The organism is Pseudochrobactrum sp. B5 (genome assembly GCF_001939785.1).
Classification (GTDB): Bacteria; Pseudomonadota; Alphaproteobacteria; order Rhizobiales; family Rhizobiaceae; genus Pseudochrobactrum; species Pseudochrobactrum saccharolyticum.
In genome coordinates this window covers 285,526-343,196 of record NZ_MOYL01000001.1, presented here as the reverse complement: position 1 = coordinate 343,196, position 57,671 = coordinate 285,526, and the positions used below count along the sequence as shown (strand labels likewise).

The 57,671-nt window shown below is 52.5% G+C and carries 45 protein-coding genes, 1 tRNA gene, 1 other RNA gene and 1 pseudogene (1 of these 48 running past the window's edge); 17 read left to right on the top strand and 31 right to left on the bottom strand.

Features of this window, described 5'->3' with window-relative positions; genetic code table 11:
- Window positions 1-45: 45 nt before the first annotated feature.
- The 10 genes from BKD14_RS01625 to BKD14_RS01580 form a co-directional block, all read right to left on the bottom strand.
- The gene (locus BKD14_RS01625) at window positions 46-759 is read right to left on the bottom strand and encodes a L,D-transpeptidase (RefSeq protein WP_022710225.1); all 714 of its coding nucleotides are present in this window, start codon (window positions 757-759) and stop codon (window positions 46-48) included.
- A 191-nt stretch (window positions 760-950) separates the two neighbouring features.
- The gene (locus BKD14_RS01620) at window positions 951-5,513 is read right to left on the bottom strand and encodes a translocation/assembly module TamB domain-containing protein (RefSeq protein WP_245293572.1); all 4,563 of its coding nucleotides are present in this window, start codon (window positions 5,511-5,513) and stop codon (window positions 951-953) included.
- A gap of 203 nt (window positions 5,514-5,716) precedes the next feature.
- Window positions 5,717-7,612, bottom strand: coding sequence for an autotransporter assembly complex family protein (locus tag BKD14_RS01615; protein WP_075654021.1), 1,896 nt, complete (start codon window positions 7,610-7,612; stop codon window positions 5,717-5,719).
- Window positions 7,613-8,172: 560 nt separating this feature from the next.
- The gene (locus tag BKD14_RS01610; RefSeq protein ID WP_083646742.1) at window positions 8,173-8,691 is read right to left on the bottom strand and encodes an SH3 domain-containing protein; all 519 of its coding nucleotides are present in this window, start codon (window positions 8,689-8,691) and stop codon (window positions 8,173-8,175) included.
- 212 nt (window positions 8,692-8,903) lie between these two features.
- The gene (gene cyoD / locus BKD14_RS01605) at window positions 8,904-9,257 is read right to left on the bottom strand and encodes a cytochrome o ubiquinol oxidase subunit IV (RefSeq protein ID WP_022710229.1); all 354 of its coding nucleotides are present in this window, start codon (window positions 9,255-9,257) and stop codon (window positions 8,904-8,906) included.
- Window positions 9,254-9,880, bottom strand: coding sequence for a cytochrome o ubiquinol oxidase subunit III (gene cyoC / locus BKD14_RS01600; RefSeq protein ID WP_022710230.1), 627 nt, complete (start codon window positions 9,878-9,880; stop codon window positions 9,254-9,256). The genes cyoD and cyoC overlap by 4 nt, the downstream gene beginning before the upstream one ends.
- On the bottom strand, window positions 9,877-11,862 hold the full coding sequence (cyoB, locus tag BKD14_RS01595; RefSeq protein ID WP_022710231.1) for a cytochrome o ubiquinol oxidase subunit I: 1,986 nt from the start codon (window positions 11,860-11,862) through the stop codon (window positions 9,877-9,879). Before cyoB ends, cyoC begins: the two co-directional genes overlap by 4 nt.
- A 76-nt stretch (window positions 11,863-11,938) precedes the next feature.
- Window positions 11,939-12,883, bottom strand: a complete 945-nt coding sequence (gene cyoA, locus BKD14_RS01590) for a ubiquinol oxidase subunit II (protein ID WP_022710232.1) — start codon at window positions 12,881-12,883, stop codon at window positions 11,939-11,941.
- An 897-nt stretch (window positions 12,884-13,780) separates the two neighbouring features.
- Window positions 13,781-13,999, bottom strand: coding sequence for a hypothetical protein (locus BKD14_RS01585; RefSeq protein WP_022710234.1), 219 nt, complete (start codon window positions 13,997-13,999; stop codon window positions 13,781-13,783).
- A gap of 281 nt (window positions 14,000-14,280) precedes the next feature.
- The gene (locus BKD14_RS01580) at window positions 14,281-17,262 is read right to left on the bottom strand and encodes a DNA translocase FtsK (protein WP_245293540.1); all 2,982 of its coding nucleotides are present in this window, start codon (window positions 17,260-17,262) and stop codon (window positions 14,281-14,283) included.
- Between the two features lie 823 nt (window positions 17,263-18,085).
- Here BKD14_RS01580 and BKD14_RS01575 point away from each other — a divergent pair.
- Window positions 18,086-19,747: an FMN-binding glutamate synthase family protein gene (locus BKD14_RS01575; RefSeq protein ID WP_022710238.1), complete on the top strand. Its 1,662-nt coding sequence runs from the start codon at window positions 18,086-18,088 to the stop codon at window positions 19,745-19,747.
- 142 nt (window positions 19,748-19,889) lie between these two features.
- Here the strand turns inward: BKD14_RS01575 and BKD14_RS01570 are convergent, their stop codons facing one another.
- The gene (locus BKD14_RS01570) at window positions 19,890-21,155 is read right to left on the bottom strand and encodes an NAD(P)/FAD-dependent oxidoreductase (protein WP_075654019.1); all 1,266 of its coding nucleotides are present in this window, start codon (window positions 21,153-21,155) and stop codon (window positions 19,890-19,892) included.
- 149 nt (window positions 21,156-21,304) lie between these two features.
- Between BKD14_RS01570 and BKD14_RS01565 the strand changes: the two genes are divergently transcribed.
- Window positions 21,305-21,517 (top strand): hypothetical protein, encoded by a 213-nt coding sequence (locus BKD14_RS01565; protein ID WP_028233464.1) that lies wholly within the window; start codon window positions 21,305-21,307, stop codon window positions 21,515-21,517.
- Window positions 21,518-21,671: 154 nt separating this feature from the next.
- Here BKD14_RS01565 and BKD14_RS01560 read toward each other — a convergent pair.
- Both BKD14_RS01560 and BKD14_RS01555 read right to left on the bottom strand, forming a co-directional pair.
- Window positions 21,672-21,747 (bottom strand) — tRNA-Ala (locus BKD14_RS01560).
- Between the two features lie 265 nt (window positions 21,748-22,012).
- Window positions 22,013-22,405, bottom strand: coding sequence for a TIGR02300 family protein (locus BKD14_RS01555; protein WP_028233465.1), 393 nt, complete (start codon window positions 22,403-22,405; stop codon window positions 22,013-22,015).
- Window positions 22,406-22,754: 349 nt separating this feature from the next.
- Between BKD14_RS01555 and aroA the strand changes: the two genes are divergently transcribed.
- The 4 genes from aroA to BKD14_RS01535 all read left to right on the top strand — a co-directional run bounded on the left by aroA (window position 22,755) and on the right by BKD14_RS01535 (window position 27,649).
- A complete protein-coding gene (gene aroA / locus BKD14_RS01550) occupies window positions 22,755-24,107 on the top strand; it encodes a 3-phosphoshikimate 1-carboxyvinyltransferase (RefSeq protein ID WP_022710242.1) in 1,353 nt (450 codons plus the stop codon).
- A gap of 5 nt (window positions 24,108-24,112) precedes the next feature.
- Entirely contained in the window at window positions 24,113-24,754 is a 642-nt protein-coding gene (gene cmk / locus BKD14_RS01545; protein WP_022710243.1) for a (d)CMP kinase, read from the top strand.
- A 176-nt stretch (window positions 24,755-24,930) separates the two neighbouring features.
- Window positions 24,931-26,631 (top strand): 30S ribosomal protein S1, encoded by a 1,701-nt coding sequence (rpsA, locus tag BKD14_RS01540; RefSeq protein ID WP_022710244.1) that lies wholly within the window; start codon window positions 24,931-24,933, stop codon window positions 26,629-26,631.
- A 274-nt stretch (window positions 26,632-26,905) separates the two neighbouring features.
- Window positions 26,906-27,649: a glycoside hydrolase family 108 protein gene (locus BKD14_RS01535; RefSeq protein ID WP_075654018.1), complete on the top strand. Its 744-nt coding sequence runs from the start codon at window positions 26,906-26,908 to the stop codon at window positions 27,647-27,649.
- A 141-nt stretch (window positions 27,650-27,790) separates the two neighbouring features.
- Here the strand turns inward: BKD14_RS01535 and BKD14_RS01530 are convergent, their stop codons facing one another.
- Window positions 27,791-28,807 carry a putative sulfate exporter family transporter gene (locus BKD14_RS01530; RefSeq protein ID WP_075654017.1) on the bottom strand — a complete coding sequence of 339 codons (1,017 nt, stop codon included), beginning with the start codon at window positions 28,805-28,807 and terminating at the stop codon, window positions 27,791-27,793.
- Window positions 28,808-28,912: 105 nt separating this feature from the next.
- On the opposite strand from BKD14_RS01530, the gene BKD14_RS01525 reads away from it, so the two are divergent.
- Window positions 28,913-29,797, top strand: coding sequence for a LysR family transcriptional regulator (locus tag BKD14_RS01525; protein WP_075654016.1), 885 nt, complete (start codon window positions 28,913-28,915; stop codon window positions 29,795-29,797).
- Between the two features lie 3 nt (window positions 29,798-29,800).
- Here the strand turns inward: BKD14_RS01525 and BKD14_RS01520 are convergent, their stop codons facing one another.
- The 5 genes from BKD14_RS01520 to ffs all read right to left on the bottom strand — a co-directional run bounded on the left by BKD14_RS01520 (window position 29,801) and on the right by ffs (window position 34,382).
- Complete coding sequence (locus tag BKD14_RS01520; protein WP_075654015.1) at window positions 29,801-31,078, bottom strand: lytic murein transglycosylase; 1,278 nt, start codon at window positions 31,076-31,078, stop codon at window positions 29,801-29,803.
- Window positions 31,079-31,138: 60 nt separating this feature from the next.
- The gene (gene recR, locus BKD14_RS01515; RefSeq protein ID WP_075654014.1) at window positions 31,139-31,744 is read right to left on the bottom strand and encodes a recombination mediator RecR; all 606 of its coding nucleotides are present in this window, start codon (window positions 31,742-31,744) and stop codon (window positions 31,139-31,141) included.
- A gap of 81 nt (window positions 31,745-31,825) precedes the next feature.
- Entirely contained in the window at window positions 31,826-32,149 is a 324-nt protein-coding gene (locus BKD14_RS01510; RefSeq protein WP_022711615.1) for a YbaB/EbfC family nucleoid-associated protein, read from the bottom strand.
- 73 nt (window positions 32,150-32,222) lie between these two features.
- Window positions 32,223-34,064 carry a DNA polymerase III subunit gamma/tau gene (locus tag BKD14_RS01505; RefSeq protein ID WP_280949114.1) on the bottom strand — a complete coding sequence of 614 codons (1,842 nt, stop codon included), beginning with the start codon at window positions 34,062-34,064 and terminating at the stop codon, window positions 32,223-32,225.
- Between the two features lie 221 nt (window positions 34,065-34,285).
- An RNA gene (gene ffs, locus BKD14_RS01500) (signal recognition particle sRNA small type) lies at window positions 34,286-34,382 on the bottom strand.
- 158 nt (window positions 34,383-34,540) lie between these two features.
- Between ffs and BKD14_RS01495 the strand changes: the two genes are divergently transcribed.
- Both BKD14_RS01495 and nudC read left to right on the top strand, forming a co-directional pair.
- Window positions 34,541-34,951, top strand: a complete 411-nt coding sequence (locus BKD14_RS01495) for an HIT family protein (protein ID WP_028233805.1) — start codon at window positions 34,541-34,543, stop codon at window positions 34,949-34,951.
- A gap of 23 nt (window positions 34,952-34,974) precedes the next feature.
- Window positions 34,975-35,922, top strand: coding sequence for an NAD(+) diphosphatase (gene nudC / locus BKD14_RS01490; protein ID WP_075654012.1), 948 nt, complete (start codon window positions 34,975-34,977; stop codon window positions 35,920-35,922).
- Between the two features lie 49 nt (window positions 35,923-35,971).
- Here nudC and BKD14_RS01485 read toward each other — a convergent pair whose 3' ends face one another.
- Window positions 35,972-36,838 carry a prephenate dehydratase gene (locus BKD14_RS01485; protein WP_075654011.1) on the bottom strand — a complete coding sequence of 289 codons (867 nt, stop codon included), beginning with the start codon at window positions 36,836-36,838 and terminating at the stop codon, window positions 35,972-35,974.
- 49 nt (window positions 36,839-36,887) lie between these two features.
- Entirely contained in the window at window positions 36,888-37,631 is a 744-nt protein-coding gene (locus tag BKD14_RS01480; protein ID WP_075654010.1) for a 3-deoxy-manno-octulosonate cytidylyltransferase, read from the bottom strand.
- Between the two features lie 181 nt (window positions 37,632-37,812).
- Here BKD14_RS01480 and BKD14_RS01475 point away from each other — a divergent pair, with 181 nt between their 5' ends.
- The 8 genes from BKD14_RS01475 to BKD14_RS01440 all read left to right on the top strand — a co-directional run bounded on the left by BKD14_RS01475 (window position 37,813) and on the right by BKD14_RS01440 (window position 47,634).
- The gene (locus BKD14_RS01475) at window positions 37,813-38,493 is read left to right on the top strand and encodes a cytochrome c family protein (RefSeq protein WP_075654009.1); all 681 of its coding nucleotides are present in this window, start codon (window positions 37,813-37,815) and stop codon (window positions 38,491-38,493) included.
- Window positions 38,494-38,562: 69 nt separating this feature from the next.
- Complete coding sequence (locus BKD14_RS01470) at window positions 38,563-38,787, top strand: alkylphosphonate utilization protein (RefSeq protein WP_028233806.1); 225 nt, start codon at window positions 38,563-38,565, stop codon at window positions 38,785-38,787.
- 125 nt (window positions 38,788-38,912) lie between these two features.
- Window positions 38,913-40,745 (top strand): extracellular solute-binding protein, encoded by a 1,833-nt coding sequence (locus BKD14_RS01465; RefSeq protein WP_075654008.1) that lies wholly within the window; start codon window positions 38,913-38,915, stop codon window positions 40,743-40,745.
- 91 nt (window positions 40,746-40,836) lie between these two features.
- Window positions 40,837-42,738, top strand: coding sequence for an extracellular solute-binding protein (locus BKD14_RS01460; protein WP_139316304.1), 1,902 nt, complete (start codon window positions 40,837-40,839; stop codon window positions 42,736-42,738).
- A 60-nt stretch (window positions 42,739-42,798) separates the two neighbouring features.
- On the top strand, window positions 42,799-43,893 hold the full coding sequence (locus BKD14_RS01455) for a microcin C ABC transporter permease YejB (protein WP_022711624.1): 1,095 nt from the start codon (window positions 42,799-42,801) through the stop codon (window positions 43,891-43,893).
- On the top strand, window positions 43,893-45,029 hold the full coding sequence (locus BKD14_RS01450) for an ABC transporter permease (RefSeq protein WP_075654007.1): 1,137 nt from the start codon (window positions 43,893-43,895) through the stop codon (window positions 45,027-45,029). The genes BKD14_RS01455 and BKD14_RS01450 overlap by 1 nt, the downstream gene beginning before the upstream one ends.
- Window positions 45,026-46,669: an ABC transporter ATP-binding protein gene (locus tag BKD14_RS01445; RefSeq protein ID WP_075654006.1), complete on the top strand. Its 1,644-nt coding sequence runs from the start codon at window positions 45,026-45,028 to the stop codon at window positions 46,667-46,669. Before BKD14_RS01450 ends, BKD14_RS01445 begins: the two co-directional genes overlap by 4 nt.
- On the top strand, window positions 46,666-47,634 hold the full coding sequence (locus BKD14_RS01440; RefSeq protein ID WP_075654005.1) for a glyoxylate/hydroxypyruvate reductase A: 969 nt from the start codon (window positions 46,666-46,668) through the stop codon (window positions 47,632-47,634). Before BKD14_RS01445 ends, BKD14_RS01440 begins: the two co-directional genes overlap by 4 nt.
- A gap of 35 nt (window positions 47,635-47,669) precedes the next feature.
- Here BKD14_RS01440 and BKD14_RS01435 read toward each other — a convergent pair whose 3' ends face one another.
- From BKD14_RS01435 to mutM, 10 genes and pseudogenes are all read right to left on the bottom strand, one after another.
- Complete coding sequence (locus BKD14_RS01435; RefSeq protein ID WP_139316303.1) at window positions 47,670-48,089, bottom strand: DUF126 domain-containing protein; 420 nt, start codon at window positions 48,087-48,089, stop codon at window positions 47,670-47,672.
- Entirely contained in the window at window positions 48,089-49,348 is a 1,260-nt protein-coding gene (locus BKD14_RS01430; RefSeq protein ID WP_083646740.1) for an aconitase X catalytic domain-containing protein, read from the bottom strand. The genes BKD14_RS01435 and BKD14_RS01430 overlap by 1 nt, the downstream gene beginning before the upstream one ends.
- Before the next feature lie 19 nt (window positions 49,349-49,367).
- Window positions 49,368-49,859 (bottom strand): GNAT family N-acetyltransferase, encoded by a 492-nt coding sequence (locus BKD14_RS01425; protein WP_075654003.1) that lies wholly within the window; start codon window positions 49,857-49,859, stop codon window positions 49,368-49,370.
- Window positions 49,856-50,632 carry a molybdopterin-synthase adenylyltransferase MoeB gene (locus tag BKD14_RS01420; protein WP_022711630.1) on the bottom strand — a complete coding sequence of 259 codons (777 nt, stop codon included), beginning with the start codon at window positions 50,630-50,632 and terminating at the stop codon, window positions 49,856-49,858. The genes BKD14_RS01425 and BKD14_RS01420 overlap by 4 nt, the downstream gene beginning before the upstream one ends.
- Before the next feature lie 92 nt (window positions 50,633-50,724).
- On the bottom strand, window positions 50,725-51,888 hold the full coding sequence (gene recF / locus BKD14_RS01415) for a DNA replication/repair protein RecF (RefSeq protein WP_075654723.1): 1,164 nt from the start codon (window positions 51,886-51,888) through the stop codon (window positions 50,725-50,727).
- A 20-nt stretch (window positions 51,889-51,908) separates the two neighbouring features.
- Window positions 51,909-53,027 (bottom strand): DNA polymerase III subunit beta, encoded by a 1,119-nt coding sequence (gene dnaN, locus BKD14_RS01410; protein ID WP_022711632.1) that lies wholly within the window; start codon window positions 53,025-53,027, stop codon window positions 51,909-51,911.
- A 246-nt stretch (window positions 53,028-53,273) separates the two neighbouring features.
- Window positions 53,274-54,731 (bottom strand): annotated as a pseudogene (dnaA, locus tag BKD14_RS01405) (chromosomal replication initiator protein DnaA); the annotation flags it as partial.
- A 1,156-nt stretch (window positions 54,732-55,887) separates the two neighbouring features.
- A complete protein-coding gene (gene rpsT, locus BKD14_RS01400) occupies window positions 55,888-56,154 on the bottom strand; it encodes a 30S ribosomal protein S20 (protein WP_075654002.1) in 267 nt (88 codons plus the stop codon).
- Between the two features lie 261 nt (window positions 56,155-56,415).
- Window positions 56,416-57,189 (bottom strand): enoyl-CoA hydratase, encoded by a 774-nt coding sequence (locus tag BKD14_RS01395; RefSeq protein ID WP_075654001.1) that lies wholly within the window; start codon window positions 57,187-57,189, stop codon window positions 56,416-56,418.
- Window positions 57,190-57,235: 46 nt separating this feature from the next.
- On the bottom strand, window positions 57,236-57,671 hold the 3' portion of the coding sequence (mutM, locus tag BKD14_RS01390) for a bifunctional DNA-formamidopyrimidine glycosylase/DNA-(apurinic or apyrimidinic site) lyase (RefSeq protein WP_075654000.1). The gene runs 452 nt beyond the window's last position; only the last 436 of its 888 coding nucleotides appear in the window; its start codon lies beyond the right edge, outside the window; its stop codon occupies window positions 57,236-57,238.

Genomic DNA, 57,671 nt, shown 5'->3' with positions numbered 1-57,671 from the left:
AAAATGCTCCGGCTCAGCGCGGCTTTTATTTTCAGATAGTTTTAATCAGGCCTGCACAACAATCGGCGCTTTGCCCTGCACGCGATCATAAAGATCAATAATATCCTGATTCATCAGACGTACGCAGCCGGAAGACATAGCCTGCCCGATCGACCACCATTCCGGATTGCCGTGGATACGATAGCCGGTATCAACGCCGTCACGGAAAATATAAAGCGCGCGCGCACCCAGCGGATTGGCTGGTCCCGGTTCCTGACCGTTACGGTATTTTTCCAGTTCCGGCTGGCGTTTGATCATTTCCGGTGGTGGTGTCCAGCGCGGCCATTGCTTCTTATATTGCACATTGGCGCGGCCTGACCATTCAAAGCCTGCACGTCCAACGCCGATGCCATAACGCATGGCCTCGCCCCCCTGCAGCACCAGATACAAATATCGCTCATTCAGTCGCACAACAATGGTGCCCGGTGCCTCACCGGTCGGATCCGGCACGATCTGTCGGCGGAACTGTTTCGGCACTTTCTCATAAGGAATAGCAGGCAGGGAATAACCATTCTCATGAACAGCCGCATACATCACTTCATTACTGGTAACGCCTTTATCAACGCTGATCTGCGGGCGCATCACACTGCCGGTCGAAGACATATCAATATCCGGCTGAAAAGCCGACATATCCAGCGACTGGGTACAGCCAGCCAGACCAAAGGCACCGGCGCCGGTCAGAAAAATGCGACGGTTCAGAATTTCACCCTGCTTTGCCATGATAAATCCGTATCTTCAAAACCTTTTCAGAGGTCGGATTGTGCGCCCGCATGGTTGAAAAATCATTAAATTCGCCGGATCTTCATTTACCATAAACAATGACCACACATTAAAAATGCAGTAAAAAGCAAAAAACCGGCACAAATTTGTGCCGGTTTTTCAATTCGATCAGTATCCGCATCTCTGCCGGATCAGTAATCTTTTTCGTAGAATACACCCAGACCGGAATCACCATTCGTACCGACAGAGCCTTTGGCTTTGAGATCCCGCGTAATATCCAGATTGATCGTGCCTTTGGTGCCATTGGAACCGCTGGCTTCCACACCGAGATAAATATTATCGCGGATATAGCTGCCTGCGCGAACCGCTGCATTGCCCTTGCTGTCGGTGACAACATCAAGATCATCCAGCCCTACGCCCTGACGCAATGCACCCAGCAGATTGGCGTTTTTACCACCCGCCAGTTCAGCGGCAGCAGCAGCAAGCTGTGCAATCTGGAAAGGAGACAGTTCCGAGATTGAGCGTTTGAAGATCAAACGCGCCAGAACTTCATCCTGCGGCAATTCCGGCTCCGAGGAGAATTTGATATCCGGATTATCCACCGTGCCCTGCACCGTCACCAGCACGATGATATCGCCGCCGTCACTGCGGGCAACGAAATAGAGCTGCGGGTTCATATCCCCGATCAGGGTCACACGGCCTTCATCAAAGGTTACACGCTGGGTCAGAATATCCAGACGGCCACGCAGCAGTTCAAAACCACCGACCGGACGCACATTGGTTACAGGGCCTGTCAGACGGACAGCACCGCCCAGTTCCGTATCCAGACCGCGACCACGCACGAAAATCTGGTTCGGCGCAATCACGCGCACATCCAGTTGCGGCACGGTCGGACGGGATGTCGGCACCGGTGCTGAACCCTTGGCACGGGTTTCCACCTTGGCACGTTGCAACGTCATCAGCACTGAAGCCGGTGTATTAACGTGGCGCACATCAATATTGGCACCGCCGCCGCCAAAACTTTCCGGCACGGTAATTTCCGCGCGTTCAATCTCGATCTTACCGGCAATCAGCGGATCGCGCATCAACGGGCCGGTAATGGTCAGGCCGCCATTAATGGTCGCAACCACCATGGAACCATCCGCATAACGTGCCTTATCAAAATTGATCCGCAGATCAGCAGGGAAATTCTGCGCAGCATTGATCGAAATCGTGCCATCCGCATTGATTGAACCACCGGTCGACAAAGCTGCGCTTGCATTGCGAAGGCGGATTGTCTGACCTTCCATGCTGCCATTGATGGTAATATTATTGAGGCGGATATTGGTTTCCGGATCAACCATCTGCGCGCCGCTTGTCGAGAACATACCGCGGATTTGCGGATTGTCGAAACCACCGCTGACATTAGCGGTCAAAGCCAGTGTACCGGTTGCCTGTGCGCCACGATCCGACAGAAAACGATTGGCAAGCGCCAACGGAATCTGCCCCGTCACATCAATACCCAAACCGCTGCCAGACAAAGGCACACGCCCCTGCGCGGTCACGCTGAGATTTTGCGGACCGTCAACAGACAGCGAGCTGATATTGACGGTCTTATCACCATAACGACCGGCAGCTTTCAGATTCAAAGGCGCAAGCCCGTTCTCAGCCAGCGGTTTGGCGCTCAGCGCGCGTCCGTTCAGATTGAACTCGGCGGCAGGATTGGTCAGAGCGCCGGTGACTTTTGCAGTGCCGGTAACATTACCGCCCAGATTCTGATCCTTCACCACGCCATTGAGCAGAGCCAGCGGCAGATTGGCCAGCTCGACATTCACATCCAGCGCACCGGCAGATTTATCCGTGCCCAGCGGCACAAAACCATTCACGCGGCTATCAAGACCATTACCGCCGGTAATCCGGCTGTCCACTTTCAGACGGTTCTGGCTCGACGTGCCTTTAGCTGTCGCATTCAAGGCGCCAATACCAAGTTCACGCGTCTGGCGGGCAATCACATCACGCGCATTGATGTCAAAACTGACATCAGGCTGGTTGCGCGAACCGGTAACCTTAGCCTGACCATTGATCAGACCGCCAAGTCCCAAATCCGGCTGGATGCTGTTTGCCACATTCAGCGGCAGATTATCCAGCTTCACATCCAGATTGAAGCGATCAGCCAAAGCACCATTAAGGCTCAGACGACCTTCTCCCACCTGCATGATGATATTGTTAAAGGTAACATCACTGCCTTTCAGCGCCAGAGATGCCGGTTGCGCCAGTCTGGTCAGCATTGAGCCCTGACGCAGCTCCGCATCTGAAAGCGACAGCAATAAACCGCCGTCCTGCGGCTCCAATGCGCCGTTGACTTTAACTTTGCTGCCGATTTTCAGATCAGTCGCAGCCTGAAAAACCGTTTTGCTGCCTTCAGACTGAGCCGTTGCATCAACCGTATTGATTTCGAATGTGCCGGCGCGGATGGACTGTGCTTTCACAGTGCCGTCAAGAACAGGAACATTAAACAGGTCGGCAAGCGTCGCATTAATATCCGCCTGCCCGATCACATTGCCTTCAACATTCAGATTACGGATATCTGCTTTGACCGCAGCATTCTGGCGGTCATTTTCATAAGACAGATCAATATCCGCATTGATGCTACCGGTTGCCTTGGCAAGGAAAAGAGCGGCTGCAGTTGAGACATCCGGCGCATCCACTTTCAAACGACCGGCGAGCAGGTTTTTGTCCGCAATATTCAGATCACCGCTGACGCGGGTGCCGCCTGCAACAAAATTCAGGTCGTTCAGGCGTTTGCCCTGCTCGTCCAGCGCAATTTTACCGGCAAGATCGAGTTTTTCACCGCTTAAGAAGCCACTGCCGCTGAAACCACCGCTCAAAGACGGAGCAAGCTTCGGATCAGAACCGTCAAGCACAGCATTGAAGTCGAGCAGACCATCATTCAGCTTGCGCCCTTCCAGCGAACCGGAAGGCACAGATGCGCGGGCAGCCAGAGCAATCCGGTTTTCTGTTCCGCGTGCACTGGCTTTCAGCGACAATGGTCCCGTTGCCTTGTCGGACAGATCGGCAATGTCACCAATCTCAACGCCCAGATCGAAATCGGCATCTTTGCTGGAGAATGAGCCATTGGCAGTGATTGCATTTGCATCATTACCAATACGGAAACCACGGGCGGAAAAACCGTTTTCAGAACGCGCCAGACCACCGCTCAAAGTGGAGCGGCCATTGATAATACGGTCAGCAATATCCTCACCGGTTTTGATATTCTCTGCTGTGCCATCCAGCGTCAGGTCAAACCCGCCAGTGAGAAGCGCAACAGTACCGGTTGCTTTCAGATCAAGACTGCCGGCAAGCGAACGGTCTGCCAGTGCCGAAAACGGCATGAGGCTGTTTGCCTGTAAAACAATGTCACCGGTATAAATGAATTTATCGATTGCACCCTTTAAGGCAGCGCTCAGACCGTTACCGGTGAGCTGCAGTTTTTCAAGCTGCACAGGAGAACCGGCACGCCATTGCCCCGATACGGCCAGATCAAAACGATCCCCCAGCGCCTGCGCAACCTCAGGCTGCCTGGCATTAATTCCCGTTACATTCCCTGTAATATTGAAACCGACATGGCGGTTTTGTGCGTCCTGCAGATTTTCTGCTGCGCCGCCCATATCCAGCACAGTCTGCTGTGCGGAGAAATCACCGGCCTGCAGACCTTCAACCAGCAGCTTGCCTGTCCAGTCTGCGGATTGGCGGTCGCCGTAATCCAGTGTCAGACGCGCAGACGCCAGAGAGGTCTGGCCGCCGCTGACCGGCAGAAGCACACGGCCTTTTTCCCGATCTGCAATCAGCGCATCAAGGGTCAGACGTGTCAGAAAGCCGTCATTGGCGGTTTCGGCCTTGGCCTGTACCTGCAGAGCGGCATTGGAAAGGTTGAAATTATCCAGACGGAAACCACCGCCATCCTTGATAAAACCATTGGCTGCAAGGCTTGAGGTTGCGCCAAAGAAATCACGGAATTTTTCCGGAATGAGTGCAGCAATCGGACCTTTGACATCCGCATTAAACACGCGGCCGGTAACAGTGCCGTCCGCATTGCGGTTCAGGGTCAGAAGTCCGGTCAGAATGCGCTGGTTGTCCGCATCAAGCGTCAGGTCAACTTTCAGATCATCAAGCTTGCCTGCGCCGGTCAGAGCCAGCTCAACAGGCGGTTTGCCTGCAATATTCAGAAGATTGGCGGCAATACCATTGGCAGGCTCGGAAAGACGCATATCCAGATCAAGCTTCTGATCGGCATTGGCGTAATTGGCTTTCAGCTTCATCGTGCCGCCCGGACCATCCAGACGCTGCATGTCAAACAGCGACTCCAGCGAACCGTCCTGAAGGGTCAGATTGCCTTTCAGTGCCACTTCCGATGCCAGACCAAAAACCGGCTGGCCGAATTTCAGGCGTTCAATATTCAGCTCACCCAGCAAAACCGCCAGCGGCAGTTCCGGCAAAGCAAAGCCACCGGCTTCCGGTGACGGCAGTCCCTCATCCGGTAAAGGTGTGCGGATAAACTCAACTTCCTTGGCCGAGAGTGTATCCACGCTCAGACGACCACGCAGAAGTGCCAGACGACTCCAGACAAGCTGGGCATCTTTAATGCGCAGCCAGATACCTTCGCGGTCAGCAACCGTGATAGCGCCGACTTTTGCCTCAGACGACAAAACGCCTTCAATACCGGTAATGCTGATCTTGCGGTTCGGGCCCGACAGTTTTTCTTCAACAAAAGACAGGAAATAGGACTTTTCTTCTTCAGCTTGCCTGTCGGAAACAGGATTGTCCGCCTGCGCCGTCTGCGTGCCTGAACCCGCAGGATTGCTCTGGCCGGTAGCAGGCGTCGTTACGCTGTCCGCCCCCTGAGGCAGCAACGATGCCCCGATATAAATACCGAGCGGCAGAATGATAAAGAAAGTGGCTACGAAAGCGAGAAAACGGTTCAAAACGCCTGTCCTATGCCGACATAGAATGCAAAACTTGAGTCACCTGCCTTGCGGTTAAGCGGCACGGCAACATCGAAACGGATCGGTCCGAGACTGGTATCATAACGCAAGCCCGCACCTGCCCCCAAACGCAGATTCTCCGCAAAATCAGGGTAGGATTCCTCCCCGACATATCCTCCGTCTACAAACCCGACCACACCGATACTATCGGTAACTTTTGTACGAACCTCGCCCGACATTTCCATCAACGAACGTCCGCCGATCACCACATCCCCCGGCTTATTCACCCCGATGCTGCGATAAGCATAACCACGGACAGAACCGCCGCCACCGGCAAAGAAGACTTTATCCGGCGGCAGATCGCTCATATCGGCACCGACAATCGACCCGACTTTAACACGACCGGCCAGCACAACGCGTTTATCTTCACCAAAGCCGTAATAGCCACGGCCTTCTGCGGTAAATTTGGTCGAGAAACTGCCGTTTTTGAGCTCGTAAAACGGCTCAACCACGCCCTCGGCATAATAACCGGAAGTAGCATTGGTCTTGTTATCGCGCTTATCCAGCAGAATACCGCCCAGCATCCCCACGGTGAAGAACTGGCGTTTGCCGTAATAATCATCATCAAACTGCGCACGAGACACATTGGCAAACAAACGTCCGCTCAGATCTTCATTGAAGATATGCGTAAAACCTGCCTGTCCGCCGACCGATGTCTCGGTATAATTATCCAGAACCTCACGCTTACCGGTCAGAGACGAAACGAAATCCGTATCCGGTGTGAACACGCCCGGTTTGGTGAAGGATGTACCCAGCACATAGGTGAAGTTTTTCGGATCATAGGAATTATCCTGCGAACCGCCGATACCGCTGACCTTGGCATCAAAGCGCAGACGCTCCGCCTTACCGAACAGATTGCGATGCATCCAGAAGGCTTCTACCCCTGCACCGTCCAGCGTGGAATAACTCGCACCAAGACCGAAGCGGCGCGGTTTACGTTCCTGCACGATCAGATCCATCGGCAGAATACCGTCGCGGTTGATTTCCTGTGCTTCCTGAATAGATGTTGAGCGGAAAACATCCAGCCGCGCCAAACGGCGGCGTGCACGCTCAATATCATCCGGATCATATTCCTGACCCGGTTTCAGATCTGTCATATAGGCAACGAATTCCGGATCCATGCGGGCTGTGCCCTGCACTTTGACAGGACCGTAATGGGCAACACGTCCCGGTTCCAGCGTGATATCCGCATTCAGCACATTGCCTTCATGATCGGCAACAATATCCTCACGCGTAACTTTCGCCTTGGCATAGCCCTGCTGGCGCCATGCCTCAACAGCAAGACTCTCTGCTTTCAGAATTGTACCGGATTTGGCAATTTCACCGCTTTTGAAACCGGCCTTTTCAGGCGACTGCACCTGATCGCGGCGGTCATCTGTCGGCGGCGCAAGTTCATTAATGCTGGCGCGGGCAAACAGGAATTGCGGGCCCGGATCAACATTGATGACAATTTTGGATGTATCCGGCAATTGTGTATCCGGCGGCAGGTTTGCAGCTTCGCGGCCATCAACCAGAATACTGATGGTGCCGCCATAACGACCTTCACCATAAAGTGCCATCAGAATACGACGGTAATCACCACGTGCTTTGGCCAGCAGTCCGCCGGAGCCGGAAGCCGCTTTTTCTTCATCAGCCACAAGCCGTGAAGCGCCTTTAACCAGCTCTTCCACATCGGCTGCCGTGCCGTCTTTATTGGTGCGGGTGCCGCCGGAAGTGACTTCAACGCTGTAGCGTTTTGGTTCGGCAATGACATCATCGGCTTCTTCAGCCTTGTCTTTACCCCAAAGTTTAATGCCAAAGAGCTCAAAAGCATGCGCAGGCGATGCCGCCATAACCGGCAGCAGCGCAGTGAACAGCAGGAGGGTGCTGACTTTACGGATTGGAGCTCTCCTTAATTTATTACCTGCATATCATCCCATTCAACGGGGTCAATACGCATATTCCTCGGCATAGCCCGCTCCACCCATCGCGCGATGCCTAACAATCAAACTAGCGGAGAGTATAATCCAAAAGCTTACACTGCTTTTTTAAAATTTATGCTTAATAAAATATTAATTTGTATTTTCCTTTACCTAAAGAAAAACTTAATTTGTGGCTTTCAATCAAATATAAATTTTGAATATTTAATCTTAAGAAAGAAACAAAAACGAAAATCACAGAGGCATAAAGCCGTAAAATATTGAAAATATTTGTCTTTTAAAAATACAGCCGCACAGGGCAATTTAAAACCGACATGAAAGATTGTTCCGGAAAGCATTTGTCATACGGATTGCAACACGTTCCAAGAAAATGCGCATTGGTTAAAATACAGCCACCTCCCTTAAAGAGTCCTGCCACGGAACCACGTTTTCCATAACAGGGAATCGCCTTGCAGAATCTGCCTTATCAGATCCTATCTGCGCCATCCTCCGCGCGGAAAATGCACAGGCCCCACACCCCATCGGGGGCTCCAGCCCTGCCGGCCAAAAGGACGAGGATTATAGCGTGGCCCATAAGGCCGGTAGCCCGGACGATACCAAGGCCGGTAATAAGGCGGGTGCCAGCCCGTGTAATAAGGTTGATAATACGGGGCATAAAACGGATCATCATAAAAACCTGATCCGATATTCAGCCCGAAAGTGACTTGCGGCTGCGTATTATAGACCGGTGCAGCATTATAGCCCTGATAGGATTGAGATAAATAACGGCCACTTATCCAACCTATCCCCCAGCTGCTTCTGATATGACACCAGCTGCCGCGGCAACTCTCAATATGCACCGCCGCACCGCGCGGCAAAGCTGCAATCCGCGTATAGTTTGTGCCCGGCCCCTGCCGTAAATTGACAGTACCCGAAACAGTAGCGACCTGCGCCTGCACAATGCCGGTTCCTACCAGCAGCATTAGCCCTGAAATTATTGAAATAATCTTCATCGAAATCACCAAGTTAAAATTGAAAAAATTTAAATGAATGCAAATTTTAAATGACGCGCTTTGAGAAGATCAAAATTATGAAAGAATAAGGACTGTAATTTGAGACAGGTTACCAATGCATCTCAATATAAAATGCATAAAAAACGGCGCTGCCAAAGCAGCGCCGTTCATTGTTATTCAGGTAAGTGAGACAAGCTCACCCATATTGCACCTTATGGCAGCGCGCGTGCGGCCTCAGGGCTGACTTCCATCATATTGATGGCCAGATGGTTCATGATCCACAGCGAGCCGATCAGAACAATCGCCAAAATCAGCACGGTGAAGAGCAGAGCCAGCAATGTCCAGCCGCCCTCGGATTTGGAATCCATGTGCAGGAAGTAAACCAGATGAACAATCATCTGTACCGCACCGAAAACCATAATAATGGCAACGGTTGTGGTGGTGTCAAAATACTGTCCCATCACCACGCCGAAAGGAACGGCTGTGAGGATGACGGCCAGAATGAAACCGATGATATAATTCTTGGTTTCGCTGGCTGATGCTTCAGTTTTATGCGCGGAACTCATGCCTGAACTCCCATCAGATAAACAATCGAGAATACACCGATCCAGACAACATCAAGGAAGTGCCAGAACAGGCTGAGGCACATCAGACGGGTCTGGTTGGCTTCTGTCAGACCGGAACGCAGAACCTGCGCGACCAGAACCAGAATCCAGATCAGACCAAACAGAATGTGCAGACCGTGCGTACCGACCAATACGAAGAAGGCGGACAGGAATGCAGAACGGCCAGGACCGGCACCGATTTCGATCAGGTGATGGAATTCATAGATTTCCATCGCCAGAAAGGCTGCGCCGAGCAGGAATGTCACGGCAATCCAGCCAAGCATGGCGGATTGTTTTTTACGTGACATCGCGATCATCGCGAAGCCATAGGTCAGGCTGGAGAACAGCAGCAGAGCGGTTTCCACAGCAATGAAATTCAGATCGAACAGTTCCCAGCCGGTCGGTCCTCCCGCGTATGAACGCGAGAGAACTGCAAAGGTGGCAAACAGACCCGAGAAGATGACACAGTCACTCATCAGGTAGATCCAGAAGCCGATCAGTGTCGTGCCGCGGGAATCGTGGTGCTCGTGATCGTCGTCATGCCCGTGGGCGTGATCGTTAGCGTGCGTTACAGCGGCACTCATGGCTTAACTCCCAAAGACTGCAGCTTGAGCGTATGCTCATCTTCGATGCGCTGCACTTCTTCCGCAGTGACATAGTAGTCGCGGTTATTGTTGAAAGAATGGATGATGCTGATCGCGATGATGGCCAGAGTAGCCGCAATCGCCAGCCACCAGATATGCCATACACCGGCAAAACCAAGCGCGATACAAACCATACCGATGATGAAACCGGTGCCGGTATTACGCGGCATATGAATTGGCTTGAACTTGTCGGTTTTACGCTTCACGCCACGCTTCTTCATATCCCAGTAAGCATCAACATCCTGAACACGCGGTGTTTCAGAGAAGTTGTAGAACGGAGCAGGAGAAGCCACAGACCATTCCAGCGTACGGCCGTTTTCCCACGGATCACCGGTGTGGTCACGCAGTGCTTCGCGGTTGCGGATGGACACCAGAACCTGAATGATCTGACAGGCAATACCAACCAGAATGATTGCAGCACCGATAGCGGCAATAATCAGGTAAATCTGCCATGCCGGATTTTCAGTGTGGTTGATACGGCGGGTCATACCCATGAAGCCCAGAATATAGAGCGGCATGAAGGCAAGAATGAAACCGGTCAGCCAGCACCAGAATGCGCGTTTGCCCCAGGTTTCATCGAGACGGAAACCGAATGCTTTCGGGAACCAGTAGATGAAGCCGGCAAAACAACCGAACAGCACGCCGGAGATAATCACGTTATGGAAATGCGCGATCAGGAATACGGAATTGTGCAGTACAAAGTCCGCAGGCGGAATTGCAAGCATAACGCCGGTCATACCACCGACCACAAAGGTACACATGAAGCCGACAGTCCACAGAACCGGCGTTTCCATACGCACGCGGCCTTTATACATCGTGAACAGCCAGTTGAAGATTTTCGCCCCTGTCGGGATCGAAATAATCATTGTCGCCACGCCGAAGAAGGCGTTAACGGAGGCACCGCCACCCATTGTAAAGAAGTGGTGAGCCCAGACGAGGAAGGCCAGAACGGTAATGGCAACGGTCGCATAGACCATTGAAGTATAACCGAACAGACGCTTGGCAGAGAAAGTCGCGATAACTTCCGAGAACACACCAAAGCAAGGCAGAACCAGAATATAAACTTCCGGGTGACCCCAGATCCAGATGAGGTTGATATACATCATCGGATTGCCACCGAAATCATTGGTGAAGAAATGCATACCAAGATAACGGTCAAGCTGCAGGAGCGACAGGGTTACAGTCAGGATAGGGAACGCTGCAACGATCAGAATGTTCGAGCAGAGGGCAGTCCATGTGAAAACCGGAACCTGCATCATTGTCATGCCGGGAGCGCGCATTTTGATGATGGTTGCGATAAGGTTCACACCGGAGAGCAGCGTACCCATACCGGAAATCTGCAAAGCCCAGAGGTAATAATCAACACCGACACCGGGGCTGTATTCCAGACCGGACAGCGGCGGATAAGCCAGCCAGCCTGTACGGGCGAATTCACCGACGCCGAGCGAGATGTTTACCAGAATAGCACCGGCAACAGTCAGCCAGAAGCTCAGGGAGTTCAGGTAAGGGAACGCAACGTCGCGGGCACCGATCTGCAGCGGAACTGCAAAGTTCATCAGACCAACGATAAACGGCATCGCCACGAAGAAGATCATGATCACGCCATGGGCAGTGAAGATCTGGTCATAGTGGTGCGGAGGCAGGAAGCCTTCATTGGCGCCGGAGGCCATAGCCTGCTGGGCGCGCATCATCACGGCATCGGAGAAGCCGCGGAACAGCATCACCAGCGCCAGAATGATATACATGATACCAACGCGCTTATGATCGACAGTTGTCAGCCAGTCACGCCACAATACGCCCCATTTACCGAAATAGGTAATGGCTGCGAACAGAGACAAACCGCCGAGTACAACGGCACTTAAAGTGACCACAAGTATCGGTTCGTGAAGCGGAATATCCGCCAGGGTAAGTTTTCCGAACATTTCTCTACACTTTTAATGGCAAAACCATTGGCCATAATCTGCCAATGGTCTGCCTGCCTAAAGTCACGAAATCCCGTCAGTTAGACGCAGGTTCCGCAGGCGATTCTTTTTTCACAGAGGATGTGATGAATGGTGAAAGCTTCTGTACGCTGCCGCCGCCATGGCTGACACACGGGGTCTTGCCATCCACACAACGACCGATAACAGCACTGAACAGACCAGGCTCAGTTGAGGCATAATGCGTAACCGGATGCTTCTCTGTCGGCTGATCCAGCTCGATATAACCGGCACGGTTCAGTGCTTTGTCAGAGGTGCGAACTTCGGAAACCCATTTTTCAAAGTCGGCTTCGTTTTTCACATGGGTTGTGAAACGCATCTGCGCAAAACCGTCACCGCTATAGTTCGCGGAGATACCTTCATAAGCACCGATTTCATTGCCGATGAGGTGCAGCTTGGTCTGCATGCCAGGCATTGCATAAACCTGACCGCCCAGAGCCGGAATGAAGAAGGAGTTCATCGTGTGACCGGAAGTGATGCGGAAGTTCAGCGGACGATCAACCGGTACGACCAATTCATTCACCGAGGCAATCCCCTGCTCCGGATAGATGAACAGCCATTTCCAGTTCATAGCCACAACTTCAACCTGAACCGGCTTTGCCGCATGTTCCAGCGGGCGGTACGGATCGAGCTCATGGGTCTTAATCCAGGTCACATAACCAAGAATGAGAATGACGATGCACGGAATAATCCAGACAGCGGCTTCAATCTTGTTTGAGTGATGCCAGTCCGGCAGATATTCATTATCTTTGTTGGCGCGATATTTATTCGCGAAATACAAGGTCGCGATAATGACCGGCACAACAATCAGCGACATGATGACTGTCGCGAAAACAATCAGGTCGCGTTCTTTAATGCCGACTTCGCCTTTAGGAAACAGCACAACCTGCTGACACCCTGCCAGTATAGCCGTCAGCATCAGAACCGCACCGATACCTGCCGACCGGAATAATCTGTGTTTCATTTAATTTTTCCGTCTTGAATGCGCCCGGGACAGGCCACATATCAACATTCACCAAGATATTTCAGGCTCATGAATAAGCTCAAAAACATCTTAACTGCTTTGAAATGCTGTATTATTTCTTATCTGACATTGTTTCAGACTAAGAAGAACATACAGTAGTTTCGGTAAATTCTGAAATTCATAAACAAAAAAGCGCCGTATTTCAACACCGACGCCTATACGCACATATTTCAGAAAACCCGGCCGGAGCAATTTCATCTCTTAGAAAAGATAAAAGCTGCTCCCATCAGACCGGAATATCGAATGTCTGAACCCATAATTGACGGGCATATCAGACCGATTCATTCCGGCATCCAGAACTTTTGCGGTTTCTATAAGCAGGAAAGCATCTAACAGCAAGATGAATCTCGGTCACGTTTCCGCGTCTGGAGCAAAAACTATCCGGCAGGCATAAGACGGCACATGAAACAGGGAAATCAGGAAACAGCTGCAAAGGTCCAAAGCATTTCACAGTCAGGCGGGCTCAGCTTGACGGCAGTGATAATGCGACCAAATAAAGAATCCAGAGCATGTCACGGAAAAGCGGGCACCGGTTTTCCGATAACGACATGCGTAAAAACAAGGAGACAGAGCGAGCGATATGATGCAATCCGGACATCAACCGCTCTAGGCAAAAAAGCTTTAGAAAATGAAAAAGGCCGGGATGTCCCGACCTTCCATGAAACGCCTCAACCAATGCCAGTACATCCGTGGTCAATAGTCAGGCGAATTTCTTAAACTTTATTTATGTATAGGCCCCGATTATTTCAAGAGCATGACAGATTTACGTTATCTTTGTGTCATCTATCTTGCTTTTGCATCCTGCTGCTCCGGCATAAGCACAGCCTGACAGCCGGATTATGCTACGGCGCGATCCTGATACAGTTCCTGTTCTCTTTCCTCTTCCTGCGCAATATAGGCATAAACCTCATCCATACATTGCTGCAGCATATCGAGATCAACAGGCCCCATGCGGCTGAGATAAATATCCATCTCGGAAGCAGGCACACCACGCTTAATCATTTCGACAATCGCCTGTACGACTATGGTTTTCTGATCAAATCTGTAGCGCTGCATACCCCACCTCACGCATCTCAGGGTTCTCCTCCCCTTTATGCACCCATATGGTTAATATGACGTGAAGATGGCGCATTTAACAACAGCAAATAACTGTCATTTTTTAACAAGATCTCCGCAAAATGATATTTCTGCGCAATAAAAATGACCTGCATTACATTATAAAATTATAACTTACATATATCTAATAGCTTAAAAACAAAAACTGCCCGCCGGTATATTTTCCGGCAGGCAGTATTCATATTTCTATTTGCTGAAAGACAGCAGATCAGCCTAACGGATTACATACCGTCATTCTGGCCGATGATCTCGCGCTTACCGACATGATTGGCAGCGCCGACAAGACCTTCCTGCTCCATACGCTCCACCAGAGATGCGGCACGGTTATAACCGATCGACAGGCGGCGCTGGATATAGGATGTCGAGCATTTCTTATCCCGCAGCACCACTTTGACAGCCTTTTCGTAGAGATCATCACCGTCATCGGATGCCATATCGCTCTTATCAAAGACCGCACTGTCATCTTCAACCGCTTCCGTGTCTTCTTCATCAGCAGTTACGGTTGCCAGATAATCAGGACGCCCCTGTTCTTTCAGGTGATTGACGACCTTTTCGACTTCCTCATCCGATACGAAAGGACCATGGACGCGGACAATGCGACCGCCACCGGCCATATGCAGCATATCGCCCTGACCAAGCAGTTGCTCAGCACCCTGCTCACCGAGAATGGTACGGCTGTCAATCTTCGACGTCACCTGGAAGGAAATACGGGTCGGGAAATTCGCCTTGATCGTGCCGGTGATCACATCAACAGAAGGTCGCTGTGTCGCCATGATCAGGTGAATACCGGCCGCACGCGCCATCTGCGCCAGACGCTGGATCGCACCTTCGATTTCCTTACCGGCAACCATCATCAGATCGGCCATTTCATCGACAATAACGACGATGTAAGGCATTGGCGTCAGATCCATTTCCTGTTCTTCATACAGGATTTCACCGGTCGCCTTGTCAAAACCTGCCTGAACGGTACAGGTAACAGTCTCACCTTTTTCACGCGCTGCAGCTGCACGGGCATTATAGCCGTCAATATTACGCACACCGAGACGCGACATCTTGCGATAGCGCTCTTCCATTTCGCGCACGGTCCATTTCAGTGCCACGACGGCCTTTTTCGGATCGGTTACGACAGGAGTGAGCAGATGCGGAATACCGTCATAGATCGACAGTTCCAGCATTTTCGGATCGATCATGATCAGGCGGCATTCTTCCGGCTTCAGACGGTAGAGCAATGACAGGATCATGGTGTTGATTGCCACCGACTTACCGGAACCGGTCGTACCGGCAACCAGCAGATGCGGCATCTTTGCAAGCTCGGCAATTACCGGCTCACCGCCGATGGTTTTGCCAAGGCAGAGCGCCAAACGGCAATTGGTGCGCTCGAAAGCAGGCGATTCAATCAGCTCACGGAAATAAACCGTTTCGCGGATCGAATTCGGCAATTCAATACCGATCACATTACGGCCCGGTACCACTGCAACACGGGCAGACAGAGCTGACATGGAACGGGCAATATCATCAGCCAGACCAATTACGCGGGAGGATTTAACACCCGGCGCAGGCTCAAATTCATAGAGTGTAACAACCGGACCCGGACGCACATGGATAATTTCACCACGCACACCGAAATCTTCCAGAATGCTTTCCAGCAAACCAGCGCTGCGTTCCAGCATTTCCTGCGAAATAATCGCACCGTCTTTATAAACAGGCTCCTGCAACAAAGCACGAGGCGGATATTCATAACCTTCACCGGACATTACAGTTCCGGTTTCAATCGCGGTCGGCGAGAAAATCGACAAGTTGATCGAGGCCGACGGATTGCGTGGCGCAGGAGCGGCAGCGAATGTTACCGGTGCAACAGTTGGTGCAACAGGTGCTTCTTCCTGTTCTGCCACAGTTTCCTGCACCAGATCACAATCTTCCACCACAGTTTCAGCAACTGCTTCAGCAATTGTTTCAGCAACTATTTCAGCTGGCATTTCTGCAAGCGGCTCGGCAGCAACGGCCACAGCTTCTTCTGCTACCGGTACGGACACTGCATTCAGCGGCGGCTGCATATTCAATGCCTGTGTGGCAATTGAATAGACCGGCATCTGATAACCGGACAGGCCAAAACTAAAGGATGGCAGGAACGGATTGCTGACAGTCTGTGCAGGCTCCGCCGCAACAGCAACAGTTTCTGCAAGCTCAGCCACGGCTTCCGCAATCGGTGCCGGTGTTTCAGCTTCCATCTCGACTGCGGTTTCCACAACAGTTTCCGCTACGGTTTCAGCAATCTGCGCTTCTTCATGCGCCGGCCGCCATTCAACGGTGCGGAACATGCTCAGAATTGATTTTTCTTCCGCAACGGGTGCCGCTTCCGCGACAGGCATCACGGCTACAGGTGCCAATACAGGTGCAGGCATTTCTGCCGGTTCTGTCACTGTCTCAACAACAGCTTCCGCAGCAGGGGCAATTTCCGGCAATCCGGCAAATTCCCAGAAGGCAAAATCAGACAGATGGCTCAGCTGCAAACCGCCCTGCTCTGTCTCAGCAACCGGAGCAACAGGTTCAGCAAGCACAGGCTGCTGCGGCTCAGGCAGATGCGAAACCACAGCATTGACCACTTCGGCTTCCGGCACGATTGAGACCACCGGTGTCGGCACGGTACCGGCCAGAGGTGTCGCAGCTTCAACATGCGGTGCAACCGGAACAACCGGCAGGCGCAAACGCGCAGCAACAATCATGCTTGAAGGCCCGCGCAAAACCGGCGCAGTACGAACAGGCTGGGCAGTCACAGGAGCGGAGGTGGCAGGCTGCATGACAGGTGTTGCAGCTACTTCTTTCTGCACAGGGGCAGATGGCTGCACTTCTTCTTCCGCACCGAATTCTTCAATCAGCTTGGCGCGCAAACGCTGCAATTCATTTTCAGGTGTGCGGGTAAAACGTACATTCTCGGCCAAAGCAAAAGCATTCTTCCAGACCTTTTCGCCGGAGCCGAATTGCTCACGTACAGACAAGCCCTGATAGGCCACATGCGGATTAGGCACGGTCATCGTCGGATTGGCCGGTTTCGGATGTACCGGAGCAGATACGGCCTGCGGCGCGGCAGGCATAGTTGCTGCAACAGGTTCCTGCGCAGCAGGCTGCGCGACCGCAGTCTGTTCTTCTGCCTTTGCGGATCTGTCCTGATCCATCCAATGCTTAACCGCAAAATTGTTGCTCATCTGCTTACTCCTAGGCGGGTATGACGGGGTAACGGGCACAGGGGCGGCAGTCGATGCTGCCGGTGCGACTTCTGTCACAACCGCCGGAGCATAGCTGAGAGGGGCAACGGAGATTATTTCCGCCACCTCTGATTCTGTAACGACATGTTCCGCTTGCGGCTGTGATACGGGTGCAGGAGCGCCAGAAGCAGATTGTTCCGGCCTCTGTATTTCCTGCGGCTGAGATACCGGTTCACGCATGTCAGCGGAAACCGCAAAGCGGTCAGTCGTTGCAATGGAGAAATTGGATCGGGGAATACGCATGGACCTGAAAAACCAAAAATACGCTACTGAGTTCTGTCCACAAAGTAATAAAAAATGAAGGTTAATAAGTTCCTTCCAAATCGCATTTGTGATCGGCCGGAAAAGACGAAAATCAGCCGTCTCTCTTGCGTGAAATGTTAAATTTATAAAATATTTTCAAATATATAGCGGATGAGTAACGCAGGATTTCGATGCGCAACAATATTTCTGCACTGCCTTCATACGCGTAAACCACAAGCAAAGGCGCAGCAGTCAGGCATTATGAGCCGGCCGGTATAATTTGCAGCTTCTCACTGCAACCGATTATGGAAGAAAATACTCCGTAAAGACCGGTGCTAAGCAGAAAACAGAGCTGTTTTCCGCTCAATCACAATGAATTGCTCAAATTTTCCCTCAAATCCCTGCACATCAAAGCAATAATCCCTCTCGCAATCGCTGAACGGGTGAGCTAAGGAGACGCCAACCGGTCGGGCAACCGACTCTTTCCCGTGAAGAGCGCCCCGTTCAGGCTCATATAAAGATGGTGACAATCATGCTCTCTTATCAGCGTTATGCAGTTCTCACTTGTGTTGCGCTCCTGACCATTGCCTCTTTTATCGGGGCAGTCTTTTACAGCGAATGGCTCCTTATCATCACTGCGGTCTCAAGCTCACTGCTTGGGCTGGGCGTCTATGATATTTTTCAGTCCAAACACGCAATTCTGCGCAATTACCCGATCATCGGGCATATGCGCTTTATTCTCGAAAGTATCCGTCCGGAACTGCGCCAGTATATTATTGAAGGCGACCGCGATGAGGAACCGTTCAGCCGCGAAATCCGCGGTCTGGTTTATCAGCGCGCCAAAGGCGTTGAGGACAAACGCCCGTTCGGTACGATCGAAAATGTTTATAGTTCCGGCTATGCATGGCTGACCCATTCTGCTGTTCCTATGGTGATTAAAGATACGGATTTCCGTGTCCGTATCGGCGGCTCTGCCTGCAAACAGCCTTATGATGCCAGCCTGTATAATATTTCGGCCATGAGCTTCGGCGCGCTTTCTGCCAATGCCATTCTTGCTTTGAACAAAGGCGCAAAAATTGGTGGTTTTGCCCATGATACCGGCGAAGGCAGTATCAGCCGTTACCACCGCGAAGGCGGCGGCGATCTGATCTATCAGGTTGCATCCGGCTATTTTGGCTGCCGTAATGATGACGGCACATTCTCACCGGAGAAATTTGCCGTTCAGGCTGCTGATCCTCAGGTCAAAATGATTGAGCTGAAAATCAGTCAGGGCGCAAAACCCGGTCATGGCGGTATGCTGCCAGCCAAGAAAATCTCACCGGAGATTGCCGAAGCACGCGGCATTCCGATGGGCAAGGATTGCATCTCACCGCCTGCGCATAATACGTTCTCCACGCCGATCGGCATGATGAAATTTATCGGCCAGTTGCGTGAACTCTCCGGCGGCAAGCCTGTCGGCTTCAAACTGTGTATCGGCCACCGTCGTGAATTCATGTCGATGGTCAAAGCCATGCTGAAAACCGGTATTTATCCTGATTTCATCGTCGTTGACGGGAAAGAAGGCGGCACCGGCGCGGCTCCGCTGGAATTTGCCAATCGCGTTGGTATGCCGATGCTTGAAGGTCTGACCTTTGTGCATAATACGCTGCGTGGTGCCGGTATCCGCCACGAGATCAAAATCGGTGCGGCCGGTAAAATCGTCTCGGCCTTTGATATTGCCCGTACTTTTGCTCTGGGCGCAGACTGGTGTAACTCGGCACGCGGCTTCATGTTTGCTGTCGGCTGTATTCAGGCGCAGTCTTGCCACACCAATACCTGCCCTGTCGGTATTGCCACGCAGGATCCTTTACGTCAGCGTGCGATCGATGTCGGCGATAAAAGCAACCGTGTTGCACGTTTCCACCGCAATACAATGCATGCTCTGGGTGAGCTTGCCGGTGCGGCAGGTCTCAGCGATCCGCGTGACTTCATGCCTTATCATTTCATGTTCCGCCAAAAGGACAATGAATTCCTCGACGGTAATGAGGTCTATCCGTATCTGCCAAACGGCTTTCTGGTCTCCGGCCCTGAAATTGAGGAGCTGTCTGACTGGTACAGCCGTTGGGATCGTGCTTCTGCTGAAACTTTTGCGCCACCGGAAATCCCGCATGGGCCGTTTATGCGCCGCAAAATTGCTGCCTGATATAAAAATCCCGCCAATCTTTTACTTTCCCGCATTGTCCGACGCATCACAGCAGGAAAAGAAATCAGTCCGGCGAACTGATTTCCCTGCGGAGACGCTTCGCACTTTTGCTGGAAATGCTTGAGGCGGGATTTTTATGCCTTCAAACTTCAGGATCACGCATGGTTTCTTTTTGCGTGATGAGACGGGCGCTTTGTAATCCGCTCAGATAAATCCAGAGCCAGCTCCACGCGACTGCAAGTCGTGAACGCGTTCCGATCAGAAAATAGATATGGGCAAGCCCCCATATCCACCACGCCAGAATGCCTTTCAGCTTGAATTTTCCGAATTCGATAACAGCAACTTTTCGGCCGATTGTCGCCAGATTGCCCTGATGGCGATATGTGAATATTTCAGGTGCAGGCGCGCCTTTCAGCATGGCACGAATGCATTTTGCAACAAAGCTACCCTGTTGTTTGGCAGCGGGAGCAATGCCGGGCACGGATTGATCCTCACCCCATTTGACCAAGGCCGTATCACCGATCACAAAAATTGACGGATCATCCGCAAGCCGCAAATCCTTAGTGACAACCACCCTGCCCGCACGATCCGATTCTGCTCCAAGCCACTGCGCCGCAGGCGACGCCTGCACACCGGCCGCCCACACGATTGTACGACAGGCAATCGGCTCCTCACCGATTGTAATACCGCTCTCATCACAGGCTGTAACCGGCACGCCGGTACGAACGGTAACGCCGAGCTTTGTCAGGGCATTGCGGACATAACCGGATAGATCTTCACTGAAGCTCGGCAAAACACGCGCTCCGGCCTCAACCAGCAGAACTTTCGCCTGACGTGTATCAATACGGCGAAACTCACGCGGCAGCGTGTGATGGGCAAGTTCTGCAATCATACCGGCCATTTCAACACCTGTCGGCCCCGCACCGATCACCGCGAATGTCAGTAATGCTTCACGCTTGGCCGGATCCGTCTCCAGTTCCGCCTGTTCAAAAGCCAGCAACATGCGCCTGCGAATTGTCGTTGCATCTTCCAGTGTTTTCAGACCCGGCGCAAAGGCTTCCCATTTATCTTTACCGAAATAGGCGTGGCGTGCACCCGTTGCCAGAACCAGTATGTCATAAGGCAATTCAGCACTGTTGCGCAGGCGCACTGTTTTTTGAATACGGTCAATACCGACAACCTCATCAAGCAGAGTTGTCACTTCCTCGCGGTCACGGAAAAGATGGCGGATCGGCCATGCTATTTCAGATGTTGCAAGCACGGTGGTTGCAACCTGATAGAGCAAAGGCTGGAAAAGATGATGGTTGCGGCGATCCACCAAAGTAATGTCAATATCAGCATTTTTCAGCCCGTGAACGACCTGCAGGCCTGCAAAACCCGCACCAATAACCACAAGCTTCTTTTTCATAACGCATCCCGTTCTGCATGAGATCTGTTCGGCTGAAAACATACCACCTATTTTGCCATTATGCTGCATTAACCGTGCCTAAGGCATAGCTTAATGAGCAGGAAGTTCCTAAAAGCAGGTGAGCAACAAGGATGGATGAAAGCAAACCAATGAATTTGAGCCTTTTTAAAAACCTATGCAAAGACGGTAAATTCAAAGAAGCACTTGCCTTGGCGACAACCGGCTACGAGGACGACAGGCTTGCGCCTACCCGCTTTTCCATGGACAAGAAGACCGGAAACCCGATCTTCTACCGAGGCAACAAGCGCGTAGAACTGAACGCCGATAATGAATGGCAAATCTCAAAGAACCTGAATTTCTGATGAAGCTCTGAGCTTAATCAGAAGGTTTTCATTTGACTGACAGCCAATTGGTTCCTTTTCAGACAAGGCAAAACCCTTGATCGGAATATGGAGAATCAAACAGAGCATCTTTTTCAAGACATTGTTTTATAGAATAAAATATTTTGTGATTTTTTGGTGGAGCCAAGCGGGATCGAACCGCTGACCTCTTGCATGCCATGCAAGCGCTCTCCCAGCTGAGCTATGGCCCCATTCCCGATCATGTTTTTGAAACATGCCGACCTGAGCGTCGGTTCCGGTGGTGCGAAGCAGATTGTGATCTGTTCGTGACGGCTACATAAATTGCCTTTTACGGAAGATCAAGAGCAAAAATCAAACTCTTTCAAAGTTATTCAAATTATTTGCAAATCCTGTAGCAAAACATCTTTTCCGCAGTGCAAAAGCACTAAAAAACAAAATGCCCTGCACTGGTGTCAGTGCAGGGCATTTGCAATTCAGGTTCGGAATGACCGGCGATCAGCTTTCGTCGTCGTCGCCAACACCGCCGCCACCGCCGAGAAGACCGGACATATCATCATCGTCTTCGTCTTCATCATCTGTGGTCAGGAACGGATCATCGTCATCGCCGAGATCCACATCATCGTCATCATCCAGATCAGGAATGTCGTCGCCTTTTGCTTCATCATCCGCATCTTCCAGAGATACGAATTCCGGTGCATCCAGTGCTGTATCCAGTTCTTCGGTTTCTGTCTCTTCTTCTTCCACGCGGGTATCAACGCTGGTTTCGAAATAAGACAGCGGATAGGATTTGCCTGTATAAGGAGAAACAATCGGGTCCTTATTCAGATCATAAAATTTCTTGCCCGTTTCCGGATCGATACGTTTTGTGCCAAGTTCAGATTTTGCCACGTCAAGCCTCATAAGTTGTGCCGGCTGCGGCATCCGCACATCTCCTGAAACAAGAGATAAAACCGGAAAGCCTTTTCGGTGTTTTTTGGTGCATAAACGGATTTCGATGCCTTTGTCAAAGCTAAAGACACATGTTTTGCTGAATCATGCTGCTTTGCGGTATTTCGTGGCGAAAATACGCCGCTTTTTCCGCACAATGCCGCACAGGCTTCCGCCCGCATAAATTCCGCTCAGTTTGCAGGATGACCTGCGGCTAAACCTATGCTAGACCTTTGCCACCTCGATTGACCGCGCTGTCTGAAACGCGCTTAAAGCTTAAAAAACGGCAGCATAAACTGACTGTAATATTATGTCTCACTCTCAAGTTTCCAAACCCGCAACCTCCCGTCGTTCACGCGACCTGAAGGGCGATATCCGTATTCCGGGCGATAAATCGATTTCTCACCGTTCTTTCATGTTCGGCGGCCTTGCATCGGGTGAAACCCGCATTTCCGGCCTGCTGGAAGGCGAAGATATTCTGGCCACCGGCAAAGCCATGCAGGCCATGGGCGCACAAATCCGTAAGGAAGGCGATATCTGGATCATCAACGGCACCGGCAATGGCTGCCTGCTGGAATCAGAAACCCCGCTGGATTTCGGCAATGCCGGTACCGGTGTACGCCTGACCATGGGGCTGGTCGGCACCTATGATATGAAAACTTCATTTCTGGGCGACGCATCCCTCACCTCGCGTCCGATGGCACGTGTGCTCAATCCGCTGCGTGAAATGGGCGTACAGGTTGAAGCCGCTGAAGGCGACCGTCTGCCGCTGACATTACGCGGCCCCCGTACCGCCAATCCGATCCGTTACCGTGTACCAATGGCCTCGGCTCAGGTGAAGTCGGCAGTTCTGCTGGCCGGTCTCAACACGCCGGGCGTGACCACAGTGATCGAACCGGTGATGACCCGTGACCATACGGAAAAGATGCTGCAGGGTTTCGGCGCGGATTTGAGCGTTGAAACTGACAAGGACGGCGTCCGTCATATCCATATCACCGGTCAGGGCAAGCTCACCGGTCAGATCATTGATGTGCCGGGCGATCCGTCCTCAACCGCTTTCCCGCTGGTTGCTGCGCTGATTACCGAAGGTTCGGATATTATCATCCGCAATGTGCTGATGAACCCGACCCGCACCGGCCTGATTACCACTTTGCAGGAAATGGGTGCCCAGATCGACATTCTCGATCCGCGCCTTGCAGGCGGTGAAGATGTGGCTGACCTGCGTGTGCGTTCGTCAAAACTCACCGGCATCACCGTGCCGGTTGAGCGTGCACCGTCAATGATCGACGAATATCCGGTTCTGGCTATTGCCGCCGCGTTTGCGGAAGGTGAAACCATTATGGATGGTCTGGATGAGTTGCGCGTTAAAGAATCAGATCGCCTTGCAGCGGTTGCCCGTGGCCTTGAAGCCAATGGCGTAGACTGCACAGAAGGTGAGATGAGCCTGAGCGTTCGCGGTAATCCGTCCGGCAAGGGTTTTGGCGGCGGCACTGTTGCCACCCATCTCGATCACCGTATTGCCATGAGCTTCCTTGTGCTTGGTCTGGCCTCTCAAAAACCGGTAACGGTTGATGATGCCACAATGATCGCAACCAGCTTCCCTGAATTCATGGATCTGATGCGTGGTTTGGGTGCGGATATCAGCATGGCCGGAGCCAAATAACCGCAATGCAGGATAAAGCTTTTATCATCGCCATTGACGGGCCTGCAGCTTCCGGAAAAGGGACGCTGGCCCGCAATCTTGCCACGCATTACGGTTTTCACCATCTGGATACCGGCCTCACCTATCGTGCAGTTGCTAAAGCCCTGATTGATCAGGGTTTACCGCTCGATGATGAAGCGATTGCTGCGCGCGCTGCACAGGAACTCGATCTCAAAGGGCTGGATCGCACTGTGCTGTCCGCCCATGATATCGGGGAAGCAGCCTCGAAAGTGGCCGTCATGCCGGAAGTGCGTCATGCCCTTGTGGAAGCGCAGCGCAAATTCGCAGAAAACCTGCCCGGCACTGTGCTGGACGGCCGTGATATCGGCACCGTTGTCTGCCCTGATGCGCCGGTAAAACTCTATATCACCGCTTCAGCGGAAGTGCGTGCAGAGCGCCGTTTTAATGAAATGCGTGCAAAAAACGCGGATGCGGATTATAATGAAGTTCTGGACGATCTGAAGCGCCGTGATGAGCGCGACATGAACCGCTCTGCTTCGCCTTTAAAACCTGCAAGCGATGCGCACTTGATCGATACCAGTAAAATGGATATAGAAGCGGCATTTCTAGAAGCTAAAAAGCTGATAGATGCTGCATTGCGCGCCTGACATTGGTCTGAATTTCAGAAAAATTGTCGAATTGTGCGTCTTTTATATAAAAATTGTCTGTTTTCAGGCCATGCGCCGGATTGTTCTTTTTAAGAACGGCTTGTCTTCAGACTTTCTCGAAACACCAACCCCCGGCGCCGTATCCCGTGAATTTCACGGATACATCAGGAGTCTACATGTCAGATTTTAACCCGACACGCGAAGATTTTGAAGCTCTGCTGGCTGAGTCCTTCGCCAATAATGACCTTGCAGAAGGTTATGTTGTTAAGGGCCGTATTGTTGCCATCGAAAAAGACATGGCAATCATCGATGCAGGTCTCAAAGTTGAAGGCCGCGTGCCGCTGAAGGAATTCGGCGCTAAGGGCAAAGACGGCTCGATGAAGCCGGGCGACGAAGTAGAAGTTTACGTTGAGCGTATCGAAAACGCGCTTGGCGAAGCTGTTCTGTCGCGCGAAAAAGCTCGCCGCGAAGAAAGCTGGGTTCGCCTCGAAGAGAAATTCGGCAAAGGTGAGCGCGTTGATGGCGTTATCTTCAATCAGGTTAAGGGTGGTTTCACCGTTGATCTCGATGGTGCCGTTGCGTTCCTGCCACGTTCACAGGTTGACATTCGTCCGATCCGCGACGTGACCCCTCTGATGCACAACCCGCAGCCGTTTGAAATCCTGAAAATGGACAAGCGTCGCGGCAACATCGTTGTGTCCCGTCGTACCGTTCTGGAAGAATCTCGTGCGGAACAGCGTTCTGAAATCGTTCAGAACCTTGAAGAAGGTCAGGTTGTTGACGGCGTTGTTAAGAACATCACCGATTACGGTGCGTTCGTTGACCTCGGCGGCATCGACGGCCTGCTGCACGTTACCGACATGGCATGGCGCCGTGTAAACCATCCTTCCGAAATCCTGACCATCGGTCAGCAGGTTAAGGTTCAGATCATCCGCATCAACCAGGATACACATCGTATTTCCCTGGGCATGAAGCAGCTGGAAAATGATCCTTGGGATGGCATCGGTGCGAAATATCCGATCGGCAAAAAGATCACCGGTAACGTAACCAACATCACCGATTACGGTGCATTTGTTGAAATCGAACCAGGTATCGAAGGTCTGATCCACGTTTCTGAAATGTCCTGGACAAAGAAGAACGTACACCCAGGCAAAATCCTGTCAACCTCTCAGGAAGTCGAAGTTGTTGTGCTCGAAGTGGATCCGGTCAAGCGCCGTATTTCGCTCGGTCTCAAGCAGACCCTCGACAACCCATGGACAACCTTTGCTCAGAAATACCCAGCCAACAGCGTTGTTGAAGGTGAAGTCAAGAACAAGACCGAATTCGGCCTGTTCATTGGTCTCGACGGCGATGTAGACGGCATGGTTCACCTGTCGGATCTCGACTGGAACCGTCCGGGCGAACAGGTTATCGAAGAGTTCAACAAAGGTGACGTTGTTAAGGCAGTCGTTCTCGATGTAGACATCGAAAAAGAACGTATCTCCCTCGGCATCAAGCAGCTGACCGGCGACAGCGTTGGTGAAGCAGCTTCTTCCGGCGACCTGCGCAAAAACGCAGTTGTTTCCTGTGAAGTAACCGGCATCACCGATGGCGGCATCGAAGTTAAACTGGTTGACCACGACATCGAAAGCTTCATCAAGCGTTCGGATCTGTCTCGTGACCGTGACGAGCAGCGCCCAGAGCGTTTCTCCGTTGGCCAGAAAGTTGACGCACGCGTTATCTCCTTCGACAAGAAAACCCGCAAGCTGCAGGTTTCCATCAAGGCTCTCGAAATTGCTGAAGAAAAAGAAGCAGTTGCTCAGTACGGTTCCGCAGACAGCGGCGCATCGCTCGGCGACATTCTTGCAGCAGCAATGAAGAAGTCCGAAAACAACTAATATGGATTAAGCAGAACTTGTCCTTGTGATCTGAGTTCTGCTCCATTCCAGAGTTGAAAATCCCCCGCCGGAGCAATCCGGCGGGGGATTTTTTATTACAACAATACAAATACAAAACAGCAATATCAAAATAACAACAAATGAAAATCATTTTATACTTTAAATAAACAATTTCACACGCGTTTTAAATTGAGTTAATATACTTATTGTACTGCAGTATTTTTATATTTTATACATTGACTTTTAAAAATAAATTTCAACGAAAGGAAACACCATGGCAAAAGGGACATTTTTAAACGTCTTGCCATATGTCTTCGAAGAAGAGGGAGGATATGTTAATCATCCGGCAGATCCGGGTGGCCACACCAATATGGGGATCACTCTGGCTACCTTATCCGCATGGATGGGAACAAAGGCATCTGCTGCCGATATCCGCAACCTCAGTCAGAAGACAGCAGCCGACATTTATAAGAAAAATTATTGGGATAAAATCGCCGGCGATGTGCTGCCCGCCGGCATTGACTATGCAGTATTTGATTTTGCCATCAATTCCGGCCCTGCCCGTGCAGCAAAAGCTCTGCAGAAAATTGCCGGAACCTCTCAGGACGGGATTATCGGAGATCAGACACTCAGCGCACTCAATCTTCGCGACCCTGCCTCTGTCATCAATAATCTCTGTGACCTGCGGCAGAACTGGCTGCAAACACTCTCTGCCTTCAAAACTTTTGGCAAAGGCTGGACAGCCCGCGTCAAACGCGTACGCAACCGTTCCCTTGCTCTGGCCAATGAGGCTTCCGGCCAGCCTAAAAAAACAAAACCAAATCAGCCACGGGAAACAAAAATTTCAATCCCGCCAATCCTCAAGAAACCAGAAACGCTGGCACCGCTCAGCGGTGTACTCACCGGCATCACCGCTATGGCCTCCGGCAATGGCCCCGTTCAGATTGCTGTCGCGGTTATTCTGGTTGTTCTGACCATTGCTGTTCTGTGGCATTTCCTCAGTCGCAGAAAGAACTGAAAAGTGGGAACCGGTTTCGGAGAAGATATGCGAGAGAAGAAATAGAGCATTTCCAATGATTCAAGATAAACCGGAAATGCTCTGTTGCCCGCCCGTTTAAAAGCGGGCGGGCAATATGCGTTTAAGAATTTGATGCAAAAATCAGGCCACGCCCAGCAGAGCAATCAGTGATAGGCTGATTGCTCCCAAAGCCAGCAGGGAGAAGACAGCGGTCAGTGTGACGCGACCACCGGCCTTCATCACCGTACGCACATCCACACCAAGTCCGAGACCAGCCATTGCAATCACTGTCAGGGCTGTACTTGCCTCATGCAGCGGAGGCAGCACCGCTTGCGGGATCAGAGACAGGCTGCGCAGCGCCATCATTCCCAGAAAGCCGATAATAAACCATGGCACCATCTGCGACAGCTTCGGGCGGGCACCACCTGACTTTGCACCGATTACACCGATTGCCACAATAACCGGCCCCAGCATCAGCACACGCACCAGCTTGACCAATGTACCGATCTGCACACTCAATGCGGCCACAGGGGCTGTTGCGGCCAAGACCTGCGGCACCGCATAGACTGTCAGGCCTGCCAGAATACCATATTGCGCGGCAGACATATTCAGCAGCGGCACCAGCAAAGGCAGACACAAAACAACGACAACACCCAGCACAGCTGTAAAGGCAATCGACGAGGCCACATCATCACTATTTGCACCGATCACCGGCGCTGTGGCGGCGATTGCCGAGTTACCGCAGATAGAATTACCGCAAGCCACCAGCACAGCCATACGATGCGACAGGCGCATCATCCGGCCGATTGAATAGCTGATACCAATCGACAGCATCACAACACCGGCAATCCCGCCAATCAAAGCTGGCCCTGCCTGCATCACCGCTTCCGCACTGATGGATGCGCCGAGCAACACAATCGCAATTTCCAGAACCATCTTGGATGAGAACTGGATGCCTGCATGATACCGGCCGGAAAGGCTGAACAGTGAACGCACTGCGGCGCCTATCAGAATAGCCAGCACGATTGATTCCAGCCATGCCCGCCCGAAATAGTGCGCCTCGATATATTCCAGAGCATAGGCTGCGATACTGACCAGAAGGCAGAGCATAAATCCGGGTAAAATGCGGGAGAAATTAGAACGAAGCTTGTGTGGCATGACTGCTATTCCGATAATTTTTCCAATTCTATCGCTTATTTCAACCATTCATTCCATTTGAAAATATGGTATATTTCATTCAGTAAAATCGAATGATTGAGCGCCATGACTCTTGAACAATTACGGATATTTGCGGAAGTCGCCCGTCAGCAGCACCTGACCCGAGCGGCCGAAAGCCTGCATCTGACACCATCAGCGGTCAGCGCTGCAATTAAAACGCTGGAAGAACGCTATGCGACACAACTCTTCAACCGTATCGGCAGACGTATTGAGCTGAATGAAACGGGGCGTATTTTTCTGCATGAGGCCGAGGCCGTGCTTGCCCGTGCGCAGGCTGCCGAATTGACACTAACCGAAATTACCGGCCTGCAGCGTGGCAGCCTGCATATTTATGCCAGCCAGACTACGGCCAGCTACTGGCTGCCGCCACTGCTGGCACGGTTTCATACCGCCTATCCGCAGATTGAACTGAAGCTCTCCATCGGCAATAGCGAGCAGGTGGTTGAAGCTTTACGGGAGGGACTGGCAGATGCGGGATTTATTGAAGGTGAAACGGACGACCCGTTTCTGCATAAAGAATCGGTGGCAACAGATCAGCTGATTACCGTTGTTCGCTCGCAGCATCCGTGGGCGAAGCGTACGGCACTACCAACCACATTCTTACCGGAGAGTTTCTGGATTTTGCGTGAGCAAGGCTCCGGCACGCGTGCGGCCTTTGAAGCCTATTTACGCGATCAGGCTTTTGATCCCGCACACCTGCCGCTCGCACTGGAGCTGCCGTCAAATGAGGCCATATGCTCGGCTCTGATCGCGGGGGATTATGCCACTGTGCTTTCCGCGCTCGCAGCGCGTCCGCATCTCGCGGCAGGCACATTGAAACAGGTGCCGTTTACATTGCCGCCACGGCAATTCTGGCTTCTCAACCACCGCAAGCGCTACCAGAGCCACGCCTTTAAAGCGCTTTATGCGATGGTCAAAGAAACCAGATAACAATCAGCGAATGGCTTTAACCAGCGCCTTATCTGGAAAACAGGTAGCAGGCTGACCATTTTTCTCCTGCCAGATACCGATGGAGCGACGGGTTTTAAATCCGGCCAGTCCATCCGGCTTGCCGACATCATAGCCCTGCTTTTGCAGTCGCTTCTGCATGGTAGCGACATCGGAGCGATAAAGACCACCGACATCGCCCCAGCCTTGCTGAAAACCACCGGCACCATAGCTCATCCGGTCAGAGACATGGCCGATGAACAGCGCATAGAGATCGCTCATATTATAGTTTTTCAGCACGTAGAAATTCGGCGTGACAATAAATGCAGGCCCGTGACGACCGGCAGGCATCAGCAGAAAACCTTCCTGTCCCATCTCCTGCGCAGGGAAAGCTTTGCCATTAACGCGGGTGATACCAAGTCCCGTCCAGTCTTTGAAGCTCTTACCCTGATCCGGCCCCTCCAGTGAGCAGGAGACATTTTGCGGTACATTGACCTCAAAGCCCCAGTCGCGACCTTTCTGCCAGCCGAAATGCTGCAAATAGGCAGCAATAGAAGCCAGTGTGTCCGGCACGGAATTCCAGATATCCCGACGTCCGTCCCCGTCATAGTCGACGGCATGTTTCAAATAGGAAGTCGGCATGAATTGCGGCTGACCAAGCGCACCAGCCCAAGAGCTTTTCAGATGGGCGCTGTCCATATAGCCCTTCTGCACAATTTCTAACGCGGCAAGCAATTCTGCGCGGAACATATCCTTACGCGTTGCCATAAAGGCTTTGGTCGCCAGCACTTCAAAACCGTTATAAGGGATCTTCACCGTGCCGAAAGCGGATTCACGTCCCCAGACAGCAACAACAATACCGGCAGGCACACCGAAGTCGCGTTCGATTTTCGTCAGCAGGCTCTTATGGGCATTGAGCTTCACCTTGCCATTGCTGACAACGGAATCAACTGTGCCTTTGCGGAAATAATTGGCAGGTGAACCAAACTCAGACTGTGTTTGCTGTTTTGGTGTTTGCGGCTTGGTGCCGGGCGGCACCAGATCGGGCAGTTTCCAGTTTAACTGCACGCCGGATAAAGACTGATTGAACACGCTGCGGCTGATGCCGCGCTGTTGCGCCTGCGGCCACAGATCATTCTCCAGCCATTGCTGAAAGGCGGCATTGGTTTTGGATTGGAGTGCAGCAGAATAAGTCTGCGCCTGCGCTGCCGGTACGCTGAGAGGCACTACCGCACCAGACAAGCTGAGCGCCACCAGAGCCTGACGGAGGAAAGTCTTCTGCATGGCTGCTCCTCTTATACAAAATCCACCTGAAACTTGGATAAAAAATCGGTTGGTCAGGTTTTATAATGTTGTTCTGGCGCGCAAAGCTGCAGCCAGTGTCCCCTCGTCCAGATAATCTAGTTCACCACCAACCGGCACACCATGCGCAAGACGGGTGATCTTCACATCCATGCCATCGAGCTGATCAGTAATATAATGCGCTGTGGTCTGCCCTTCGACCGTGGCATTGACCGCGAGAATAATCTCTTTGATCTCGCCGCCCGTCACGCGCTCAATCAGGCCTTTAATGTTGAGATCATCCGGCCCCACACCATCCAGTGGTGACAAACGGCCGCCCAGCACATGATAGCGCACATTCATGGTGCCAGCGCGTTCCAGCGCCCAGAGGTCGGACACGTCTTCAACAACGATCAGCGTGGAGGGATCACGGCGCGGATCTTCACAGACCGTGCACGGATCACTGGTATCCACATTTCCGCAACAGGAACAGATACGTACCTTTTCTGCAGCTTCCTGCATGGCAGAGCCAAGCGGCACCAGCAATGCATCTTTTTTCTTAATCAGATGCAGCGCGGCACGGCGTGCAGAACGGGGCCCGAGCCCCGGCACACGGGCAAGAAGCTGGATCAGACGTTCAATTTCAGGACCGGCGATTCGTTTTGACATAGTGAAGACTTAAAACATTTAACGCCCGAATAGAATCGGGCGTTAATTTATAATCACATGATGTATGGATAATCTGTCGCCTTAAAACGGCAGTTTCATGCCCGGAGGGATTGGCAGACCGGCGGTCAGCGCCTGTGTCTTTTCAGCCATCATCGCTTCCAGCTTGGCTTTGGCATCATTATGCGCAGCGATAATCAGGTCTTCCAGAATTTCGCCTTCGCCTTCTTTGAGCAGCGACGGATCAATTTTCAGGCTGGTCAATGTACCCTTGCCAAGCAGGGTCAGACTGACCAGACCACCGCCGGAAGTGGCGCTGACTTCCATCTGCGCGATTTCTTCCTGCATAGCCTGCATTTTGGCCTGCATTTCTTTTGCTTTGCTCAGCATCCCCATCATGTCACGCATGTGGCAGAACTCCTCGAATTACTCTTTTTCAATAAATGGTTCACAGCTTTGGTCGTTTCAACCGCAGCTAATATTAATCGTCATCATCCAAATCGCCGCTATCCACACCCGGATCCGGCATTTGCATTTCCAGCTCAGTGTCGTCATCCGGCGTGGTGATACGCACGTCGATAATTTTGGCACCTGGAAATTTCGCAAGAATCGCCGCCACATCCGGATCAGCGCGGGCATCTGTCACCAGTTCTTCGCGCCGTGCGGTTTCCACTTCAGCAACCGTCTGGCCGCCGCCGTCACGGGCAACCGAGACCATCCAGCGCTCGCCCGTCCAGTCCAGCAAGCGCTGCGCCATATCCGTGGCCAGTGTTTTCGGCGCATGTTCGGTCAGCGCAATTTCCATACGGTTCTGACCGATGGAAACCAGACGTACAAAATTCTTGACCAACACTTTGAACTGCAGATCACGCTTATTGCCTGCCAGATTGACGATGTCATTCAGGTCGCGGATGCGCACTGCCTGCGGAGCAGGCTCTGCTTTAGTCTGAATAGCTTGCGGCTGCATCACCGGCTGTGCAGTTGGCTCTGCCAATCGAAGAGCGGCGCCACCATTATTTTGACGCTGTACCATCTGACCGGAAACCGCATCAGCGGCTGCGTAGGCTGTTGTACCACCACCGGAGCCATTCCCACCGCCGCCTTGCGGAGCAGATGGCGCAGAACTACCGCCAACCTGACCATTGGCAATGGCTTTCAGCGCCTCGTCCAGTGTCGGCAAATCGGCAGAATGCGCCAAACGGATCAGCAACATTTCTGCCGCCTGCACCGGACGTGATGAGGTTTCCACCTCATGAATACCTTTGAGCAACATCTGCCAGCAGCGCGACAGCGCGCGGATCGACAATGTTTTGGCAAATTCAGCACCACGCACGCGCTCATCTTCCGACAGCGACATATCCTGCGCGACTTCCGGTGTGAAACGCAGACGCGTGACCAGATGGTTGAAATCCGCAAGATCGCTCAGCACAACGGAAGGATCAGCACCCACATCATATTGCGCGCGGAATTCTTTCAAAACGCCTGCCACATCACCGCGCATCAGCATTTCAAACAGGTCGATAATGCGCGCACGGTCGGCAAGGCCGAGCATTTCACGCACCGTCTGACTGTCGACTGTGCCGTTGCCATGGGCAATCGCCTGATCGAGAATCGACAGGCTGTCGCGTGCAGAACCCTCTCCGGCACGGGCAATCATCGCCAGTGCTGTGTCGTCAGCCTGCACATTTTCAAGGCCGGTAATCTTGCGCAACAGGCTGGTCAATGTGCCGGATTCAATGCGGCGCAGATCAAAACGCTGACAGCGCGACAGAACGGTAATCGGTACTTTGCGGATTTCTGTGGTCGCGAAAATAAACTTCACATGCGGCGGCGGCTCTTCCAATGTCTTCAGCAGGCCGTTGAAGGCCTGATTGGAGAGCATATGCACCTCATCGATGATATAGACTTTGTAACGGGCAGAAACCGGACGGTAACGCACCTGTTCAATAATCTCACGAATATCATCAATACCGGTATGTGAGGCAGCATCCATCTCGATCACATCGACATGGCGGCCTTCCATAATCGCCTGACAATGCTCACCCAATTCGGTCAGATGCACACTCGGCTGATCAATCGTATCGGTTTTATAATTCAGGCCGCGCGCCAGAATACGCGCCGTTGTGGTCTTACCCACCCCGCGCACACCGGTCAGCATCCATGCCTGAGCAATACGTCCTGCTTCAAAAGCATTGGTCAGGGTGCGCACCATCGGCTCCTGACCATAAAGATCGTCAAAATTCTGCGGGCGGTATTTACGGGCGAGAACGCGATAGGCGTTGTCTGCCGGTTTATTATCCATGGATTTCGCGCGCTCCTTCAGATCCCGTTTTTAAAGCATTTCCAGCAAAAGTGGGAACCGGTTTTGCTTGAGGCAAATGCGTAAAACAATAATTAGAGCGGTTCCAACAGTTCATCACAACTGGAACTGCTCTAAGCTTCACTGCTGTAGCACAGATCGTCAGCCGATTGAAAACAGAAAGCGGTCTCTCGGAAAACTTAGCTTTTCCGTGCACAACAATCTGATTTTCAGGGGAGAAAAAGGTGGGAGGCTGGCACGATGACCCGTGCCGAGCTCGTTAGGGCTGCTTCCTTCCGGACCTGACCCGGTTGGCGAGTGGTACGTCCACCACCAACCTCCCGCGCTTCATATCGGAAATTTGAACACAAAATGCAAGGCTCAAATAGGTCGAGATAAAAAAATATAGATTATTTTCATGCATTTTATGTTTGAATAGTTCCAGACTAACCGCAAAAACTGCCGGACAAGAACAATATCCCTCACAAAGGCACCGCATCATGCCAGATTTCGCCCTCGACCAACGTCTGCAAAATGACAGCTTTCCTATCGGCCCGCTTGGCCTGTGCCAGCTTTTACTGATGAATGACAAGCGTTGGCCATGGCTGATCCTTGTGCCGCAACGCGCGGATATGTCTGAGATTCACGAGCTGACCCCGCTCGACCAGACCATGCTCAGCTTTGAGACTTCTATGGTTGCCGAAGCCATGAAAACAGCGACCGGCTGCGAGAAAATCAACAGTGGTGCGCTCGGCAATATTGTCCGCCAGCTGCATATTCACATTGTTGCACGCAACAGCGGTGATGCAGCATGGCCGGGTCCGGTCTGGGGCCATGGCACGCGCGAACCTTATACGGACGAAGAAGCAAGCAAGCTGATCAGCGATTTGCGCGACCGTCTTTCTGCCTGATTTTGGCTGCCTGAGTTCATCACATGACAGATAACAGCCATGGTCTTGGCTTTGCCGGCAGGACACTTGACCCGCAGGCCGAGAAACGGGACGAAACAAGTTTAGCCAAAGCATTGGCTGATCCGGATGCGCAATTTCTGCTTTTTGCCGGCAATAAGATTATTTTGAAGCAGGACGCACCGGAACAGCGTGCCTTGTTCAGCCATGCGGAGCGACGCGCCCTGCAAAATGGTGCGGATTTATCTGCCGGTGACAATCTGATTTTGCTGGGTGAAGCAGAGGGCATTGCCTATTTTGCACTCGACACCGGACTGGACGCTGAGGCACTTCCTGCGCCTTATGAAGCTTCGGAATATCGCGCACTCTATACGCATCATCTTTTGCCACCTGCCCTGAGCGGTATGGTTGCGCAAGGGGCTGCGCTTCTTGCATGGCATAAAACCCATCGCTTTTGCGGGCGTTGCGGCAACCGGACAGAAATGCGGATCGGCGGTTTCAAACGGGTGTGCACTTCCTGCAATGCCGAGCATTTTCCACGCACTGATCCAGTGGTGATTATGCTGGTCACCCGCAAAACCGACAATGGCGACACGTGTCTGCTTGCGCGAAGCCCGCATTTTGCTCCGCTGACCTATTCCTGCCTTGCCGGTTTTGTGGAACCGGGTGAGACGATTGAAAATGCTGTCCGGCGTGAAGTGCGCGAAGAATCAGGCCTGCCCGTCGGACAGGTCACTTATCATGCCAGCCAGCCATGGCCGTTTCCCTATTCCCTGATGATCGGCTGTTTTGCGCAAGGCTTGTCCGATCAGATCACGCTCGACTATGAGGAGCTGGAAGACGGACGCTGGTTTACCCGCGATGAGGCAAGAGCAATGCTGGATAATGTCCATGCTCAAGGCTTACGCACACCACCTGCCGGTGCCATCGCCAGCGCCCTGATCCGTCATTGGGTAGAGTGTTCAGACAAATAAAAAAGCGCCGGATCACTCCGGCGCTTTTTTCAAACTGTTTTACTTTCCGTTATTCAGCTGCAAGCAGTTGCTTGCGGTTTTCACTGCCCGGATAAACACCGACAATACGCACTTCCTTAGTGAAGAAAGCCAGTTCTTCCAGTGCCAGCTGCACGGAACGATCATCCGGATGGCCTTCAATATCCGCATAGAACTGTGTTGCCATGAAAGTACCGCCAATCTGGTAGCTTTCCAGCTTGGTCATGTTGATGCCATTGGTCGCAAAACCACCCATCGCCTTATAAAGCGCCGCAGGAACGTTGCGTACGCGGAATACAAAAGTTGTCACCATCAGCTCGTCCGGTGACTTGCGCGGTGCCCATTGCTCTTGTTTGGACAGCACAACAAAGCGCGTAATATTATTTTCCGCGTCTTCGACATTATGCTGCAAAATTTCCAGCCCATAGAGTTCTGCGGCCAGCAATGGTGCCAGAGCCGCTTTGCTCTTATCGCCCAGATCCGCCACCTGACGGGCAGCGCCTGCGGTATCACCGGCAATCACCGGTTTCCAGCCATTGCCGCGAATGATTTTACGGCATTGTCCCAGCGCATGAATATGGCTGTGAACGCTTTTGATATCTTCCATTTTGGTGCCCGGCAGCACCATCAGCTGAAAATGGATCGGCAGGAAATATTCGCCGATAATATGCAGACGTGATTCCGGCAAAAGATGATGAATATCCGCAACACGTCCGGCCAGCGTATTCTCAATCGGAATCATCGCCAGATCGGCTTCGCCATTTTCAACGGCATTAAATGCATCTTCAAAAGTCGCACATGGCAGCGGCTCCATCGTCGGAAACATATTGCGGCAGGCCGTATCGGAATTTGCTCCCGGTTCACCCTGAAACGATATTTTATTGGTCTTCGCTGCCATTTTGGTGCCTTTGACTATTTATAAAATGCTTCTCTGTTTTCCCTGAATTTCAGCGGGACAGAAACTGACGCGCCTTTTCCAGATCATCCGGTGTATCCACACCCAGCGGGAAGGATTGAACCACTTCCACATCGATTCGCATACCCGCTTCCAGAGCCCGCAGCTGTTCCAGTTTTTCACGCAATTCCAGAACCGAAGGCCCGAGCGCGACAAATTTTTCCAGTGCCGCACGGCGATAGGCATAAAGACCGATATGATGGTAAAGCGGGCCATCGCCATAAGGCGCAGTGGCGCGGGTAAAATAAAGCGCGCGCAATTTATTGGCACCGGCCAGCGGCGAGCCGACGATCTTCACCACATTCGGATTGGTCTTCTCTTGGGAATCTGTGATCTCAACACCAAGGGTGGCGATATCCGCAGGCCCATCAATCAGCGGCTGCAAAGCGGTTTTAATCAGCGCCGGATCAATCACTGGCAGGTCACCCTGAACATTGATTACGGCATCAAATTCTTTATTCGGATCAATAGTTTGCAAAGCCTCATAAATTCTGTCCGAACCGGATTCATGATCGCTGCGTGTCATCACTGCTTCAAGCCCATGCGCCTCGACAGCCGTTTTAATCTCTGCACTATCCGTTGCCACAACCACGCGTCCCAGACCGGATGCAACTGCACGCTCGGCCACATGCACGATCATCGGCTTGCCGGCAATGTCGGCCAGCGGCTTGCCCGGAAGACGGGTTGAGGCCATGCGGGCGGGGATCAGGATCAGCGATTTAAACGGCTTAGACATGGCTATTCATCCGAAAGTGTCAAAAAGTCACGGGTACTGCAGTTCTTATAGGTGTTGCCAGCGCCAAGTAAAAGACCTAGTTTCCGGCGAAAGTCAGCAATGGAGGGCAACCCTCCCCTAAGACGTATCAATAATTACCGCCAAGCTAAAGGCGTTGGGGAAGAGGAGCGCTAGCGGCCACATGGAATCGTCTCAGTCCAACAAGTTTATCATGGCCTTTCTGGCCACAGTTTTTGTTGTAATGACTATTGGTATTTCATCCGATGCGATTTTCTCGACCTCGCATCCTGAAAAAGCCGGTTATGAAATTGCAGCGGCAGAAGGCGGCGCACCGGCAGCCGGTGGCAAGGAAGCAGCTGTTGCTGTTCCGATTGCAACCTTGCTGGCATCAGCTGATCCTGCACGCGGTGCAACAGTATTCAAACGCTGTGCAGCCTGTCACACGAGTGAAAAAGGCGGCGCGAACAAAGTCGGTCCGCATCTCTGGGATGTTGTAAACCGTCCGATGGCGACCGTTGAAGGTTTCAGCTATTCCGCAGCCATGAAAGAATTTTCACAGGGCGGCAAAGAAGTCTGGGATTATGAGCATCTCAATAAGTTCCTGACCTCGCCTAAAGGCTATATCAAAGGCACAGCTATGGGCTTTGCCGGCGACAAAAAAGATAATGAACGCGCTGATCTGATTGCTTATCTGCGCTCGCTGTCTGACAATCCTGCGCCGTTGCCTGCACCGGAAGCTGCCGCTCCTGCTGAAGCACCAAAACCGGCAGAAGAAAAGCCTGCTGAAGCTCCGGCTCCACCGGCAACAGAAACTCCGGCACCTGCCGCACCGGAAGCACCGGCAACGCAGCCCGCCAACTGATCTTAAGATCATTTGAATATTATCAAGCCGGGCTTAATGCCCGGCTTTTATTTTGAAGGAAAATGTCTCATGTCTGATGAACCAATTGTACGCGACAGCAACGGCACCCAGCTGCAGGACGGTGACTCTGTCACCCTCATCAAAGACCTCAAAGTCAAAGGCACATCTGAAACTATCAAGCGTGGCACCTTGGTGAAAAATGTCCGCCTCAACGGCCGTGACGGTGAAGTTGAGTGCAACACCAAACAGGTCAAGGGTCTGGTTCTGAAAACCGAATTCGTCAAAAAAGCCTGATTATTACAAAGATTTAATCCGCCACTTCCGATTTTTGCTCTGCTTCTGCCCGCTTTCCCTTTTAATTCATACAGGGATCATTAAAGTGGAAGCTTATTCTTGTGAGCAAACTATCGGGTGGCGGAATGAAAACAGCATTGCGGATTATGCTTCTTGCAGGTTTGGGGCTGTATAGCAGCCTCGCTTCCGCTCAGGATTTGCCATGGCGCCATGCCAACAGCCTGACAGGTGAGCCTAAATATGCCGCAGGCTTTAAACATTACGACTACGTCAATCCTGATGCGCCTAAAGGCGGTACGCTCAATCAGGTTGCTGTCGGTTCATTTGATACGCTGAACCCCTATGTGGTACAGGGTGTTGCGGCTGCCGGTCTCGCCAATTTCGGCGGCGGCAGGCTCTATGACACGCTGATGGATCAGTCGATGGATCAGAGCTCGACATCCTACGGGATGATTGCCGAAGCCATGCAATTTCCCGATGATTTCTCCTGGGTGAAATTTCGTCTCAACCCGAAAGCCGCCTGGCATGACAAGACCCCGATTACTGTGGAAGATGTGATCTGGTCTTTCGAGACGCTGAAAAAACAATCCCCGCTCTATAACCGCTATTATGCGGACGTCGTGAAAGCCGAGAAAACCGGCGATAATGAAGTCACCTTCACCTTTGACAAGAGCGGTAACCGCGAATTGCCGAACATTATGGGTGATCTCGTCGTGCTGCCGAAACATTGGTGGCAAGGCAAAGATAAAAACGGCAAGCAGCGTGATATCAGCCGCTCCACTCTCGAAATTCCGCTCGGCTCCGGCGCCTATAAAATCGCTTCCGTTAATCCGGGTAAATCCATCATCTGGCAACGCGCAGAGGATTACTGGGGTAAAGACCAGCCGACCCAGGTCGGACGCAATAATTTCGATCAGGTCAAATACGAATATTTTCTGAACAATGACGCGACATGGGAAGCCTTCAAAAAAGGCGGCATCTATGATTTCCGTCTGGAAAACATAGCTCAGCGCTGGAAAGAACAATATAATTTTCCGGCTGTGGAGCGCGGCGATGTTATCAAAGCCAGTTTCCCGTTTCATGCAGCAGGACGTATGCAGGGCGCATTCCTGAATACCAGAAAAGCCAAATTTCAGGATGTACGGGTTCGTGAAGCACTGAACTGGGTTTTTGATTTTGAAAGCATGAACCGTCTGTTGTTTTTCAACCAGTATAAGCGGATTGAAAGCTATTTTGCCGGTATTGATCTGGCCTCTTCCGGCCTGCCTTCCCCTGAAGAGCTGAAAATTCTGGAGACCGTGCGCGGGGAAGTTCCGGAAGCTGTTTTCACCAAGCCGTATAAGCTGCCCGTCTTCGACACGCCGCAGTCCATGCGCACCAATCTGCGCCATGCCATTGACCTGTTTGCACAGGCCGGCTGGGTGGTGAAGGACGGCAAGCTCACCAATGACAAAGGCGAGGTGTTTACTCTCGAATTCCTGACCAATAATCCGAACGAAGAGCGCGTTGTAAATCCGTATATCAACAATCTGCGCCGCGTCGGCATCAATGCGTCACTGCGCGTTGTTGATGATGCGCAATATCAGGCACGGGTGAATGACTTCGATTACGATATTATCACCACGGTTGTGGCGCAGAGCCAGTCACCCGGCAATGAACAGCGGGAGATGTGGAGCACCCAGTCTGCCGATCTGAAGGGCAGCAAAAACTATGCCGGTATCAAAAATCCGGCCATCGACAAGCTGATCGACCGCGTTGTCTATGCCAAAGATCACGACGAGCTGGTGGCTGCCACCCGCGCCCTCGACCGCGTGCTGCTGTGGAATTATTACACCGTGCCGCAATGGTATTCCGATACAATCAATGTTGCCTATTGGAACAAGTTCGGCCTTCCGGACAAGCAGCCTGATTATGCCGGGATTGATCCGTTCTCCTGGTGGGTAAAGCCTAAACCATAAAATGGCTCACTCTGATTTGGTCCTGTATTTTGGTGTATAATTTTATGCCCGATACAAGACCGGATCACAGCTGCAAAGCGGGAGAAAAATCATGGCAGAGCATCATAAAAGCCTTATGAACCGGCGGCAGATTCTTGTGCTAAGCGGGGCAGCGGCACTGAGCTCCGCTCTCCCCTTTCAGCTCAGAGCGCAGGAGAGCAAAAACACAGCCAGTCACGGGCTGGCCGTGTTTGATGATCTGAAATACCCTGCCGGTTTCAGCCATTTTGATTATATCAATCCGCAGGCACCCAAAGGCGGAAGCTTTAATTTCTCCGTCAATGAATGGACGCTGAATCAGGCTCCGAACACTTTCAACACGCTCAATACATTTTCCGCTTTGGGTGATGCGCCGCCACGGATGGAAATCTGTTTCGATACATTGATGACCCGTGCACTGGATGAACCGGATGCGGTTTACGGTCTGATCGCAGAAAGCGTGACTGCCAGCGATGACGGCAAAAGCTATCTGTTCAAACTGCGCGAACAGGCGCGTTTTCACGATAACACACCACTCACCGCGCATGATGCCGCTTTCAGCTATGATCTGCTGAAAGAAAAAGGACATCCAGCGCTCCGCCTGCTGCTCGCCAAAATGGAAAGCGCGGTTGCCGAGGATGACTATCGCCTGAAGCTGACTCTCAAAGGTGAAACAGCAGCCCAAAACCGCCGTCTCATCACCAGCATGGTATTGCTGCCCGTGCTTTCCAAAACCTACTACACAGAGCATAGTTTTGACGGAAACAGCCTGACTATTCCGCTCGGCTCCGGTGGCTATAAAGTCGGTGCATTCTCTGCCGGACAATTTATCGAATATCAGCGCAATGAAGATTATTGGGCTAAAGATCTCAATGTGAATATCGGGCGCAATAATTTTGACCGTATCCGCATCGAGTTTTTCCGCGACAGACAACCGGCATTTGAGGCTTTCAAAAAAGGTATTCTGGACTGGCGTGCAGAAAGCGTCTCCAAATCATGGACCAATGATTATAATTTCAGCGCGGTAGAAACCGGCAAAGTCATCAAGAAACGCTTTCCTGCATGGAAATTTCCGTCCATGCAAAGCTGGGCGCTCAACCAGCGCCGCGAGCGTTTTCGTGACAAGCGGGTGCGCGAGGCGATAGGACTGTGCTTTGACTTCGAATGGAGCAACAGAAACCTATTCAGCAATCTGTATCAGCGCCAGCAATCCAATTTCAGCAATTCTGACTTTGAAGCCAAGGGCAAAGCCTCCGCCGCTGAACAGGCAGTTATTACCCGCCATGCTGCACTGATTGATGAGGAAACCCGCGCTGCTTTGCTCGGTGATCCGGTGACTATGCCGGTAACGGACGGCAGCGGCCGCAATCGTGAACACTTGCGCCGCGCGGCAGATTTGCTGAAAGAAGCGGGATATCAACGCAAAGGCCAGTGGCTGGTTGGTGCTGACGGTCAGATTTTCACGCTGGAAATTCTCAATGATTCCGACGGATTTAACCGCGTCTATAATCCGATGATTAAGAACCTTCAGGCCATCGGGATCAATGCGACAGTGCGCATGGCAGAAGCGGCGACTTATCAGAAGCGTCTGCTGGATTTTGATTATGACATGATGGGGCTTGCCTTCAGCACATCGCCGACTTTGGACAGAGCCACACTCGCTGTCATGTATGGCTCAGAGAGCGTCAACATGCCGGGTTCACAAAATCATACCGGCACCAGCAGTCCTTTGATTGATGCATTGCTGGATGATGTGGCACAGGCGGATAATCGCAAAGACCTGACCGCAGCTGTCCTTATTCTCGACCGGTTGTTACGTTACCGCAGAGACTGGATCCCCTGCTGGTCAGCAGGCGGAAAACTGATCGCCTATTGGGACAAATTTGGTATGACAGAATCGCCTCCCTATGGCGGCTATCCGGAATTTTACTGGTGGTATGATAAAGCGAAAGCCGGACAGCTTGGTAAAACATAATTCAGTTCTTTGCGCTAAATTCACAAAACACAATAAGAAACAAACAGGATTATTCATCTGATGGGCGCTTATATTCTCCGACGCCTGCTGCTCATGATTCCAACCATTTTCGGCATCATGGCCATTTCTTTTGCCGTCATCCAGTTTGCCCCCGGCGGCCCCGTAGAGCGTGTGATTGCGCAATTGCAGGGACAGGGCGGCGATGCCATGGACAGGCTTTCAGGCGGAGGCGCTGATGCAGGCGCAATATCAATGGACAGCGGCAGTTCCTCGAAATATCGCGGTGCGCAAGGGCTTGATCCTGAATTTATCGCCAGTCTGGAAAAGCAGTTCGGCTTTGATAAGCCGCCGCTGGAACGCTTCGGTCTGATGCTGTGGAACTATGCCCGTTTTGACTTCGGACACTCCTATTTCCGCGATATTGAAGTGATTGATCTGATCAAGGAAAAGCTGCCGGTTTCGATTTCACTCGGCCTGTGGCTCACCCTGATTTCCTATATGATCTCTATTCCGCTCGGTATTCTCAAAGCTGTGCGCGACGGTTCACGTTTTGACGTCTGGACCAGCGCGGTGATTATTGTCGGCTATGCAATTCCGAGTTTTCTTTTCGCCATCATGCTGATCGTGCTGTTTGCGGGCGGTTCATTCTTCGACTGGTTCCCGCTGCGCGGCCTGACTTCGCCGGATTTCGACCAGATGAGCCTGTGGGGCAAAATCACAGACTATATCTGGCATATGGCGCTGCCGGTGCTGGCGCTGGTGCTGTCGGCCTTTGCGACAACCACCCTGCTCACCAAAAATTCGTTTCTGGAAGAAATCCGCAAACAATATGTCACCACTGCCCGCGCCAAAGGCCTGACAGAGCGGCAGGTGCTTTACGGCCATGTGTTCCGCAATGCGATGCTGATTGTGATTGCCGGTTTCCCCGGTGCGTTTATCACCGCCTTCTTCACCGGCTCACTGCTGATTGAGACCATCTTCTCGCTCGACGGTCTCGGCCTGCTTGGCTATCAGTCCGTTCTCAACCGTGATTATCCTGTGGTCTTTGCCAATCTGTTTATCTTCTCGCTGATCGGCCTGCTGGTCGGTCTGCTCTCCGATCTCACTTATACATGGATTGATCCGCGTATTGATTTTGACCGGAGGGATGTGTGATGAGTGCTGTCACGACTACCCCTCCTGCGCGTGTGAAACGCCCGTTTCTGTCGCCGCTCAACCAGCGGCGCTGGCGCAATTTCAAGGCCAATCGGCGCGGCTGGTGGTCACTATGGATTTTCCTGTTTCTGTTTGTGACCTCGCTCTTTGCTGAATTTATCGCCAATGACAAACCGATACTGGTTTCCTACAAGGGCGAAATTCTGATGCCGGTGCTGGTCGATTATCCGGAAGAGAAATTCGGCGGTTTCTATGCGGTCACCGATTACCGTGATCCGGTCATTCAGGACGAGATCAATCAAAACGGCTGGGCGATCTGGCCGCCGGTGCGTTATTCCTACCGCACCGTGAATAATGAAATTCCGGAAGCCGCACCGTCCAAACCGTTCTGGCTGATGTCGAAAGAACAGCGCTGCGCCCGCTATGCGGAAGGCGTGAATGATCCGAACTGCACCATCGGCAATATGAACTGGCTCGGCACTGACGATCAGGCGCGCGATGTGTTTGCCCGTGCACTCTACGGTTTCCGTATTTCCGTGCTGTTTGGCCTCATCCTTACTGCCTTTTCCGGTGTGATCGGTGTAACAGCCGGTGCGGTACAGGGCTATTTCGGCGGCTGGGTTGATCTGATTTTCCAGCGCTTCATCGAAATCTGGTCGTCCATACCGGTGCTCTATCTGCTGCTGATTATCGCTGCCATTCTGCCGCCGGGCTTCTGGGTACTGCTGTTTATCATGCTGCTGTTCTCATGGGTTGCCTTTGTCGGCGTGGTGCGTGCCGAATTCCTGCGTGCCCGTAACTTTGAATATGTGAATGCAGCACGCTCGCTGGGCGTCAATAACCGCACCATCATGTGGCGGCACTTGCTGCCCAATGCGATGGTCGCAACCCTGACCTTCCTGCCGTTTATTCTCAACGGCTCGATCACCACGCTGACCTCGCTCGACTTCCTCGGCTTTGGTCTGCCGCCGGGCTCGGCGTCGCTTGGTGAAATGCTGGCACAGGGTAAGAATAATCTTCAGGCACCATGGCTTGGCATAACCGGTTTTGTGGTTATCTCGCTGATGCTGTCGCTGCTGATCTTTGTCGGTGAAGCAGTGCGTGATGCCTTTGATCCGCGAAAGGCTTTTAAATGAGTTCCCATGAAAAAGCCGAAGTGCTGCTGAGTGTCCGCGATCTGTCGATTGCCTTTCATCAGGATGGTCAGGACAGGGTTGCTGTCGATCATATTTCCTTCGACATTCACAAAGGCGAAACCGTCGCTCTGGTGGGGGAATCCGGCTCGGGCAAATCCATCTCCGCTTTGTCGGTGCTGAAACTGCTGCCCTATCCTTCCGCCAGCCATCCGTCCGGTCAGATCCTCTTTGAGGGTGCGGACATGCTGACCATGCCGGAAAACAAGCTGCGCGGTGTTCGCGGCAATGACATTGCCATGATCTTTCAGGAGCCAATGACCTCGCTCAATCCGTTGCATGTGGTTGAACGTCAGATTAGTGAGATCTTGCGTCTGCATCAGGGCATGGGTGAAAAACAGGCGCGCGCACGGACACTGGAACTGCTCAATGAAGTCGGCATCCGCGAACCGGAAAAGCGCCTGCAATCCTATCCGCACCAGCTTTCCGGCGGACAGCGCCAGCGCGTGATGATCGCTATGGCGCTCGCCAATAAGCCGAAACTGCTGATTGCCGATGAGCCGACCACTGCGCTTGATGTGACAGTGCAGGCACAAATTCTGCAATTGCTGGCCGAGTTAAAGCAATCACAGGATATGTCGATGCTGTTCATCACCCATGATCTGGGTGTGGTACGCAAAATTGCCGACCGCGTTTGCGTCATGCATCACGGTAAAATCGTGGAAAGCGGCAAGACAGAAGATATTTTCACCAATCCGCAGCATGATTATACCAAGCATTTGCTGAGTGCCGAGCCGAAAGGCGCACCGCTGCCTGCGGAAGAAAATGCACCGCTTGTCATGAGCGGCGAAGATATCAAAGTCTGGTTTCCGATCAAAAAAGGCTTTCTGCGCAAGACAGTCGATTATGTGAAGGCCGTTGACGGTATCAATGTGGAACTGCGTGCGGGTCAGACACTGGGTGTGGTTGGTGAATCCGGCTCCGGCAAAACCACCCTTGGTTTGGCGCTGTCGCGGATGATTTCATCCAAAGGCGAAATCCGCTTTGGTGACAAAAATATCGACCGGTTTTCCTTCAAGGATATGCGCCCGCTGCGCCGTGAAATGCAGATTGTGTTTCAGGATCCGTTCGGCTCTCTCAGCCCGCGTATGTCGGTTGCGGAGATTATCGCCGAGGGATTGCAGGTGCATGAACCGAAACTCTCGGCTGACGAGCGCGATGATAAAGTCATTGCCGCTTTGCATGAGGTCAATCTCGATCCGGAAAGCCGCTTCCGCTATCCGCATGAGTTTTCCGGCGGTCAGCGCCAGCGCATCGCCATTGCCCGTGCCATGGTGCTCAATCCGCGTTTTGTGATGCTGGATGAGCCGACTTCAGCCCTCGATATGAGTGTGCAGGCACAGGTTGTCGAATTGCTGCGCAATTTGCAGAAAAAACACGAATTAAGCTATCTTTTCATCAGTCACGACTTGCGCGTGGTCAAAGCCCTTGCCAATCATGTGCTGGTGATGCGCAATGGCAAAGCAGTGGAATATGGTCCGGCGGAGGAAATCTTCGGAGCGCCGAAAACCGATTACACCCGCGCATTGATGGCAGCAGCCTTCCGTTTGGAGACGGCTGAAAAGGGAGTGGTAAATCAATGAGTGCAGCAGTAAAAAACACGGGTAAAATCTATTTTGCAGCGACCGGCTGGGATCCGGAAATTTGGATCAAAGCCTTTGCCAAAGCTGCGCCGGAGCGTGAAATCGTTACCGAGGTCAAAGCCGGTGAAGAAGCATCCATTGATTATGCGCTGGTGTGGAAACAGAAACGCGGTTCGCTTGCCAATCTGCCCAATCTGAAAGTTATCTTCTCGCTCGGTGCCGGTGTGGATCATGTGTTCCATGATGATCAGGTGCCGGATCTGCCGATCGTGCGTACTGTTTCGCCTGATCTGACCATGCGCATGACCGAATATGTGGTCTGGCAGGTGCTGGATCATCACCGTCTCGGCTCTCAATATCGCGCCCAGCAACTCAAAAAAGTCTGGCGTGAAGATCGCCGTCAGCCTGCGGCCAGTGAGGTCAATGTCGGGATTATGGGCTTAGGCGTTTTGGGGCGCGATGCAGCGGACAAGCTGAAACATCTTGGTTTCAATGTCAGCGGCTGGAGCCGCCGCCCGCAGGATGTTGCAGGTGTTGCCACCTATCACGGTAAAGACGGATTGTCCGAATTTCTCAAACAGGTTGATATTCTTGTCTGCCTGCTGCCGCTGACACCGGACACCAAAGGTATTCTGTCCATGTCCGTGTTTGGCCGTATGAAAGAAGACGGACCTCTTGGCGCGCCAATCCTGATTAATGCAGGGCGCGGCGGTTTGCAGAATGAAGCCGATATTCAGGCAGCGCTTGAACGCGGTCTGCTTTCAGCTGCCTCGCTTGATGTGTTTGAAACCGAGCCGCTGCCTGAAAACAGCCCGCTCTGGGGCAATCCGAAAATCACGATCACCCCCCATGCGGCGGCCAGCTCTTCGGCCAATGCTCTGGTGCCGGAGATTATCCGCATGATCCGCGACTATGAGCGCGACGGCACGCTGATCAATCTCGTTGACCGTGAGAAACAATATTAAAAACATAAAAAGAGCCGGAAATTCCGGCTCTTTTCTTATAGAATGCGGATCGTCCCCTGCTCACTGATATGCAATTGCCGCTGATCTAAACCGGCATATGTATCGCGATCCAGTTGATAGGCAGGCGGGATTGTCAGCCCCATTTCTTCCGCAACAATCAGCCCCAGCAACAGAATCGCATCCGGCTCATGCAGGAGAATCGCTGCCGGTGCGCGGTCACTGTGCACCAGTTCCAATAAGACCGCAGCAGCCGAAGAAGACCCGACAGTTGCAGGCAGGCACAGCACTTTACCGGAGACGGACTGGCCATATTGCGGATGGCGCACATTGGCGATCAGGCCGGTTTGCGGATCAACCCCACCCCAAAAACTGATCGGCGCTGTCAGCGCAAAAGCGGGTGCTTCCACCGCTGCACCTGCGACCAGTATTTTTGCCTGCAAAGTATCTGCCCCCATCACCATGCCCCCTCAGAGAATTGGACATGGCCGGTGACAGCGCTTTCAACACATTCCTGCAAAGAGCCATAGACAACACCATAACCGGTATTGCCCGGCGCATAGTGGGCGAATTTTCCGGAATTTGTCATCAGCACCGCATTGTCTTTCTCCGGCAGAATCGGTGTGACCACAACACAAGTGTCAGCTACGACAATCACGCCGGCCTGTTCCAGTTTTTGTCGCCGCTGATTCTTGTCCAGCTCGCGCAGCACATGCCGCCCTGTACAGGCATAAAGCGGCACCGTTAATCTTCGGTCAGAAATTGCCGTTTCAAGAAGATCAAACTCGTCGAGCGACAAATGCGAACTGCCGATGGCCACAGCATCGATTCTGTCTGCCTCTATCGTGGACAGAGCTTTGCGTGCTTCCCGTACCATTTGCGGTGTCACGCGGATCGTTGCTAACGGCGTATAGCCCTGTAGCGCCGTTTCGGCATCCGGTGCCTCCGGTGTGCGCCCTGCAATATGAAACAACCCAACCGCACCGGATGAGGCAGATGCCGCGCCAAAGGCTTTCAGATCATCCTCTGTCAGTAGTTCCGGTGCAACACCGGTCACCACGCCGATAGAATCACCAATCAGGCGTCCGTAAAGATTGCCCAGCACCGGCCATGCCACGGCCTGACTTAGAAGTGCAGAATCAAGTGCGCTCAGATCAACTACAATTGTGGCACGGCGATTCTCTGATCTGTGTAATCCGTAATCCGGCGCACGACCGGCAATAGCACAGGCAATATCGAGATAATCACCATAGCGATTCGTACGGGCGCCCAGAACCGAATTGCAAAACACCACGGCATTCGATTCGCCCCATGCCACATCCGTTCCCGTTTGAGGCCGGTGCCCTGCCTGATAGGGTGCGCAGGTCCATGACGGTTCGCAACCAAGTTTGATATAGGCCTGCATCATGCGCTTTGCCATTGCCGCCTCATGGGGTGGCAGACGGTTACCGGAGCAACCGGTCAGATCGAGAGAACCGACATTGAGCGTCGAGCGAACGCGCACCTTCGCCTGCCCTTCCACCAGTTTTTCCGCGAAAAAAGTACCGCTGTCACCATGATAGAGCGCACCGTCAATATGTGCGGAAGCGATGGGAATCAGTCTCGGCGCGCCCATCAGTTCGGCAGTTCTGGCAACAATGCGCATGGCCATTGCCGCGCCTGCACCATCCCGCCCGTTGATAATGGCACGCTCCTCCGCGCTCAGTGCCAGCACCATAGGTTCCTCCCGAATATGATTAAAGCAGAGCTTTACGCATTGTCAGCGATGTCACGCGGGTAAAGCCCGGATGCATGGTTTCTCCGACCACTTCAAAGCCCAGTTTTTTGAATAGTTTTTGATTGTCGGTCAGTTCGATACGTACTTGCAGGTCAATATGCGACATGCCGCGCTCACGCCCCAGTTTTTCAGCCTGTTCCACCAGACGACGTGCAACGCCAAGCCCGCGAAACGGAGCGGCAACAGCCAGTTTGCCTAAATAAAGATGATCGCCTTTATCCGCCAGAAACACGCATCCGGCCAATTGTCCGTCGCTCAGCACCCCATAGGCTGTTTCTGTGCCTGCTTTGCCGCGCAGAATCGCTGCATTCAGTAATCCGGCAGAACTCGGCGGATCAATCACCCCGTCCATCGTGGCAAAGGCATCCTGAATGAGCAGCAACAGAGCGTCGAACCCGTCATAATCAGGTGTGATTGTAAAAACCTGACAGAACCGGTTCTGCGCGCTCATTGGTCTGCTGCCTTCCGCCGTTTATAGCGCATGGTTTCAAACCGCGCCGACAGAGAATCATAAAGCAACAAGCGTCCCAGCAAAGGCTCACCGATTCCGGTGATGAGCTTAATCACTTCCATCGCCTGTAATGAACCGAGAATCGCCGGTAAGGCACCGATCACACCTGCTTCTGCACAGGAGGGAATCAACCCTTCCGGAGGCGGTTCAGGAAACAGATCGCGGTAATGCGGCAGTGGATTACCCTCAGAATCACTCTCATAGGGTTTCAGCACCGTCAGCGAGCCGTCAAACCGCCCCATGGCTGCGGTGACCAGCGCTTTTTCCAGCAAAGCCGCATGATCGGCCACCAGATAGCGGGTGCTGAAATTATCCGAACCGTCAACGATAATATCATAGGCCGAAAACAGCTCCGTCACATTCTCCGGTGTGAGCCGCAATGTATGACAGGCAATTTCAATATGCGGATTGATACGGTGAATCGTAGCCGCGGCACTGTCGGTTTTATTCTCGCCGATACTGTCGGTGTGATGTACCACCTGACGCTGCAAATTCGACAGCGTGACCATATCATCATCGACAATGCCGAGATGGCCGACACCGGCAGCGGCGAGATAAAGCAGTGCCGGACTGCCGAGCCCGCCTGCACCGATCACCAGTACCCGCGCATTTTTAAGCTTCTGCTGCCCTGCCCCGCCGATTTCCGGCAGGATAATATGGCGCGCATAACGCTCGATTTCTAATCCGCTGAAAGGTTCTGACTGTGTGCTCATTGATAAAGTTTAGAGCGTATCCTGAAAAGTGTGAAGCGGTTTTCGGATAAGATACGCGTAAAACAAAAAGACAATGCAGAAACCCTGCCGGTTCAAATATCATAAGCTGACAGGTTTGCGCCGCTGACATTGAAAAACTGCGCCTCACCTTTGAGGTCACGAAACAGCGCGCGATCCGTACCGGTCATGAAAGCCTGTGCGCCCAGATCGTCAATAATATCAAACAAAGCGGCACGTCTGCCCTCGTCGAGATGCGCGGCAATTTCATCGAGCAGCAGCACCGGCGTCATATTGGCAAGATTAGCCGTCAGCCTTGCATGGGCAAGCACCAGACCGATCAGCAACGCCTTCTGCTCGCCTGTAGAGCACAGAGCCGCCTGCATGCCTTTAGGCCGGTGATGCACCACCATATCCGTGCGGTGCGGCCCGTCCAGTGTGCGCCCTGCCGCGCGGTCACGGCCCCGCATATCGCGCAAAGTGCGGCGGAAATTCTCTTCCAGATCCAGCGCCGCCTCAAGACGAATACGCCCTTCCAGCTCGCCCTCCAGAAAGCAATCCACTTTCGGGAACGGGCTGTCATCCGGCGTCTGCTCAATCATCGCAGCAATCAGGCTCATCAGTTCCGCACGCGCTGCGGCAATAGCTGTGCCAAGCTCAGCCATTTGCGCTTCAATCGCATCCAGCCATTGGGCATCGCTGTTGTAATCCGAAATCAGCCGGTTGCGGCTGCGCATAGCCTTTTCATAATCCAGCACGCGTTTGCCATGGCTGACATCAATCGCCAGCACCATACGGTCGAGAAAACGGCGGCGGTCACCGGCGGAACCGGTAAACAACCCGTCCATTGCCGGAATGAGCCAGATGATACGGGAATAATCGAGCAACTGATCAGCACTGGCTGGCGCGCCATTAATCCGCACCTTGCGCCCTGCCTCGCCATTGGTACCAGCTAAACCGGTGCCGATTTCAACCTCGCCATAGCTTGCCGACTCCAGCAGCGCATGAATGGCAAAACCATCAGGCGCTCCGCTGCGGCTGACATCAGCATAGGCAGCACGACGCATGCCGCGACCCGGCGACAAAAAGGAAACCGCTTCCAGAAGATTGGTTTTACCTGCACCATTCTCGCCGGTCAGCACCACATGGCCACCGCTCAGCGGCAGCGACAGGCTCTCATAATTGCGAAAATGCGCAAGCCGCAGACGACGGAAACTCACCCGTTCGCTGCGACCTGAAATTTGTGCATCAATGTTTATATTCGTGCTCACCCGTGCACTTATACACGCATCGGCATTAGAACATAGATCAGATGTTCGTCGCCCTCATCGCGCACCAGCATTGGTGAACCGGCATCAGCCAGCATGAATACCGCTTCCTTGCCGGAAAGCTGCGATGTGATATCGAGCAGATATTTCGAGTTGAAGCCGATTTCCATCGGTTCACTGTCATAACCTGCCGGGACTTCATCGGTTGCGGAACCGGAATCAGGATTGTTCACGGTCAGCGTCAGAAGACCATCGGAAATGCTGAGCTTAACCGCACGGCCTTTCTCATTGGAAATGGTCGATACGCGGTCAACAGAAGCGGCAAAGCTCTGGCGGTCAATCACCAGCTTGCGGTCATTACCGGCCGGAATCACGCGCTTATATTCAGGGAATGTGCCGTCGATCAGTTTCGAGGTCAGAACGACTGTGCCGACAGTGAAGCGGATTTTCACATCCGAGACTTCAATCGTCACCTGCATATCCGGTGCATCAACCAGTTTCTGCAATTCCGCAACGGTTTTGCGCGGAATGATGATCGCAGGCATGCCTTCAGCACCGCTTGGCGCTTCCATCGCTGCGCGTGCCAGACGGTGACCATCGGTCGCCACAGCGCGCAGTTCCAAACGGCCGTCATCTTCACCGGCATAGAGGTGAATACCATTGAGGTAATAGCGGGTTTCTTCCGTCGAGATCGCAAAATTGGTGCGGTCGATCAGGCGTTTCAGCGCGCTCGCATCCATACGGAATGTATGGGTAAAACTACCCGCTGTCAGTTCAGGGAAATCGGACTGCGGCAGGCATTGCAGACGAAAGGACGAGCGGCCGGATACGACCGACATTGCTGTGCCGTCTTCATTATTGGCCAGCATCACTTCAGCACCGTCCGGAAGCTTGCGCACGATGTCATAAAGCAGATGCGCCGGAACTGTGGTAGCTCCTGCCGTATCAATTGCCGCTTCGGTCGATTCGGTTACTTCCAGATCAAGGTCAGTAGCCTTGAGCTTCAGCACACCGTCTTCTCCCTGCAACAGCACATTGGAGAGAATCGGAATCGTATTCCGGCGTTCAACCACGCGATGCACATGGTTGAGAGATTTCAGAAGATTTGAACGTTCAATAGTTACGCGCATGATGTACAGAACTCGCTAACATCTGTCCGGCAACAAACAGAGCTGTACCGGAGATCACGGCGCGACAGGCGCCTCTTGGACGGCTAAACTGCCAGAATTTCAGGGGTCTTTGCAAGTCCGCAGAACAGCACAGCAGCGATTTCTTCTGCATAATGACTGATGAACCCGCTCTTTGCCCCGATATTCCGCCTATGAACTGTATCGCGACCAGAGCCGCGATACAGAATCATCGGTATCTGTGACAGCTTATGCGGATTGTTCGTTGATCAGGCGCTTCAGCAGTTCCAGTTCCTGCGCCAGTTTAAGATCAGCACCGACCAGATCTTCGATCTTGCGGACAGCATGCAGAACTGTGGTGTGATCGCGTCCGCCAAAACGACGGCCGATTTCCGGCAATGAGCGCGGGGTCAGCATTTTCGCCAGATACATCGCAACCTGACGCGGCTTCACGATAGTACGGGTACGGCGGTTGGACAGCAGATCCTGCTTCGACACATTGTAATGACGGGCAACAATGCGCTGGATTTCCTCAATACGGATGCGCTTTGGCTCACCGGCGCGGGTCAGATGACCCAGCAGCTCATCAACGCGGTCGATCGACAGGTTCGGTTCAAAGGACTGACGGAACAACAGCTGGTTGAACGCGCCTTCCAGTTCACGGCCGGAGCCGGTCACGGTGCGTGCCACATGGGCCAGAATATCGTCAGCAATATCAATATTGCGTTCTTCTGCCTGCGCAGCGCTCAGGCGGCGCTTCAGCATTTCCACGCGCATTTCATAATCCGGTGCGGCCATTTCCAAGGCTACACCGCCCTGCAGACGGGAGCGCACGCGCACATCCAGCGATTCCAGCTCGGAAGGGGCGCGGTCTGCGGCCACAACAACCTGCTTGGCGCTGTCGAGCAGCGTGTTGATCAGATGGCAGAATTCATGCTGGATGGATTTACCCTGCAGGAACTGCATATCATCAATGATCAGAAGATCGATATCGCGCAGCTGTTCTTTGAAAGACAGCGCATTATTGTCACGGATTGCCGTTGCAAAGCGCCACATGAAATATTCAGCGGTCAGATAGACAACGCGCGGCTTATCCTGACGCTGCAAAGCGCTGGCGGCGATTGCCTGCAGAAGATGGGTTTTACCAAGACCAACGGAAGCGTGGATGAACAGCGGGTTGAAGCGTACGGCGCTGGAACCGGCTTCGGCAATGGTGCGGGCAGCAGCAAGTGCCACACGGTTGGAAGCACCGTCAACAAAGCTGTCGAAAGTATAGCGCGGATCGAGCGGAGAACCGAGCACGGCACCGGCAGCGGCGCTCTGAGCGGCCACTTCTGCCTGACTTGCGCGTTTTTCAGCCGAGAAGCTCTGGCCAACCGGGAAGACCGGCTTTTCGCGCTGCGGCGCAGCAAGCTGCGGAATTTCCGCCACGATATCAGCAACAGGTGCCACAGGACGGGCGGTACGGCTCATGCCGCGCACCACAACTTCAACTTTCAGAATCTGCGGATTTTCTTCCTGCCAGAGCATGGTCAGCATTTCAGCATAATGGTTGTTGATCCATGAGCGCAAAAATGCGGTCGGTACCGAAAAACGTACAACACTCTTGGAGACTTCATCCAGCTTCAGACGACCAAACCACGAAGAGAATATTTCACTGCCGACGCGTGCTTTCAGCTTGCTCAGCAGTCGTTCAAAGGCCTCATCCGGAGAAGCGGTTGTCAAAGTCATATTCTCTTTCTCACTCATAAAATCCGGCGCCGCATCAAACTGACCCTGCAGGCTGCGATTGATCGGCGGGACTGGCTGACCGGCTTCGCTCATCACGTCCAGTTTAGCCTCATTCTTTGCAATCATTTTCGCCTCACAATAGTGTTCAGTTTTTTGGTTGCGGCAGATCATTCCATCATACCGGATGCATCCTGTTCAGATGCTCGTTACTCAGCGGTTTGGCCGGGACTGTCCCTCAGCTTCCGCTCTGATTTTTTTGTTCGTTATAAAATTCTGTTCGCTTCAGTCTTGCCGGTCTTTTGCAGCGTGTCTTTCTCCGGTCCTTTTTCCGATTGTCCGGTGAGTATCCCGCAAGGAACGACTCATATTCCGATCACTCCATGCTGATTGCCCGTATTGAACCATTCAACAACCTCTGTTTCCATCTGCAGCTGCGCAAAGCTTTTTTAGGGTTAATGGCCGGTAAATGATGTCATTACTCATCATTTCAGAACGGCCTTACTCTTTCCGGCAACCGCAGGTCGGATCCTCATTCAGGATATTTCCCCCCGCAGTGCCGATCATTCGCAGACACACAGATACTCTTTCGCAGAACGGGAAATTCTGCGTCAGATCACTTTGCACGCCATGAAATTATAACCGGACGCCGAGAGCCTTTAGGCCAATGGTCCAGAGCACTGATCGGCTAACATTAGCGAAATCTTTGGCCTTAGGGCAAGACCGCCGTTAAGAGTTTTTTAATCATTTGATCTGTCTTTCGGTACGCATAACTATTCTGATACAGGGTCTGAAATTAATAAGACCTTTGGATTCAACATCTTTTTATCGGAGCAATTATTAACCCTTCCGGAATCTCCGAAGCGAAAAAAAATAATAATAATTCACTTGACTCAGGCTCCTCCGAGGCAATCCCCAGACTCAGTTCAGAACTGTGTATAAAGACGGGTTCTGCGCTTAAAATTTATTGCAAATATAAAAATATAGAAAAAGAGATTCTCCCAATATTTTAGAGATACCTTCTAATATTGCTCCCGATTCTGATCTTCTGAATATTCAGGAGAAACATAAAATTCAGACACAAAAAAACCCGGCACTGAGGCCGGGTTTTTTTAAACTGAAAGACAGTCTGAAATCAGGCAGTCATGCCTTTAAGACGTGCAGCCAGACGCGATACTTTACGCGAAGCAGTGTTCTTATGAACAACGCCTTTAGAAGCGGCGCGCATCAGTTCAGGCTCAGCAATCTTGAAAGCAGCCTGTGCAGCAGCTTTATCACCGAGTGCTACAGCATCTTCGAACTTACGTACGAAAGTGCGCACGCGGGAACGACGGGATTTGTTGACCTCGGTGCGGGCTTCGATTTTACGAACCGCTTTCTTGGCCGAAGGTGTATTGGCCATAAATGCCTCTCTTTTTCTGTCAGCTTTCCAGCGGGCTTTTCAGCATCGATATTCATATCGAAGGGGCAGGCCACCGGGCAAAAATCTATCCGGACAGCCCGAAAGCCGTCTCACTGTTGCGCGCTTATAGATCAGCTTGTCCGCGCCGTCAATCTGGATTCTCTCTCCACAAAGGGCTGAAACCCGTAAAAGATGGTTTCCAGAACGTTTTCTGACAAGTGGCGCTGCGGTTTTACGGCCGGAGCGCCCCTATAAGACGACTCAGCGGTTGGAGAAAGACGGACTGCGCTTATCGACAAATGCCGACATGCCTTCTTTCTGGTCTTCTGTGGCGAAAAGCGCATGGAAGGAACGGCGCTCATATTTCAGCCCTTCCTGCAATGTCGTCTCAAAAGCACGATTGACCGATTCTTTTGCCGTCATCACTGAGAGCCGCGAGAAAGCAGCAATTCGCTCTGCCGCTTTCAGCGCTTCATCCAGCAGCACTTCCGGCGCTACTACACGCGACACCAGTCCGCAACGCTCAGCCTCAGCCGCATCCATCATCCGGCCGGTCAGCACCATATCCATAGCTTTGGCTTTACCGACAAAACGCGTCAGACGCTGGGTGCCACCCATGCCCGGAATGATTCCAAGCGTAATTTCCGGCTGACCGAACTTGGCATTATCCGCAGCAATGATGAAATCACACATCATCGCCAGTTCGCAGCCGCCGCCCAGCGTATAGCCGCTGACCGCAGCAATTACCGGCTTACGGATGGCATTGATCCCTTCCCAGTCGCTCAGAAAATCCTGCCCGTAAGCATCGGCAAAACTGAGATTCTGCATTTCCTTAATATCAGCACCGGCAGCAAAAGCCTTCTCGGAACCGGTCAGGACAATCGCACCGATCGCATCATCCCGGTCGAATGCCTGCAGCGCATCTGTCAGTTCGGTAATCAGCTGTGTGTTCAGTGCATTCAGTGCCTGCGGACGGTTGAGCCGGATCAGACCGGTTTTGCCGCGTGTTTCTGCAAGAATCGTTTCATAGGCCATCAAGATACTCCCCCAAGGCAGTGATTATTTATGAACGGAAAAGAGATCAGGCGCTGCAGGCAGCGCAAAAGAAAGTTGAGCGTCCGTTCTGCACAATGCGCTGTATCGTTGCTCCACAACGCCGGCATGGCTCATCCTCGCGGTCATAGACCGCAAAACTATGCTGGAAATAGCCCAGCGTGCCATCAGCCTGACGATGATCACGCAGACTGGAGCCGCCTGCCACAATGGCTTCGGCAATCACCTCGCGGATAGAAGTCGCCAGCGATTCTGCCAGTTGCGGATCCTGCGCGACATCTCCGGCAGCACGCAAAGGTGAAAGGCCGGAGCGCCACAAAGCTTCGCAGACATAAATATTGCCAAGACCGGCAATCAACCGCTGATCCAGCAGTGCCGCTTTTAAAGTGATTTTCTTGTTACGGAATAAGTCTGCAAGCACCGCGCCTGACAGGCTGTTGCCTGTCGGCTCAATGCCCAGATCT

What these genes read in the sequence shown, in the direction of transcription:
- BKD14_RS01525 (WP_075654016.1), top strand. Translation starts at nt 28,913, where the DNA reads ATGACTCTTGAACAATTACGGATATTTGCGGAAGTCGCCCGTCAGCAG.
- BKD14_RS01530 (WP_075654017.1), bottom strand. Translation starts at nt 28,807, where the DNA reads ATGCCACACAAGCTTCGTTCTAATTTCTCCCGCATTTTACCCGGATTT.
- BKD14_RS01440 (WP_075654005.1), top strand. Translation starts at nt 46,666, where the DNA reads ATGAGTGCAGCAGTAAAAAACACGGGTAAAATCTATTTTGCAGCGACC.
- cmk (WP_022710243.1), top strand. Translation starts at nt 24,113, where the DNA reads ATGCAGGATAAAGCTTTTATCATCGCCATTGACGGGCCTGCAGCTTCC.
- dnaN (WP_022711632.1), bottom strand. Translation starts at nt 53,027, where the DNA reads ATGCGCGTAACTATTGAACGTTCAAATCTTCTGAAATCTCTCAACCAT.
- rpsA (WP_022710244.1), top strand. Translation starts at nt 24,931, where the DNA reads ATGTCAGATTTTAACCCGACACGCGAAGATTTTGAAGCTCTGCTGGCT.
- recR (WP_075654014.1), bottom strand. Translation starts at nt 31,744, where the DNA reads ATGTCAAAACGAATCGCCGGTCCTGAAATTGAACGTCTGATCCAGCTT.
- BKD14_RS01460 (WP_139316304.1), top strand. Translation starts at nt 40,837, where the DNA reads ATGGCAGAGCATCATAAAAGCCTTATGAACCGGCGGCAGATTCTTGTG.
- cyoA (WP_022710232.1), bottom strand. Translation starts at nt 12,883, where the DNA reads ATGAAACACAGATTATTCCGGTCGGCAGGTATCGGTGCGGTTCTGATG.
- BKD14_RS01430 (WP_083646740.1), bottom strand. Translation starts at nt 49,348, where the DNA reads ATGGTGCTGGCACTGAGCGCGGAGGAGCGTGCCATTATCAACGGGCGG.
- BKD14_RS01585 (WP_022710234.1), bottom strand. Translation starts at nt 13,999, where the DNA reads ATGCAGCGCTACAGATTTGATCAGAAAACCATAGTCGTACAGGCGATT.
- BKD14_RS01420 (WP_022711630.1), bottom strand. Translation starts at nt 50,632, where the DNA reads ATGAGCACACAGTCAGAACCTTTCAGCGGATTAGAAATCGAGCGTTAT.
- cyoC (WP_022710230.1), bottom strand. Translation starts at nt 9,880, where the DNA reads ATGAGTGCCGCTGTAACGCACGCTAACGATCACGCCCACGGGCATGAC.
- BKD14_RS01625 (WP_022710225.1), bottom strand. Translation starts at nt 759, where the DNA reads ATGGCAAAGCAGGGTGAAATTCTGAACCGTCGCATTTTTCTGACCGGC.
- BKD14_RS01480 (WP_075654010.1), bottom strand. Translation starts at nt 37,631, where the DNA reads ATGTCTAAGCCGTTTAAATCGCTGATCCTGATCCCCGCCCGCATGGCC.
- BKD14_RS01565 (WP_028233464.1), top strand. Translation starts at nt 21,305, where the DNA reads ATGAATTTGAGCCTTTTTAAAAACCTATGCAAAGACGGTAAATTCAAA.
- aroA (WP_022710242.1), top strand. Translation starts at nt 22,755, where the DNA reads ATGTCTCACTCTCAAGTTTCCAAACCCGCAACCTCCCGTCGTTCACGC.
- BKD14_RS01445 (WP_075654006.1), top strand. Translation starts at nt 45,026, where the DNA reads ATGAGTTCCCATGAAAAAGCCGAAGTGCTGCTGAGTGTCCGCGATCTG.
- BKD14_RS01485 (WP_075654011.1), bottom strand. Translation starts at nt 36,838, where the DNA reads ATGGCAGCGAAGACCAATAAAATATCGTTTCAGGGTGAACCGGGAGCA.
- BKD14_RS01470 (WP_028233806.1), top strand. Translation starts at nt 38,563, where the DNA reads ATGTCTGATGAACCAATTGTACGCGACAGCAACGGCACCCAGCTGCAG.
- BKD14_RS01455 (WP_022711624.1), top strand. Translation starts at nt 42,799, where the DNA reads ATGGGCGCTTATATTCTCCGACGCCTGCTGCTCATGATTCCAACCATT.
- BKD14_RS01535 (WP_075654018.1), top strand. Translation starts at nt 26,906, where the DNA reads ATGGCAAAAGGGACATTTTTAAACGTCTTGCCATATGTCTTCGAAGAA.
- BKD14_RS01465 (WP_075654008.1), top strand. Translation starts at nt 38,913, where the DNA reads ATGAAAACAGCATTGCGGATTATGCTTCTTGCAGGTTTGGGGCTGTAT.
- BKD14_RS01450 (WP_075654007.1), top strand. Translation starts at nt 43,893, where the DNA reads ATGAGTGCTGTCACGACTACCCCTCCTGCGCGTGTGAAACGCCCGTTT.
- rpsT (WP_075654002.1), bottom strand. Translation starts at nt 56,154, where the DNA reads ATGGCCAATACACCTTCGGCCAAGAAAGCGGTTCGTAAAATCGAAGCC.
- BKD14_RS01510 (WP_022711615.1), bottom strand. Translation starts at nt 32,149, where the DNA reads ATGCGTGACATGATGGGGATGCTGAGCAAAGCAAAAGAAATGCAGGCC.
- BKD14_RS01570 (WP_075654019.1), bottom strand. Translation starts at nt 21,155, where the DNA reads ATGAAAAAGAAGCTTGTGGTTATTGGTGCGGGTTTTGCAGGCCTGCAG.
- BKD14_RS01435 (WP_139316303.1), bottom strand. Translation starts at nt 48,089, where the DNA reads ATGGGGGCAGATACTTTGCAGGCAAAAATACTGGTCGCAGGTGCAGCG.
- cyoD (WP_022710229.1), bottom strand. Translation starts at nt 9,257, where the DNA reads ATGAGTTCCGCGCATAAAACTGAAGCATCAGCCAGCGAAACCAAGAAT.
- BKD14_RS01475 (WP_075654009.1), top strand. Translation starts at nt 37,813, where the DNA reads ATGGAATCGTCTCAGTCCAACAAGTTTATCATGGCCTTTCTGGCCACA.
- BKD14_RS01615 (WP_075654021.1), bottom strand. Translation starts at nt 7,612, where the DNA reads ATGGCGGCATCGCCTGCGCATGCTTTTGAGCTCTTTGGCATTAAACTT.
- nudC (WP_075654012.1), top strand. Translation starts at nt 34,975, where the DNA reads ATGACAGATAACAGCCATGGTCTTGGCTTTGCCGGCAGGACACTTGAC.
- BKD14_RS01395 (WP_075654001.1), bottom strand. Translation starts at nt 57,189, where the DNA reads ATGGCCTATGAAACGATTCTTGCAGAAACACGCGGCAAAACCGGTCTG.
- BKD14_RS01425 (WP_075654003.1), bottom strand. Translation starts at nt 49,859, where the DNA reads ATGAGCGCGCAGAACCGGTTCTGTCAGGTTTTTACAATCACACCTGAT.
- BKD14_RS01580 (WP_245293540.1), bottom strand. Translation starts at nt 17,262, where the DNA reads ATGAGCAACAATTTTGCGGTTAAGCATTGGATGGATCAGGACAGATCC.
- cyoB (WP_022710231.1), bottom strand. Translation starts at nt 11,862, where the DNA reads ATGTTCGGAAAACTTACCCTGGCGGATATTCCGCTTCACGAACCGATA.
- BKD14_RS01575 (WP_022710238.1), top strand. Translation starts at nt 18,086, where the DNA reads ATGGTGACAATCATGCTCTCTTATCAGCGTTATGCAGTTCTCACTTGT.
- BKD14_RS01520 (WP_075654015.1), bottom strand. Translation starts at nt 31,078, where the DNA reads ATGCAGAAGACTTTCCTCCGTCAGGCTCTGGTGGCGCTCAGCTTGTCT.
- BKD14_RS01610 (WP_083646742.1), bottom strand. Translation starts at nt 8,691, where the DNA reads ATGAAGATTATTTCAATAATTTCAGGGCTAATGCTGCTGGTAGGAACC.
- BKD14_RS01495 (WP_028233805.1), top strand. Translation starts at nt 34,541, where the DNA reads ATGCCAGATTTCGCCCTCGACCAACGTCTGCAAAATGACAGCTTTCCT.